Below are 57,671 nucleotides of genomic sequence, written 5' to 3'. Positions count from 1 at the left end.
ATCTTTAATAAACAATATATTGAATACGTAAGAAAAAACGGCACGAACCATGCTTAATAAATCTATGTATCCGATAATTATTGTCACTTCTATTAATAGGCTCAATGTAATAGCAATGGCATTACTTATTTCAACATTGAAAAATACGACGACAAAGTTAAATAAACACTATTCAAAAAATTATTATTAATTAAACTATTATAAGATGAAAAATTATTATGCTTAAAAATTTATCCCTTAAAAATAAGCTCGCGATTTCCGCTGGTGCCGCCATTATACTCGGGGGAGTATTAGTTGAAGCTCTATCATTTAACGCCTCATTAGAGCGATTAGATAATGAAGTAGAGCAACGATTAGAAAGCACAACGGCTTCATACAACCAATATGTAACTGATTGGATCCTATCAAAAGAACGCGCGCTGACCTCTTTGCCTAAAGAAGCCAACAAAGACGCCATTGTTGTTCACTTAAAACAAGTTCGTGATTCAGCGAAATTTGATAACGTATTCCTCGCTTACCCTGATGGCTCCCAAGCGAATGCCAACGGTGTGATCCTGCCTCCAGGTAATGATGATCCTAGACAATGGGGTTGGTACACAAATGCCGTTGCTGCACCATCAAAGGTATTCATGGACAACCCAACGGTTGCCGCAGCAACAGGAGCAAATGTCGTCTCTTTAGGGAAAGCATTAAACCTACATGGCCAGCAAGTGGTGGTTGGTGCTGATGTTGAAATCACCGATATATTAAATAGCATGGAAAAAGTAATCATTCCAGGCGAAGGATTTATGTTTATTGCTAATAATAAAGGCAATGTTTTCACCCACCCCAATACCGCGTTATTGAATAAGCCCGTGTCTGCATTGGGTCTCGATTTCTCAACGATTCAGCAAGCAACAAATAGTAATTCTGATATCACAATCGAACTCGATGGTGAAAAATACATTATGTATGCACAAAAAATAGAGGGAACCAGTCTAATTACAGTTAATGTAATTAATTACGATTCGTTAGTTGCACCTCTATTTGATGCGGTTTCAGGACAAATTATAGTTACTGCCATCGTTGTTATTATCTGTACTTTATTATTTAATTTATTATGTGGCATTCTGTTCCGTCCACTTAACAATGTTTCTCAAGCACTTGCTCAGATTGCCAATGGCAGCGGTGATTTAACCCAACGAATTCATGTAGAGAACAGAGATGAAGTGGGAGAACTGGCGAATAATTTCAATACCTTTGTTGAAAGTTTACAGTTGTTAATTCAACATATCCGCCAACAATCACAACAGTTAACCGATGGTTCAGAGCAAAGTACAACTCGTGCTAATAACTCAGTAAAAGAACTCAACCTTCAACAACAAGAAATCACCATGGTAGCCACTGCCGTAACCGAAATGGCATCTGCGACTCGCGAAATCGCCTCTCATGCAGAGCAAACAGCTCAAGCCGCACAAAACTCATCAAGCAGCACTCAAAAAGGACATTCTTTAGTGGTTGATACTAAAGCATCCATCAACAGTCTTGCGAATGAAGTAAGTGAAGCAAGCAATGTGATCAGTGAACTACAACAACATTCACAAGAAATAAATACGGTACTTGCGACGATTCAAGGTATTGCTGAACAAACGAACTTACTTGCATTAAATGCCGCAATTGAAGCAGCACGAGCAGGAGAGCAAGGCCGCGGTTTTGCTGTAGTAGCTGACGAAGTTCGAGTGTTATCACAACGTACACACACATCAACAGAAGAAATAAAATCGACTATCGACATTTTACAACAAACCACAGCTCGTGCCGTTAATCTAATGAAAAGCAGCTCTGAACTTGCGAATAACTCAGTTGAAGATGCCGATCGTGCCGCACTGGCATTAGAAGATATTAGCGCATCAGTCACGCTAATTAGTGATATGGCGACTCAAATCGCTACCGCTGCGGAAGAACAAACTCATGTAACAGGGGAAATAACACAAAACATCACGTCGATTAAAGACGTCACGGATCAACTGGTTATTGATTCAGAAGACAGTTTAACTCAATCCCATGACCTTAAAGAACAAGCCGTTGATTTAAGCAAGAAAGTGGCAACCTTTAAGCTTTCATAAATACGAGTACTAAAAATAGAAGTGGTGGGTTAACTCACCACTTCTATTGTTTTATGCTGGGGACCTAAATACGTTCCTTCATCAATAAAGTAACGTAATGGTGCTTCGCACTCAGGACACTCAAAGATTTCATTTGGTTCAATCTCCTCATCGTCTACCCACTCCCAGCCAATATGCTCTTCGCAATTTGGGCATTCCATTTTTATACTCCAACAAAATTTTTCAGAGTGTAAGCAGGATAAGTCTAAAAGTCATTACCTAACTTTCTTTGAGCAGAAAACAAAAAAGGACCTCAATAATGACGTCCTTTAAATTACGATATACATAACTGTAATTAGTTATTTACATGATGTCACTAATTACGATGCCCTAAAACCAAAAAACTCCTGACAATCAGGAGTTTTGTTTTTTACCATTTTTTAGCCGTATCTTTTGCAGTGTCTTTCCAGTATTGAATTCGCGCACGTTGCAATTGGGCTCTTCTTGTTTTTTTCATAGATACTTCCTTTATCTCTCGCTCGTCTTTGAGCTGCTGTCATAATTCTTAATGACCTACCCAATCTATAGTAGAGCTGATCTGTTTGCGAGGATCAAGATCACGAATATTTAAAAGTACTCCGTGTTTTTACTTCTATTTTATGATCTAGGTAACAGTTTAGAGCCCCTACTCACTAAACTGCCACTTAGGGTTTTATGACAAAGGAAAGAAACAACTATTTGAAATTACTCTACTAAATGACGAAATTAAGGCATGAAATCCATATTCTCTCTCACGGCCTCTTCTAATGCTTTGTCTAAAATAGCCCATAGATTGAAGATCAGCATGGGTTTAAAACAACGTCAAACCAAATGCTTTTTTCACATTATGTAAGACTTGGTTTGATTCTTCTTGAGATTTTTGGCTGCCTTGCTTCAGAATATCAATAAGCTGCGATTTATCTGAAATGTACATTTCTCTGCGCTCTCGAATTGGTCTTACTATCTCTTGTAGGCACTCTTCTAAAATTTTCTTTGTTGTACCATCCCCCAAACCACCTTGTTGATATTGGCTTTTTAGCTCGTTGATATAAGCCACATCAGAATGAAAAGCATCTAAATAGGTAAACACCACATTGCCTTCTACTTGACCTGAGTCTTCAACTCTCAAATGAGTAGGATCGGTATACATCGCTTTAACCGCTTTAGAGATATCTTTTACGCTTGAGCTTAATAGTATGCAGTTTCCCATCGATTTCGACATTTTACTTTTGCCATCAACGCTAGGTAAACGCGGCATTTTACTTAACAATGGACGGCACTCAACAAGCACTTCTTCTTGAGCGATATGATTTAACTTCCTTACTATTTCGTTTGTCTGCTCTATCATCGGTAATTGGTCGTCCCCCACCGGAATTAAGGTTGCTTTAAACGCCGTAATGTCCGCGGCTTGACTAATTGGGTAGGTCAAAAACCCAGTAGGAATCGAAGAACCAAAGGATTTATTCGCAATTTCATTTTTTACGGTTGGATTTCTTTGTAGACGGGCAACCGACACAAGATTTGAATAATACATAGTAAGTTCTGATAACGCAGGAATAGCTGATTGTAAGCAGATGGTTGTTTTTAAAGGATCAATTCCGACAGCAAGGTAGTCAGCCACCACATTTAAAATATTAGAAGACACTTTATGAGGGTTATGTCCGTTGTCCGTCAGCCCTTGTAAATCAGCAACTAAAATGGTTTGCTCATACTGATGTTGCAGCTCAACTCGCTGTTGCAAAGAACCAATAAAATGCCCTAAATGCAATTGTCCCGTAGCTCTGTCGCCAGTTAATACTTTTTCTTTTTTAACGGATTGATGTGTCGTTGTTTGAGTGTAATTTTTCATAATATTGCTCCTAATAGACCATCGGAAACACATATTATGGGTATTCATAAGCAGTCTTCCGACGGCTTTGAATAGATGTGATTCAGCGCCGCTCTATAAAATAGAACGCCACCAACAAATTGAGAGGTATGTAGCTTGAGTATTCATAATCATGCTTACAAACTATCATCATAAAAATAAGGACTCAAGCACTATTTGTTAATCCTTTATTGGATGAAAGAAATAACGTTATGCCCTCTTTTTTCACCTCACACTGAAACATTAATGACATCAAAATCCACTAAAACTGTCAGGAATTCGCCTCAAAAGCGTCACAGAACCTCTCTAGGATGACAATCAAATTATTGATGTAGTCCAAAAGGATAGAGACGAATGAAAACATTACTAACCAGTGCAACATTAATTGCGACAACCCTATCTACACCGCTATTTGCTAAAGACGCAGATATTCAATCTCTTGTGAATGCGGCGAAACAAGAAGGTCACATTTACAGTGTTGGTATGCCCGGAAGCTGGGCAAACTGGAAAGATACATGGAATGACCTAGGAAAAATCTACGGATTAAAACATCAAGATACCGACATGAGCTCAGCTCAAGAAATCGCAAAATTTTCTGCAGAAAAGAAAAATGCAACGGCTGATATTGGTGACATTGGCTTTGCCTTTGCACGAGTCGCGGTTAAAAAAGGCGTCACTCAAGCGTATAAACCAACGACTTGGGATTCCATTCCTGATTGGGCAAAAGACAAAGAAGGGCATTGGGCTCTAGCTTACACGGGCACTATCTCATTCATATCAAACAACCAATTAGTAAAAAATCCACCAACATCATGGAGTGATTTATTAGAAGGTACATACAAAGTCAGCGTAGGAGATGTTGGGGTTGCAGCTCAAGCAAACAATGCCGTTTTAGCGGCGGCATTTGCTAATGGTGGCGATGAAAGTAACTTAAAACCAGCCATTAAATTCTTTGCTGAATTAGCAAAACAGGGTCGTTTGTCTTATACCGATCCTGGCTTAGCAAACTTAGAAAAAGGCGAAGTTGAAGTGGCTATCTTATGGGATTTCAACGCGTTGAATTATCGCGACAAGCTCGGTCATAATGAATCAGGGCAGGCACGTTTCAGCGTAAATATCCCTCAAGATGGATCGGTTATTTCAGGCTACACCACCATCATCAATAAATTCGCTAAAAACCCGAACTCAGCAAAACTAGCCCGTGAATATATTTTCAGTGACCAAGGGCAAATCAACTTGGCTGAAGGCTACGCTCGTCCAATTCGTAGCGACGTAGTATTACCTAAAGCCATCCAAGACAAATTAATTCCAAGCGACCAATACACTAACGTTCATCCTGTTAGTGACTTCAAAGCATGGGAAAAATCCGCGCGTAAATTGCCTCGTCAATGGCAAGAAAACGTCCTTATCAATCAACAGTAGAGGTTGCTATGAATAATAAGGTTATCCTTATTGTTCTTGATGGACTTAATTACCAAGTAGCCCGCGATTGCATGGGCTACTTAAATGGGTTAATTGAGCACCAAAGAACAACGCTATATAAAATTCAATCTGAATTGCCGTCGATGTCTCGCCCACTCTATGAGTGCCTACTCACTGGTGTGTCTCCAGTCGAAAGTGGCATTGTAAACAACAATATAGTACGTTTATCTCATCATGAATCAGTATTCAGCTTAGCCAGAAAACAAGGCCTAAAAACAGCGGCTGCCGCTTATCATTGGGTCAGCGAACTTTATAATATCGCCCCTTATCATGCAGTACGTGATCGCTTTACTGATGATGAAAATCTGAATATTCAACATGGTTGTTTTTATCATTGGGATCACTATCCAGATGAAGCATTATTTCTAGATGCAGAGCACCTTCGTCGTACTCACCAACCCAATTTCTTATTAATTCACCCAATGAACATTGATGATATTGGACATAAATTTGGCTTAGATTCTCGCCAATACAGAAACAGCGCACGCGTGGCCGATATCATTCTGTCTAATTATATTGATGATTGGGTTCGTGATGGTTATCAGATCCTCATTACCAGTGATCACGGCATGAATAACGACTTATCACACGGTGGGATCTTACCAGAAGAACGAGAGGTTCCTTTGTTTGTCATAGGTCATCGTTTTAGTCATCAAGATCCAGATCTTAAAAACATAAAGCTAAAGCAAACCGATATCTGCGGTTCTATATGTCAATTATTGGCACTTGAACACGACAAACCTTATTCTCAGGAATTATTAGCATTATGAGTAGTTCTGTAGTCACTCATTCTAAAAATAGCCCAAGTAAGCGATTACCATTGTGGTTACATAAAATAAAACCTGCGATTTGGCTCGCTCCATTGGCATTATTTTTCTATTTATTTCAATTAGCTCCGATGATTTGGGTGTTCATCAATAGTTTTATTTATGAAGATGAATACTCTTTCGAAAACTATCAAGAAATATTCGATTCAAGCTTTATGCTACAAGGGTTTAGTAACAGTTTATGGCTGGCTATTTGGTCAAGTTTTATTGGGCTCGCAATTGCTACTTTATTGGTTTCATCATTACGAAGAATTGACAGCAAAATTCGTGATGGCGTTATTGCCTTTACCAATATGAGCAGTAACTTCTCAGGCGTACCACTCTCTTTTGCCTTCATTATTATTCTAGGCGTTAATGGCGCATTCACTTTGCTACTCAAGCAATATGGTCTCATTGATGATTTTAATTTATATGGCCAATGGGGCTTACTCACGCTTTATATTTACTTCCAAATCCCTTTGGGTGTTTTATTACTTTATCCCGCGTTTGATGCATTAAGCGATGATTGGCAGGCCGCTTCAGCGCTACTTGGTGCAAAAACATGGCAATACTGGATAAAAATCGCCTTACCCGTGTTATCACCCGCGTTACTCGGCACCTTCATCATTTTAATCGCTAATGCCATTGGTGCTTACGCCAGTGTGTATGCTCTCACCAATGGTAACTACAACGTCATTACCGTTCGTATTGCGAGTCTTGTGTCTGGAGATTTATTCTTAGAGCCAAATTTAGCCGCCGCAATTTCTGTCATCTTAATGGCAATCCTGGCCTTCATTACCCTAATTAATCAGTGGCTTATTGCTAGGAGTTATCATGCAAAACGTTAACGCCACCTTTCACAAATCAGTCGTTTATTCTATTGTCGGTATCATGATGATCCCAATTATTGCGACGTTTGTGTACTCGATGTCTTCACGCTGGGGGGCGACAATCCTTCCAGATGGATTCACTTTGAACTGGTATGGACAACTATTAACAGACGAGCGTTTCATCGCTGCATTTGGGCGTTCATTATTTATTGGTCTCGCCGCATTAACGTTGAGTGTTGTACTTATTATTCCCGCTATTTTTGTCGTGTTTTATTACTTCCCAAAACTCGATAAAGTGATGAACATTCTCATTCTACTGCCCTTTGCGGTTCCACCTGTCGTGTCATCCGTTGGGTTATTGCAAATCTATGCTGACAGTAGTATCCCTTTAGTTGGAACACCCTGGATACTCATCGGAACCTATTTCACTATTGCATTGCCATTTATGTACCGCGCCGTCGCGAATAGTTTTGAAGCCATCAATTTATACGATCTAATGGATGCAGCTCATTTACTAGGAGCGAGTACAACCAAAGCCTTTCTCTTGATCATTCTTCCGAATTTAAGAAAAGGATTAATGGCATCGATCTTCTTATCTTTTTCATTTTTACTGGGTGAATTTGTGTTTGCCAACATCTTAGTCGGCACGCGTTATGAAACTCTGCAAATCTACCTCTATAACATGCGACAAACGAGCGGACACTTTACGTCTGCATTAGTAATGACCTATTTCTTATTCATCTTTTTACTGACTTGGCTAGCAAGTCGTTTTAGCCAAGGGATCAAATCATGAGCTATGTAAGCGTAAATAAATTAACGAAACGTTTTGGTGATAATACCGTATTTGAAAATGTGCATTTCAACATTGAAAAGGGGGAATTCATCACGTTACTAGGTCCAAGTGGTTGTGGTAAATCGACACTACTTCGCAGCTTAACGGGCTTAGATCCCATCAATAACGGCGAAATTTGGGTAAATGGCGAAAACATCACAAATCAAACACCACAACAACGTGGCATTGGGATGGTGTTTCAATCTTATGCCTTATTCCCCAATATGACCGTAAAAGAAAACATTGCATTTGGTTTGAAAATGAAAAAAATCGATGAAAATACGGTCGAAAAAGAGGTAAATAAAGTCATTGAATTGGTTGATTTGAATGGAAAAGAAGATCGCTACCCACATCAACTTTCTGGCGGACAACGTCAACGAGTAGCATTGGCTCGTGCGTTAGTTGTAAAACCTAGAATATTATTACTGGATGAGCCATTATCGGCATTAGATGCAAAGATCAGAAAACGCCTTCGCCAACAAATCCGTGATATTCAAAAAGAACTGAACTTAACGACGATCTTTGTCACTCACGACCAAGAAGAAGCGATGATAATGTCCGATCGCATCTTTTTAATGAACCAAGGCGAAATCGTTCAACAAGGATCACCAGAAGAAATATACACCCAACCTGCAAATGAGTTTGTGGCTGGTTTCATGGGACACTACAACTTAGTTGACGCATCAAAAGCAAAACAACTCTTTGATATTGAAACAAAGTGGAAAGTCGCCATTCGTCCAGAATCGATTTATGTAAAAGAAGAAGGTCGGCACTATGCCGAGCATATTTCAGCCCCAAAACAAGGCATTATTAAGAGCCACCAATTACTTGGTAATGTTATTCGCTACCAAGTCGATGTAAATAATTGCGATCTTACCGTCGATTTATTGAATCGTTCTTCAGAAAGGCTGTTAGCCGCAGGAAGTACATTAGACTTACTCTTTAATCTTAACGAAATTCAACCAGTGAGATCTTAATATGATGCAACCATTGTACGTATTTGATATGGATGACACGTTGATCAACGGTGATTGTGCCATGATTTGGAATGAGTTCTTAGTGGATAAAGGAATTGTCACGGATCCTAGCTTTTTAACGGAAGATAAACGTTTAATGGCACTGTATTCGCGGGGTTTGATGGATATGGAAGATTACCTTGCCTTCTCAATGCATCCATTGAAAGCCGTGGCAAAAGAAAAAATCACAGAACTTACGGAAGAATGTGTCGAAGAGCGAATTTTGCCTTTATTGTTTCCCGAAGCCAAAACACTAATTCAAGAATTAAAAAACGATAACATAGATATTGTGATCATCTCTGCATCCGTCACATTTTTAGTTAAAGCGGTCGCTAAAAAAATTGGCATTGAACATGCTATTGGTATTGATTTAAAAGAAAGAAATGGTTATTACACTCGCCATATATTAGGTACAGCAAGCTATAGAGAAGGGAAAGTAACGCGACTAACGGAATGGCTAGGTGGAGAAAAAAATACCTATTCTGATATTCACTTTTATACCGATTCTATCAACGATTTACCATTGTGCTTGTACGTGGACCATACGTACTTGGTAAATCCTTGTGAACCACTAAAAAGCTATTCAGAGAAAAAGAATTGGCCAGTGCTATTTTGGGGGAGCCAATAAAAGTTCAGTTAAATCTAAAAACGTGATTAATTAGTAAGAAATTGAAAAGTTGCCAATAGAGTGATTATCGCTATTGGTAATACTTCCTTCGCCCGTCTCTTCACAATATGAAAATTGAATATCAAACGTATTCAAATTGCCTTTGATTAAGACATTACGCAATAAAACATCACTGTTTAGTTGGTGAATTGGAGCGTCCCATGAAACATTATTTTTGAAAATAGTAAAACTTACGTTCATTTAGTACCTTTGGATTTATAAATAAGAAATATGCTTAATTTTTGACCTGCATTTTTTAAATAGAATGAGGCTAAAAAATTAATTTAAATGATGTAATAGATTGATGTTACAGAAAATGATTGGATTAAAACTAAAATAGTAGAAGTAAATAAGAGAGGTTAGGACAAGTACAAAACAGGAGCAGATGTTTGAAATGTTTATATCTTACAGAGTAGAACTAAATCGAGTGTTAATAAAGCATTTAAAAGTAGCGCAAATGGTATAAATACCATCTGCGCTACTTATTTGAAATTAAGCAGCTACAACGTTCGCAGCTTGTGGGCCTTTTTGGCCTTGCTCAACTTCAAAAGAAACTTTTTGGCCTTCAGCAAGAGTTTTGAAACCCTCTGAAGCGATAGCACGGAAATGTACGAATACGTCAGCGCCGCCGTTATCTTGAGTGATAAAACCGAAACCTTTCTCTTCGTTAAACCATTTAACGATACCAGTTGTTTTAGACATGTGATGTCCCTTATATATTTAAATTCATAAAAAATCGCATAATGCGATGCGCTTAGAGCTTGAATTATTAAATGTGACTACAAAGCTAAGGGAAACACTGAGAATAACAACATTACGAAGAAATACTAAGGCTTACTTTTACTTGATGTTCATTAACAACTCTGAGCAACAGAGCGAGATGAATAATACCCTACTGCCGAATATTGTAAAGATTTTTCTTCATCTATTTTAAAATAATTTTCATTCACCCGAAAATTAAGGCAGAAGGTTGCTAAACATAATACGTAGATCTTGCCTTTCTTTAGCGGAGACATTCAATCTTGTCGTCCCCCACAAATCACCCAGTTTTTTGAACACATCAAGGTCTGATAAAAAAGTAAACTTACATTACCAATAAAGGCGATTCAATTTGACTTACCTTTCGTTATTATTGTTAACACTACATAACGACACCCTACATTAACGGAGCATAAACGAATGAACAAAATCATCCCATTTATCATGTTGGCCTTCTTCAGTTTACGCTTATTTGCCTCTGTAGGCCCTCATGTACAACAATTAGAGCATGATGGATTCACTATCTTACGTTCAGCTCTTATTGTCGGTGTCGTGTTTTTTGTTGTCTCTCTCATCATAAAGAAATTTAAAAAGCCATCTGACATTACTATCGATTCAGATAAATAGTCGCTTAAAATAAAAACAAAAAAAAGGAGTGATTCAGAATCACTCCTTTTTTATTTATTGTATTTTATACCCAGATATTAAGCATCATGCTTATAAACATGCACATCACGTTGTGGGAACGGAATGCTCACGCCTTCAGCATCAAAGCGTTTCTTAACGGTTTCTGTCACTTCCCAATACACATCCCAATAATCGTCAGTTTTCACCCATGGGCGAACAATAAAGTCGACTGATGATTCATTAAGAGTATGCAATTTCACCATATGTTCTGGTGATTTCAATACGGCAGGATGACTCGCTAAGATATCATTAAAGATGGCTTTCGCTTTCTCAATATCATCTTGATAACCAATACCAAAAACCATGTCGACACGTCGTACAGTCTCAGCCGTTACATTCTTAATAACATCGCCCCAAATCTTATTATTCGGGAAAACAAGCTGTTGATTATCAATTGTTTTAACAGTAGTCGACACTAGGTTCATGTGACTTACTTTACCCGTAATGCCTGCAATCTCAACTAAATCATTCACATCAAATGGACGATAAATTAAGATCATCATGCCTGATGCAAAGTTAGATAATGTATCTTTAAGTGCAAAACCAATAACCACACCAGCAACACCAAAGCCTGTTAATAGTGGTCCTAAATTGATACCAACTTGCGATAGCGCAATCAGAATACCAATTAACGTTACCAGCTTCGTGCCCATTGAAACAAAGAAATCTTGCATCAAATGACTGAATTTCATTTTAGAATGAGACACGCTTTTCTTTATCGCTTTTCTAGCTAAACGAGAAATAACTCGAGTTACCCATAAAATAATAATAAATATTAGCGTTTTTAAAACCAACGATGGCGCATTCTCAATCGCCCAATCCTTAAACCCGTTAGCCCACTCTTCAGTTAATCCATAAGCAACGCTTACGTCTAATACATCGCTATTAATATCGCCCGTAATTGAGAAGATAAGCTGTTTATATTTTGTAATATCAACGTTATTTTCTTCCATCAATGCCGTCGTTGCTTCTAAGCTTGCAACCATCAACGATATTCGCTCTGCCATGTTCACAGCATTTTGCTTTAGCGTTACTTTCTGCTCAGGAGAAGCAAATTTAAGACGTTGAGCAATATCATTTCGTTGTGAATCAAGATAATGAATAACATTAAATAATAGGTCAGCTCTAGTTTCTAGATCTTTTAAAATGTTTTGTTCTTCATTTGCAAAATCAATATTTAACGACTCACCCCAAGCTAACGTTTCAAAAGCTTCAACGTAATATTGGTCCATCATACCTAAGCGCTTTTGAGCCGCAAATTCTAGGTCAGCCTTCTCGTCACCGCTTGCTTTTCTTGACGCTTTAGTAATACGAATCAACTCTTTCTGACTGTATGCCAATAGTTGATTTACTAATTTCATTTCTAAGCGCACGGTTTCAACAAGTGCAGGATCTTTCGTTTCATCTTGAATTTTTTCAGAAATATTGTTTCTAATTTCTTCATTCTTTCGACGAAGTACATCTTCAAAAAAGAGCTTATCAGCAGGATCTGCCGCAGATAATTGTACTAAGCGTTCTTGTAAGTTTTGCTGTGTTACTTTCATTTCATCAATGCTTTGTGCATACGTTGGTGCAATAAAGCTCACCATCAATAGCAACAAAGCTACATATTTCTTAATCATAAAAAACGTCCTATATAAATCATGACCATATAATAATCTAAGCCTGTCTATTCTCGTGCATAACTCTTATCAATAATAGTGATAAATGATGACATTACGTTCACTTGTTGAGAATTTGTGACTTAAAAATAAATTTACTGAGTGAAACTTTACTCCGTTATGTTTCGATGTGTGTTTGATATCGTTAATATAATTTAATTCAGCTTTTCTGTGTTCTAATGAAAAATGTTAATTAGCATCGCTACTATTCATTTTTAAAACAATAAAAAGGGCGTATCTATATAAAATAAATACGCCCTTTCACATACGAACAATCAGTTAAAATTGCTTTATCATTATTTATAGCTCAGTAATAATTGCTTTTAATTTCTCAGCCAGCGCTTCATTTTTTAACTCACCTTTTTCCATGTCAAAATTATCGTAAAAACTAGGAATAGACAGTGAACCTTTCACTTCCGCTGCAAAGTAAGGAGCAGAACCAGTTGCTGCTGCTAATACAGAACTCGCACCACCAGGACCTGGGGAAGTAGCAAGCATAATAACTGGCTTACCTTGATATACTTTCATATCAATACGAGATGTCCAATCAAACACGTTTTTAAACGCCGCTGAGTAAGAACCATTATGTTCAGCGTATGAAATAACAATCACGTCTGCGTCGCCTAATTTTTGAAAGAAGCGCTGAGCAAGTTCTGGTTGGCCTAATTCTTTTTCTTTATCTTCACTGAAAATTGGCATTTCAAAATCATTCAGATCCAGAACTTCTACTTCAGCATTTGGTACAAGCCCTGCTGCGTATACGGCTAATTGCTTATTGATTGAAGTTGAGCTATTACTTGCTGCTAGTGCTAATACTTTCATGGTTATTCCTTATCATTATTACTGAAATGCGTTGAGGCCAACATATTCTATAAACTCAATCACATTATTATCTGGGTCTCGGATAAAGCAAGATCCGCCAGTTGGGTGCTTCATTACATTCCCACTTAACGATATATCAAGCTTTTCAAGTTCGACTAACGTTTTCTCCATGTCATCGACTTCAATGGCGACATGGGTATATCCTGTGTGTTTCAATTCCACATCCATCAACACATTCTCTTTTTTATTCTGATTGGCATTAAGAATAAAATTAATATTGATACCCGACGGATGCTCTACAATCGCAACAGGCTCAGGTCCACTTGGGCCTGTAACGTATTCAAATCCTAATTTGGCATAAAAGTCACGAGAGGTTTCAAAATGGCTAACTCGAAGACCAATATGATTTATTCGTGTTATTTGCTTCATTCTTATTTCTTTTTTTGTGAACCGTTATCCTATGAACTAACTATAGTTTAATTACAGATATTGATTAATAGCCTAAATGTGCAATGATTATTTCCATATGACTTGTAATACTTGGTGGGGATAGCAGAAGTGACGTTTAATTCAGCCTTATTTGATGGCATGGTGATTTTTACAGAAGTCGTTAACAGCGGCAGTTTTACTAAGGCAGCACACATCAGTGGGCACTCAACGTCTTATATCAGCAAAGAAATAGGAAAATTAGAGGCACGCTTAGGCGTAAGGTTACTTCACCGCACAACACGCACATTGCGATTAACACCTGAAGGAGAGTTGTATTTTCAACAATGCCAACAACTGATTGAAGATGCACAATTCGCTGAAAATGCCATTTCAGGACAACAAGATAAGCCTAAAGGACGGCTAAGAGTGAGTTGCCCTGTTGGGTTTGCACTCTCTCGGTTACGTCCTATCTTAGGGCTATTTTCAGACCAATACCCAGACATCACTTTAGAATTAGACCTGAATGATAGAAAGATTGATATTGTAGCGGAAGGGTTTGATATGGCTATTCGAGCCTCTCATCAACTCGAAGATTCGAGCTTAATAAGTCGTCGATTTTTAAGCTCAGAAGGCGTTGTTATTGCTTCTCCTGATTATTTAATAAAATACGGTTACCCTCAAAATCCAAGTGAACTATCCCAACATAAAACCATTGGATATACGTATGTAAAACAGGGCAGCGTGTGGGATTTTATTGATAAAGATCATCAAGAATTACCCGTACCACTGCACTGTCAGGTAATCACTAATAATTCATTTATGGAATTGTCTTTATGCTTAGCAGGGCAAGGGATCACTCGAATCCCTCGCTTCCACTTAACGGATGAACTAGAAACAGGAAAATTAATCGAATTATTTGGGGACTATCCTAAATTAAAAATTGATGTGTATATGGTGTACCCAAGCAAAAAGAACATGTCAGGAAAGGTGCGCTGCTTTTTAGACTTTATTACAGAGCACCTTGGTGACTAATTATTTTTCTTCTTCTTCTAATAATGCTTCAAAACGCTCTAAACCTCTAAGCGGGTCAAAATCTGGTTCTTCTCCAACTAAGTCACGCATGGACGCACTCGCTCTAATAGATCGTTGTAAATCATCGATGGCTTGTACGTCCGCACCTAATTGAGAATAACCACATGCACGCTGATACAATGCATGCGCATTTTGATCATCAACTTCTAAAACTCGATTACATAAGCTTAATGCCCAATGGAATTCTCGCATCTCCATCGCCGCATCCGCTTTATAAGTCAATGCTTCTAAATCACCTGGACGTATTTTTAAAATCTCATCATATACGTCCATCTTTTGCTCTGCTGTTTGAACACTTTGGGCTCTCAACCACAGATTATGTACTTCATTAATGATTTCAATTTCACGATTATTATCTGAAATAATTCGGGTTTTCCGCTTTAAGTCCAATTCTAAAGCACCAAATTTTTTCTCATAATCTTGGGCTATTTTAGTCAATTGTTTATCGGCCATCTCTTTCGTATTCTGCTTCATTTCTTTTAATGACTGCCACCCAATAAGAGCAACCAACGACGCCATTGCGGCAATCACGTAAAAGAAATAAGTCACTGTGACATTTGAGTAATTTAATGACTTATCTGCAACCGATAATTCACGATCCGTAATTTGTATCGTCATTCTTCGTTCTAAATCTTGCTGATCCATTCTTAATGCTTTTAATTCATCAAGAATATAGCGCTCCATTAAAGGTCTATCAACATACTCTTTTTCAGAATATCGTTGCTCTTCAGCTTGTAATGAAAGGGAAGTAAAAAGGGTGATAACGAGCAGAAAGATGTTTCGATACATAGGGATGACCTTATTAATCGTGTATTTACGAGAACGTGATATATTTAAAGATAACACATCCTCGTAAATTACATTGTATTAACAAGGCGACCCCACAAATAAACTATAAAACAGAACCGTAAATGATTAAAAACCAATCACCATTGACCCAACTAATAAACCAGCCATGCTGTAATTAAAGACTTTAAGGTGGCTTGGTTTGGTTAATCGTTTCTGCAACTGTTTTCCCGCCGCAGTCCAAAAACTAACGGTTGGAACGTTAATACAAATAAACACAAATGCGATTAAAAAAACACTGAATATATCTGAGCTAGAAGCATAAATACTCATTACCGACAATGCCATTGACCACCCTTTTGGGTTTACCCATTGAAAGCTGGCCGCACTTAAAAACGACATTGGTTTGTAGTCCCCATTAATACTATTAACCGGTTCGCTTGTTGCTATTTTGTACGCGAGATAAAGTAAATAAATTGCACTAACAACCTGCAATACTTTCTCTAATTGTGGATACGTTTGAAAAAACTGAAGTAATCCCAACCCAACCAACACCAACATAAAAGCAAAACCCAAAATAACACCGAGCATATGTGGAATAGTACGAACAAAACCAACATTCGCACCAGAGGTCATTAGCATGATGTTATTCGGGCCAGGGGTGAAAGCGCCAACAAAGGCAAAAGCAATTAAAGCAAGTAGATGCGGGTATTCCATAATGACGATCTTATCAAGATTAAATTCTTCTTGTATCTTAATGCGAGACTAGGTAAATTTTCTGTCTATATTTGCTTAAAATAAAGAAATTTCACAAGGTTTGGTCGCTATGGATAGATTTGACGAAAGAATATTGCAAGAGTTGAAATTGAATGGTCGATTGAGCAATGTTGAGCTGGCTGAGCGGATTGGATTATCGCCATCAGCGACACTACGAAGAGTACAAGAATTAGAGCGTAGTAATACGATTCAAGGTTATCGAGCTGTATTAAACCCAAATAAATGTGGGATAGGATTTATTGCTTATGTAACGATTGGATTATCGAATCACAGTAAGAAATCACAAAAAGAATTTGAAGCCCAAATCATGGATTCTAAAGAAGTGGTTGAATGCCACAATATTACGGGTTCCAATGAATATTTACTTCGCGTTGAGACTGAAAGTTTACAGTCTTATAAGCACTTTCATTCAAATGTGCTTGGAGAAATCTCTCAGGTCAACGCGATTGGAACATTAGTGGTGATGGACACGCCTAAAGACGAACGAACTTAGACGTGTAAGCACTTTGCTATCGTGCAGTTTCGACTTAATTTGTGTAATTGCTTCGTTGAATTCAATATCATTTTTACTGGCACAATAATGAAATAAACGGATGCAATAACCACCATTGTTGGATCCGCTAATTTTGCGTATTCAGCGTATGACGTCAGTAATAATATTTTCGCAGCCATAAAGCCCACAAATACAGCGGCACTGATTACGGTATCCATTAACCATTGCTTTGCTTCTGCATCAACTAAAGCAGACTTAACTTCACGACCTTGTGTTTTCATTACCCAATAGCTGGTGTAACAACCCACCATACTAAAGGCACCAAACGCGAGGGCTATGCCTGTATTTACTTCTCTACCGCCTTGCATAATGGCTTGAATTGCAGCAATAAATGACAGTACACACATTAAGGTAATTGCGATCCCTTTAAGTAAAATAACTGAAGACTCAATTACCTTAACGCGCTTAATATTTTTCGATATATCTTCTTGTCTGATATAAAGTACGGCCGCTAACGAGATTAATGTTAGACCTAAACTTACTAATGAATACACCCCATCAAAAATAATCACTAACGAATGAATCAACGTACCTAATGCGATGCCTATAATGGCAAACAGTAGTGCTGAAAATGTTGAGACAAGTAACAGCTGCCTCTCTTTTCTAATTAAATATGACATATTTTACTCCATCGACTTATTTTTCGTCTTTTTTATATATGTAACTCATAATATAACCAAAATTGGTGATAGGATAATCAGTCAGCGTCAGGTTATTCGTCGCTTAATGCTTTTAATATTTATCATCACTGCCATTATTGAGTTTAGATCATGAAAACCAGTCAAATTGAAATGTTTTTATATACTGTTGAAATGGGGTCAATTGCAGAAGCAGCCCGCAAACTTCAAAAAAGCAGAACCACAGTCAGTGCCGCGTTAAATGCATTAGAAGATGAGCTTAATACCGTCTTATTAACTCGCACAGGAAACCGCATTACTCCAACAGAAATAGGCGAATCCCTTGTTCATGACTTTCAACGAATGTCACTGATCAGCAATGATATTGAAAACAAGTGCTTTCAATACAATAACGGGGTCGCCTCTACAATTCGTGTCGTTCGTGATGATGCATTACCTGAAGTGGTTTGGCGTCAAATATTAGGTAAAATGAGTCGCAAATTCCCAAGCACCAGTATTTCAATTTATGTCGCCCCTTCTCCTGAATTAGAAGAAATGGTTGAGCAAAACATTGTTGATGTTGCTTATGGTTTACTGCCTATAAATAATGAATTATTGCATGTACAGCAAAATGAATTAGGCCAGATACGAATGATGTCTGTCGCCCATAAAGATCATCCTTTAAGTCAACTCAGAAAAGTGAACTTAACCGATCTTGAAAGCAATACCGAAATCATAGTAAATTATATTGATGAAGATGGATTAATGGTCGTTGAACCAAAATCAAGTAAGTATATTGCACTTACTTTTTATGAACACTTACGAGATGCAGTATTAGATAAAACAGGTTGGTCTTCGGTTCCTTCACTCTTAATCAATGAACATTTACGAGATGGGACATTGAAAGTGCTTAAACATAACCGCGCGATGAATTGGCAATCTTTTGCTGAAATGACAAAAGCAACCATGCCTCGTGGCGTCATTATTGATTGGTTATCAGAGCAAGTAGAAGATTATTTATTGGAAGTGTCTGAATAGTCGTTATTTATAGATAATCAGGTAGGATTACAAACCATTAAAAAATTTAATAATCCTCTGCGAAGAATACCCCCTCGATACCTTCACAAAGAATCATTAGGTTAGAAATAGAAACTATCTCCAACCTTTTTTATTTATCGATTTAAACGTTGGTCAACTTCAACCGCAAGCGCAACTGATGCACCAACCATTGGGTTGTTCCCCATACCAATAAAGCCCATCATTGCAACGTGTGCAGGAACAGATGAACTCCCTGCAAATTGTGCATCCGCATGCATTCTGCCCATCGTATCTGTCATACCATAAGAGGCAGGACCTGCGGCTACGTTATCTGGATGTAATGTACGACCCGTACCGCCACCAGATGCAACTGAAAAATACGGTTTACCTTGTGCTAAACGTTCTTGTTTGTAGATACCAGCAACAGGATGTTGAAAACGAGTAGGATTGGTTGAGTTACCCGTAATACTGACATCAACTCCTGCCGCATGCATAATTGCCGTGCCTTCTCGCACATCATCAGCCCCATAGCAAAGGATGTCACCGCGTTGTGTTTGTGAAAAACATTTTCTGCTTACTTCAACTAACTCACCAGTTTGATAATTAAATTGCGTTCTTACGTAAGTAAAACCATTGATACGAGAGATAAGGTACGCTGCATCTTTACCTAAACCATTCAACACAACCCTTAATGGTGTATTACGTGATTTGTTTGCATTAAGTGCGATTTTTATCGCGCCTTCAGCTGCAGCAAAAGATTCATGACCCGCCAAAAAAGCAAAACATTGAGTCTCATCAGATAATAAACGAGCCGCTAGAGCACCGTGACCAAGGCCAACTTGACGTTGCGCTGCCACGCTGCCTTTTTTACAAAATGCTTGTAGACCTTCACCAATAATATTCGCTGCTGCCGCTGCACTGCCGGCCTTGCGATATAACGCCAATGCCGAGCCCAACGTATAAGCATCGCATGCATTATCAAAAGCAATTGGTTGGGTATCAATGACTAATTTTTTAGGATCAATATTCATTTCAAGACAATAGTTATACGCATCATCTAATGTAGAGAAATTCATTTCTTCAAGTAGGGTTTGGATATTCGTATTCATAATGATGGCCTCAATTATTCTTGACGTGGGTCGACAGTTTTTACCGCTTCAGCGAAGCGTCCATAAGTACCTGATGCCGCTTTTAATGCATCATCTGCAGATACACCCTTGCCAATATCAGCCATCATTTTTCCAAGATTCAAATATTCATAACCAATCACTTCACTATTTTCATCAAGGCCTAAACGTGTCACATATCCTTCAGCAAGCTCCATATAACGAACGCCTTTGGCGCTAGTTGAGTAGCTTGTTCCTACTTGGCTTCGTTTGGTTTTACCTAAATCTTCTAAAGCAGCACCTATCTCTAAGCCGCCTTCTGAGAATGCAGATTGAGTACGACCGTAAGCAAATTGAAGGAAGATTTCACGCATCGCAACGTTAATTGCATCACACACTAAATCGGTATTCATTGCCTCTAAAATGGTTTTTCCGGTAAGAATTTCGGCAGCCATCGCAGCAGAATGCGTCATACCAGAACAACCGATCGTTTCAATCAATACTTCTTCGACGATGCCGTCTTTTACGTTAAGGGTAAGTTTTGCTGCACCTTGTTGAGGAGCACACGCACCAACACCATGACTTAATCCTGAAATCGCGATGACTTCTTTTGGATTTATCATTCGACCTTCAACAGGGATAGGAGCTGATGGGTGGAGATCGCCTCTTTGAATAGGGCACATGGTTTGAATTTCTGATGCGTATTGCATAATATTTTCCCAATGATTAGGAAAACAGGTGTAGGAGGGCATTGATAACCTACAGACCAAGAGCGATCAACTCGAACTTAACTACTTGCTAATCAATTACATCGGAAGACATTATGCAAGGCACAATTATCTACGCAACATGGCATTGTCTCGCCAATTATAATTGATCAGGTCATTGTTGAGTTCGGTTTATTAAGACCGTTCAAACAGATACACCTGTTCTCTTTACTGTAGGAGTCATCAGCCAAATTGGCGGTTAAGTAGGTGGCACCCCATCACCTTGTACGCCTTTATATTAGACCTACATCACACTATTGTGCAACAACGTTATTAGATTAAATTCACATAAAAATGTTGCGTTTTATATTCATATAACCATAAAGAAAAAGAGCCTACTACAAAATAACGCTTTTATCTTACTCGTCAAATTCACGCTATCAAACTGATTATTATAATGTTTTTACCATTAACTTTTGTCCTAAATAAACCACATCCACTTTCGCATAACCCAGTACGACCGCTTCAAATTGTTGACTTAATTCATGGGCATGAGCTTTATTTCTTATTTCACTGCTGAGATCAGCTATTTTTTCTTTTGGTACATCGTATCAAACTCAGGAACGTGCTTCTCCCAGCACGGAGAATCGCCAATATGCTTTTCAACAGCAGTAATAAACTCCCTCACTAACGCCGTTTGTTTTCTATGTGGATACAATGCATACAACGCTGCACCTTGATCGCAAAGTAAATAATGAGTAAGTAATGGCTTTAACTTCATTTCAGTTATTGAACGTTCAAGATTTGAAGAATATACCATCGCATAGCCTAAACCATCTTTCACCGCTGCTAACAGCGTTCGTACATCACTAACTTTATAATTTCCTTTCATTTTATAACTTTTAAACTGAGTGGAGTCTGGGCTATCACTCAGTTTCATCGCATCGACAGTCAAAGAACCATTACTGTAAATGACAGAAGGTAAGCACTCCAACTCTTCAGGTTTTTTCGGCTCTCCGTACTGCTTAATAAAGTCCTCCGAAGCAAGGATAACAGGACGAATATCAGCAAGTTTCTTCGCAATTAAATTTGAATCATCTAAACGCCCTAATCGAAAAGCTACATCAAAGTGATCAGATATAATATCCGTCCGCTTATCATCCATTAAAAGATCAATTTCAACGTCTGGATACACTTTCATAAACTGACTAATAACAGGATGGAGGTATTGTTGACCAATATGTAACGGAGCCGTTATACGGATGCGACCTTTGAGATCGGTATGATATGAATCAGCAATTGATTTCACATCCCCTAGCGTATTCAGAAGTTTATGTGCCTGATCTAAAATATCCTCTCCCGCAGGCGTTAATGAAAACGATCGCGTTGAACGATTAAGCAACTGAACGCCCAATTCGGTTTCTAGCTTTTTAATTTGCTTAGACAACGAGGAATTATCCATATCATGCAATGCTGCCGCCTTTGTAAAAGAACCTTGCTGCACGACATCAATAAATAAAGAAAGCTGGTTAACCAAAGACATTACATGTTCCAAATATTAGATGTTCGATTAAAGAGCATTAAACCTTAAATTGAATAACAGTGCTACTGACTCTTTATACGATTCATTATAAAAAGAAAAAAGCCCCCACCTTTCCTCCATCATCACATTAAAACTGGCCCAATCATCCTTAACTTTATAAATCAAACATCGAAATTTTGATAGATTAAACACTCAAAACCAAAAATAAATACTAAGAGAACTAATCTATTTAAAACAAAAAGAAACGCCATGCCTGATAAAAAATAGCCACAAAACGTGATATTACTCGCAACCTAACTCATGTAAATGCTATTTATTTGCTTTTACCCCCCAAAGAATGGGCATAATGACAACGAATTTAATTAGAGTACAAAGGATATGTATTTACATATGGCTATATTAGCACCTTGGGTATTGTGTTCAGGTATTGACACTGACCCCAGTAAAAAATGGACATTTCGAGAACCTTCGAGGACAGACGGTGACAATGTTTATTCATTGATCACCGACTGCTCACCACTTGATATTAATTCTTCATACTGCAACTTTCTTCAATCTACACATTTCAGTAATACCTGCGTTTTAGCAGAAAAAGATGACGACCTTGCTGGTTTTATTTCTGGTTATCAAAAACCGAATGAACCAAACACTTTGTTTATATGGCAAGTTGCCGTCTCTCCCCGCTATCGAGGTAAAGGTTTAGCTTACTCCATGCTAAATACACTTTTACAACGAGAAAGCCTCAAGCATATAAAAGCCTTAGAAACGACGATAACCAAAGCAAATGACGCCTCTTGGTCACTGTTTAAAAAGCTCGACGCTAATAATGGTAATCAAGGCGAAGTAAGCACTTTTCTAGACAAAAAAATACACTTCAAAGATAAACACGATACTGAATATTTGTATCGCATCCCTTTACATTCATCGTCAATAAAATAGGAATAATAAACGGAATCATCATGAATATTTTTAAAACACGAGAATCAAAAGTACGTTCATACTCAAACAACTTTCCTGTTATTTTTCAAAAAGCAAAGGGATGCTGGTTAGAAGCCGAAAACGGGGAACGTTACCTCGATTTCCTTGCCGGAGCAGGCTCTCTCAATTACGGTCACAACAACCCAGTTTTAAAGCAAGCTTTGCTTGAATACATTGAACAAGATGGAATTACACACGGCCTAGATATGCATTCAAGCGCAAAAGCAACATTCTTAAATGCGCTAAATCATTACATTCTTGAGCCAAGACATCTCGACTATAAAGTTCAATTTACAGGTCCTACGGGAACAAATGCGGTTGAGGCCGCTTTAAAACTGGCGCGAAAAGTAAAAAACCGAACTAATATTGTGGCATTTACAAATGGATTTCACGGCTGTACTGCTGGTGCGTTAGCTGCCACAGGTAATCAACATCATCGTCAAGGCGCAGGTGTTAGCTTAAACAATATCACTCGCATTCCTTTTGAAGGCTATGCAGATATTGATGGACTTAACCTATTCGAAACCATGTTATCTGATAACTCAAGTGGACTAGATAAACCTGCCGCTGTTCTTTTAGAGACAGTGCAAGGTGAAGGTGGATTAAACGTTGCTTCAAACCAATGGTTACAACGTTTAAGTAAGATTTGTAAAGCCAACGACATTCTTATGATTGTTGATGACATTCAAGCAGGTTGTGGCCGTACAGGAACCTTCTTTAGTTTCGAACCATCAGGTATCAAACCTGATATGGTTACACTGTCTAAATCAATTGGTGGCTACGGTTTACCAATGGCAGTCGTTTTACTTAAACCTGAATTAGACCAATGGAAACCAGGCGAGCACAACGGTACTTTCCGTGGTAACAATCACGCGTTCATCACTGCGGCTAAAGCCATTGAAATATATTGGTCAAACTCAAATTTTGAAGAACATATTAAACAGTGCTCTCAAAAAGTAAGTGACGTAATCGAACGCTCAATCAAGCGCCACCCTAAACTATTTGTAAAACAAAAAGGACGCGGCATGATGATTGGGGTTGAGTGTGAAAATGCACTCATCTCAACTGAAATTGCTAAGACATGCTTTAAAAATGGCATGATCATCGAAACTGCCGGACCTGCTGATGAAGTTGTAAAATTCTTTTGTCCATTAACGATAACAGAATCAGAACTTATCGAAGGATTAACTATCTTCGAAAATGCCGTTGAAGCGGTAGCTTCTACCTATTTCAAAAAAGCATCTTAAGCAAGGAAGAATCATGATAGTAAGAACATTAGATGAATGTCGTGACAGCGAGCGACGCGTAGTATCAGAAACGTGGGAAAGCGTTCGTATGTTATTGAAAAATGACAATATGGGATTTTCTTTTCACATCACAACAATTTACCAAAATACTGAAACGCATATTCATTACAAGAACCACCTAGAGTCGGTATATTGCATGAGTGGCGAAGGCGAAATAGAAGTTGTTGGCGGTGAAACGTACCCAATAAAAGCCGGTACCTTATATATTCTTGATAAGCATGATGAACACTACTTACGAGCATATAAAGATAAAGAAATGGTGATGGCTTGTGTCTTCAATCCACCGATTACCGGTACTGAAGTGCACGATAAAAACGGCGTCTACCCTATTATTGATTAATATTCCGATTGGGGCTTTGTGCCCCACCCCTAATATTCCTCCTCTTATCTTCATAATTCAAAGTCAAAAAAAGGATTTCTTAATGACTTATACCGTAGAAAAAATCGGCGGTACGTCTATGACGGCGTTTGATGCCGTTTTAGATAACATATTCCTTCGTCCAGCCAATCCATATAACCGTGTTTTTGTTGTATCAGCCTATGGCGGCATTACTGACTCATTACTTGAGTGTAAAAAAACAGGTAAGCCGGGTGTCTATAAACTGATCGCTAAACGTGATGACAGTTGGGATGAAGCATTAGAATATGTAAAAAATCGTATGTTACTCACTAATGAACACCTTTTTATCGATCCATTAAATCGTTTAAGAGCGGATAAATTTATTTGCTCACGAATTGATGAAGCCAAAAATTGTATCTCAAACATTCTTCAAACCTGCCAATACGGTCAATTTTCTCTACGTCGATATTTACCGCAAGTTAGAGAATTCCTCTCTTCTATTGGTGAAGCACATAGTGCCTTTAATACAGCATTAAAACTTAAAACTATTGGAATTAACGCTAAATTCGTCGACCTCTCTGGGTGGGATAACCAAACTCCAAGAACGTTAGATGAAACCATCACTGATGTATTTAAAGATATTGATGTGACAACAGAGCTACCGATCGTTACTGGTTACGCTTACTGTAAAGAAGGCTTAATGGGCACTTATGATCGCGGTTACAGCGAAATGACCTTTAGTCGTATCGCTTCTCTTACCAACGCTGATTTAGCCATTATTCATAAAGAATATCATTTAAGTTCTGCTGACCCTCGTGTGGTGGGCACTGATAAAGTATTCCCTATTGGACGCACTAATTACGATGTTGCCGATCAGCTAGCAAGCTTAGGTATGGAAGCCATTCACCCTAATGCAGCAGCAGGACTGCGAGAAAGTGATATTGAAATCCAAATTAAAAACACTTTTGAACCAGAGCACAAAGGCACATTAATTTCGTCAGATTATCAACCAGAAACCAACAAAGTAGAGATCATCGCAGGCAAAGAAAAAGTGTTTGCTTTGCATTTGTTTGATCAAGCAATGGTCGGTCAAGTGGATAACGTTGGCTATGAGTTAATGGAAATAATCTCAGATGCCCAAGTGAATTTAATTGGTAAAGAAATGAATGCTAACTCAATTACTTACTATCTTGGTGGAAGTACTGAAAGCGTCAATAAAGTGCTATATAAAGCAGAAAAACGTTACCCAAAAGCCTCAATAAAAGGGCGAATGGTTGCGCTAATATCAGTCATTGGTTCTCAAATTGACACCAACAAAGCATTAGCAAAAGGCGTCTTATCATTAATGAACAATGATGTTACCCCAGTTGCTTTGCACTCTTCTATGCGTAATGTAAACGTACAATTCGTTGTGAGTGACAAAGATTATCAACCAGCCATACGTGCGCTTCATCATGAGTTCTGTGAGAATATAGCCACCACACAACTAAAGACAAGTCAGGTGGCTTAGACCCATTTTTACAGTGTAAATAACCTTAGTTCTGGATAAATATAAATCCGCTAATTCACAATCGATGAATTAGCGTTTTTTTTGACTGAGTTGTTGTAATGACGACAATAAATCTTCCAGTACAGGACCAAAGCCATGGCTACGAGAGACCAAGCAACCCATTGGTGTTAACCATCCATCAAACTCATGAGCAATTGGCAAAGCAACTAATTTATTCTGAGCCAATAAGTCTGTCACAGTGTGCTCAGGCACCATTGTCCACCCAATACCTCGACAAGCCAGATCCAGTAACGTTTGGTGAGTATTCGCATACCACAACTTAGAGCTGATGCCATAACTAAACCACAACTCTTTACGCTCTGAGCTTCGATGCACTAATTGTCGATGCCCTTTTAGCGCCGCATCATTCACCATCGGCAACCCTGCCAATTCGTGATCAGGAGAAACGACAGTAAGAAACCGAGTTTGGCCTAACGTAAAAAAATCCATATCCACTTTAAGCTCACCATCAGCGTAGACGATACCCACTTGTGCTTTCCCTTCTCTAACGAGCTCTTCAACATCAAAAGTGGAAGTAGTGATGATTTCTACATCAGTTATTGGGAATTTATCAGCCAACTCTGCCAAAATTTGTAGTAAATCGTCATTAATTAAGCTCTCATCTATTGCGATTATTAGCTCGTATTCATGCTCTCTTTCCAATGATTCGACTTTTTGATCAAAATATTTTTGTTGATGCAAAATTGATTGAGCAATAGGTAATAGTGCCTTACCTCTCTCAGTGAGTATTGGTGTGTTTTTGTCACGATTAAACAACTCTTGGTTAATCGTAATTTCTAAATTTGCAATAGCTTGACTCACGCCTGATTGAGCACGCTTTAGCTTACGAGCTGCCGCAGAGAAAGATCCGCTTTCGCACACAGTGACAAAAATTCTTAATTGCTCAAAACTGTACATGGCATTAACTCAATAAATAGTTCAAGAACCCAAGCTATCACGGTTTGTGATGGTTGTTAACTTTATCTGCTTTGTTCACTCTCTATAATCGCTGATTCATTATTTTTAAATGTATCAATAATTATTAAGAGTCACGATATGAAAACAACTGAACGTATTTTTCACGCTGTATTATTTGAAGTATTGGCAGTATCACTGTCTATTCTTGGATTGGCTATTTTTACAAGCCACGACATTACCGCATTATCAGGGACCATGATAGTTATTGCCACTATCGCCATGATTTGGAATTTTATTTTCAATTGGATATTTGACAAATTCTTCACTGGCGAGAAAAAAGAACGCACACTTTCATTTCGTATATTCCATGTGGTTTTATTTGAAATAGGACTACTAGTTGTGACAATTCCAGTCATGGCTTACTTATTAAATGTCGGACTATTGGAAGCATTTATGATGGACATCGGTGTAACTATCTTTATTACCATTTACGCGTTCACCTTCAACTTGGTGTACGACAATGTAAGATCAACATTTGTTAGAAGAGCTCTCAAACCTCAACCATCATTAACATAAATATTAATTAAGATAGAAAAAGTTCTAATCACCATTAATTACACCACGATCTATACAGTGAGTTGGATATCATCTAACTCACTGTATTCTTCTCTACATTCCCTATATCGCACGCTATGAATTCCACAAAAAACATTAAAAATCAACCTGATGAAATCAAATAAAAACACCATGAATCCTAAATAAATCTCAATTAATCAAATAACTTGGAGGCATATCACAATATCTTTGTAATAAAAATGAGACTTTATAAGATTAGACTTTAGCTTCACCATTGGTGTTGAGGTTATTTTTATTACTGAAATACAAACCACTTTCCTACACAGGAAGTGGCTAAATATTCGTCAATAATGGTGTTTATATGGATATTAGCACTCTTTCTATTGTTAGTGTTTTCTTATCAGCAATGCTTAGTTTCAGCTTGTTTTTTTGTTATCGATACATGTTTGACGGGATGATTAAAGGTGTGAATCACATCTCTTTCGCATTATTTTTACTTGCTCTGAGTATTTTACCTATCAGTTTAGGCTACACTCAAACGTCTTGTGCCGTCGTTTTTGTTTCAAATAGCCTTTATGTCATCGCAGTATCTCTATTGTTTATCGGCATCGCTTACATTAGAGCACCAAAGAAAAACATTATTTTAATTTGTTCTATTATTTCAATAATAACGATACTGACCTTTGCCTACTTCACTCTAGTCACACCATCAGTGAGTGCTAGAATCAAAATTCGAAGTTTCTTTATTATTATAATGAGTATTATTGGTATTTATATTAATAGAACAGGTCAAGTTCAAGACAACAAAGCCCCTTTACTTCTACTTAATGCCATATTAATGATAAACGCTATCGCGATGAGTCTGCGTTTAATATGGGCTTATACAGAGATCCCAGTAATACACTATCTCAGCATTTCAGAAGTACATAAAATGGCCTACATTCTGATGATAGTCACAAGTATCACGATCAGTTTTACTGTCTTCTGGATATTAACTGAACGTCTAATATCAAAAATTCATAGCGCCTCTGTCACTGACGAACTAACAAAACTCTACAACAGAAAAGGATTAGAAGAGTTTCTAGCAACACGCCTTCCAATCAAAAGAGATTCATGTGTATCTATCATATTGGCAGACATCGATAAATTTAAACGAATTAATGATACGTATGGGCATCATTATGGCGATTTAGTCATAAAAAACTTTTCAACCATTCTGCGAGAACAATGTCGAAGCGATGAAGTATGTGTACGTTATGGTGGAGATGAATTTCTAATCATCTTACTGAATTCTCCCAAAGACACATCGATGAAAATCGCTCACAGAATACAAAAGGTGGTCGCAGCTCAATCTATAGACTCCATCACCTATAGTGTTAGTTTTGGCCTAACAGAAATGACGGCTAATGATAATTGGGATCGTCTTATAAGGCGTGTTGATAGTGCCTTATATACAGCGAAAGCGAATGGGAGAGATTGTCTGGTACAGACCTAAACAACAATATCAATCTTAAATATTATATGATTAAGAGCAAATAAAAATCCTACTCGGTGAGGCTTTAAAAGCCACCATAACTCATCCATTAATTCAGATAAACGTATCCAACTCTGCAACCCCTTAAAGCGTGTATATTTATAATAAATTATTGATATAAACGTTTGCTTTACGTTATATGGTACAACGCTTTCATTGAGTCATTGATTACTTAAAATCTTATTTATATTTAGAACTAGACATTTCACAAAATGAGGAACATTCTAATCAAATAATTCGGAACATCACCTAGAAACATAGATAGAATGATCATGAAAAATAAGAATAACAAGACCTACTCCCCACTTATTAACATAAGAACGATCTCTCAGGTACTCACCTAGAATTCGCTAAAGCCAGATACCATATAAGCCTGTTCAGAACTTATTAAGTCAAAGAACACGACTATAACTGGTTGTTCCTACAAAAATAACCCACAGTTTCTGTAATTTATCACTTCCATCTAAGAATGGTGATAATTCATATATGGACTACAGTTAGTTATAGCTAAATCTCTCTATTTCCTTATTTTTTAATAGATAGAGATGATGAAAACTACACATAATTTAATAATCATCAATTAAAGCTAACAATAAAAAATATAATCGATCCTATATAGCTTTTATTATTCACTTTAATTTAACACTCTTTTTATTCTTATATTTTATTTATTTTTAAAAAGACAGTGATTTTATTCCTTAAATAAAAAGACAATACATTAGGACAGAACATGACAGACAAGAATACTCACTTCACACGGAATCTACTTGCTACAGGATGTATTGCCGTTGGACTTATTACAGCTGGCTACTTTTATGTAAAGCATCAAGAGCAATTCCCAAGTACTGATGATGCTTATGTTCATGCCAATATTGTGTATATTGCCCCACAAATCAGCGGTAAAGTCATTGCCACAGACGCGACAGATTATGCATCGGTAAGCAAAGGCGATTTATTAGTACAAATTGACCCTGCCCCATATCAAGCAAAACTTGATGAAGCAAAAGCCGCTTATGAAATCGCAACCTCCAATAATGCCGCCACCGACGATGCCATCCTAGCTGCCAGTGCTGATGTAAAAAGTGCGATGGCAACACTGAGTGATGCTCAGATTTCCTATAAAAGAATCAAAGAATTAGCGTCAAAAAATTTATTACCAGAACAGAGTTTAGATGATTCACGCCAAAAGCTATCATCCGCTGAAAACAATGTCACCGCCACTAGAGCACGCATGTCTCAACTGATTAAATCACAAGGCGCAAAAGGTGACGCCTCTCCTGAAGTTAAAAAAGCCGCCGCCGCATTAAGCCAAGCCAGTTTATCGCTGTCGTACACCAATATTTTTGCTGACCATGATGGAACGCTAGGTAAAGTTCAGGTTCATCCTGGTAGTGTCGTTGTACCCGGACAAGCATTAACGCCTCTTGTAGAAGCGAACTCCTATTGGGTACAAGCTAACTTTAAAGAGACTCATGTCGGCCGTGTAACAAAAGGCATGAAAGCAACCATTACGTTAGATCTTTACCCTAATATTAAATACATCGGTATTATCGAGGCAATTTCTCCTGCTAGTGGCGCTTCGTTTTCATTACTTCCTCCTGAAAACGCAACAGGAAACTGGGTAAAAGTACCGCAACGTTTTCCAATTCGCATCAAGCTTGATAACAACCAAAATAAACTTAAATTTCCTTTACGTGTAGGTGCGAGTGCATCGGTAACGGTTGATACATTAGCTCCTCTAGCGGAATAACCGGCAAAAAGGAAAACAATCATGACGAATGTCATTATACCGGCAGAAGAAAGCTTGAAGGATAAAGGCGATACCAAACGAACTTTAGTCACCCTCGCTGTAATGCTTTCTGCCATCATGGTATTGCTTGATATGACTATCGCAAATGTTGCCCTCCCACACATGATGGGTGCATTAGGCGTGACCTCAGAGCAAGTAACATGGGTGTTAACGTCCTACTCAATGGCTGAGGCTATCTTTATTCCTTTAGCCAGCTTTTTAGCACTTAAAGTCGGGGTTAGAAAGCTACTATTAATCTCTGTGGCTGGGTTTATTATCACCTCTGCGCTATGTGGTCAGGCTGACTCATTGGCTGAAATGGTGACTTTCCGGATCATGCAAGGTGCTTTTGGGGCATCTGTTATTCCATTATCACAGTCGATTATGATTCAAATCTATCCTCAAGAACAACGCGGTAAAGCCATGGCTTTGTTTAGTGTTGGGATATTACTTGGTCCAATCCTAGGTCCAACTCTGGGTGGTATCATTACTCAGAATATGGATTGGCGATGGATATTTTACGTCAATCTTCCTGTTGGGCTTATCTGTTTATCTCTGATTTACTTTAATGTAAAAATTGAAAACAAAGGACCGACTAAAATCGATTGGCCAATTGTGATTGGAATGGCGTTAGGGATTGGTTTGCTGCAAATGGTGCTTGATCAGGGGAATGAAAAAGGCTGGTTTAGTTCAAATCTGATTCTGTTTTCATCCATCATTAGTGCTATCGCTATTGCGTATTTTGTTCGACGTTCGTTCAAGATAAAAGGAGATATCGCACCAATATGGTTACTCAAAGATCGTAATTTAGCGGTGTCTTGTTTAGTCATGGGTGGGTTTGCGATGGGGATGTTTGGTATTACCCAATTACAACCGATGATGTTAGAGCAATTATTAAATTATCCTGTTGATACCACGGGTATTGCGATGGCTCCCAGAGGGTTAACCTCAGCCATTGTATTAATCATGCTCGCGGGTTACATGGATAAGCTAAATGCAAAAGTGCTGATTGTTATTGGCTTGCTACTCAACGCATATGGCACCTATTTAATGATAAAATATTCGTTAAATATCGATATGTTTTGGATTTTGTTCCCTAGTATTATTCAAGGGGCTGGCATGGGTTTAGTTTTCTCGCCATTAAGCCAATTAGCTTACTCTACGTTATCAAAACAAAATGCAGTAAATGGGGCGGTAATGTTTAACCTTTTCCGTACTATTGGCGGATCGTTTGGTATTTCGATTGTTAATACCTACTTCAGCCGTATGGAACAAAAAGAATGGAACTCTTTAGGTGGGGATCTCACATTAAGTAATCCAATACTACAGCAAGCCGCTCATTCCCAAGGGTATCAAATCACAGACCCTTCGTTCTTAGCGCAGATCCAAGCGTTACTACACCAACAATCGACAATGATGGCGTTTGTGTCTACGTTTGGATTTATAATGGTCTCTTATTTATTGCTGATTCCTTTCATTGCATTATTTAAGAAGAAAATTGCAAATCAAGATCAAGCGATAAAAGAAGCCTAATAATTCAATGACAAATGCCATAAGTCAGTGTTTAACTTATGGCATTTTATTCAAATTTTACTGTATTTTATAGCACCATCTCTTTAATCACGGTATACACACCCGCCTCTTTGTTACTTGGTGCCATAAAGCGTGCTGTCTCTTTTACTTTTTGATGTGCGTTTTCCATTGCGTAGGAATAGTAGCTTTCTTGCAGCATTTCTAAATCATTCAGGTAATCACCAAAGCTCATTGTCTCTTCAAAACTAAAACCCAATGTATGTTGTAGATGTTTAATAGCCGCACCTTTTGAAGCCACTTTATTCATCACATCTAGCCAAATTTTAGCGCTTACCACCACTTGATGATTGTGCCCAAATTTTGCATTAATCGTCGGATACACATTTTCTTCCGAACCATCAAAATGACAAATGGCGACTTTAATGAATTCATCATCAACAGCAAGTACATCTTCTACATATTGGCAACGATGATAATACTTTGAAAACTCAGCCACCGCCTTTGGATCTTGAGTTTCTATATACGCCGATTTTTTACCACACAACACCAAATGTGTACCTTCAACCGAACGCGCTTGATTTACGATATTATCAATAGAATCTTTAGGGATAGTACAACTGTAAAGCTCTTGGCCTTTGTGCATAACAAGCGTGCCATTTTCCGCAATGAACATCATACGATCACTGACTGGAGCAAATGTTTCAGCTAGGCTGTAATACTGGCGACCAGACGCCGCAGCAAACATTATGTTGTTGTTTTCTAATTGCTGATAAAGATCGAAGAAGCTTGGGTCTAGCTTGCCATTTTCATTAAGTAATGTGCCATCCATATCGGCAGCGATAAATTTTACGTTATATTTTGGCATGGGTAAGTACTCGAAGAAAAATTGAATGCGTGAAGCAATAAGAATTGAGTATATACCTTAGCTTTCCTCGCTCCGAATGACTCTAGTCCAAAATGAGATCTTAATTTCAAGAAGCTCAAAAAGAAAAAAGGAGCCACGAAGGCTCCTGTAATTCTATTAACTAAAGATTGATCATATTAACGTTTCACCAATTCAACAATCTCTCTCGTTAATCGTGCAATCGTGTCCCAATCTTTATTTTTAATTAGCTTTTTGTCTACCATCCATGTTCCACCACAAGCCAACACTTGGGGTACAGCTAAATAATCTTTAATGTTTGATGCAGTAATACCACCTGTTGGCATTAATCTAATATCACCATAAGGGCCCACTAAAGATTTAACCATGTTCAGACCACCAGAGGCTTCTGCAGGGAAAAACTTGAGTGTTGTTAACCCCATCTCTAATGCGGCTTCTACCGTACTCGGGTTATTTACACCCGGAATAATATTAATTCCAATCTCTTGGCACGCTTTTACGGTATTAGGATTAAAGCCAGGAGAGACAACAAAACTTGCTCCCGCTTCTTTTGCTTCAAGTGCTTGCTGACCATTTAAGACAGTTCCTGCACCAATAAGCATATGCGGTTGTGATTGCTTTAATAATCGAATGGCTTCTATCGCAGCGGCTGAACGAAACGTTATTTCAGCCGCAGGAAGTCCATTATCTGATAACACTTTACCTAATGGAATGATATCTTCTGCATTATCTAAAGCAATAACAGGAATGACTTTAAGCGCTTGTAGTTGTTCATTAATTGTCGACATTTTTTTATTCCTACGTGGGTATTGAAAGAGTATCAGTGATGGCTTTAGGGATAATGGCTCCGTGATGCTGAATAATCAGTCCAGCCAGTGCATTACCTTGACGGCAAGCTTCTATCATTGAGCCTCCAGTAAGGTAACAAGATAAAAAACCACCATTAAAAGAGTCTCCTGCTGAGGTAGTATCTACAACTATCTCAACACGTTCTGTCGCAATTAATGTAGGCTCTTGCTCTGCTGCTTCACTAACAAGACAGCCTTCAGAACCAAGTTTTACCACTACGGTTTTAACACCCAATGCATGAAGCCTAGTGACGGTTTGTTTAGGGTTTTTATCTCCCCATAACAGCTGCTCATCATCATAAGTAACTAAAGCAATATCCGTTGTTTGATAAGATCGTTGATACGCTTCTTTTGTAACTAATTCTGAATCCCATAATTTAGAACGATAGTTGCTATCAAAAACAATCGTAATCCCTTGTTGGCGCCATTCATTTAATAACAATAATAAAGCGTATCTGTCTTCATCAGGCAAAATCGCTAAGCTAATCCCACTAACGAAAATGACATCAACCTTATTAAGCTCCTTACTGAGTTTTTCAAAATCAGGGTGTTGAACCAAATAGCGTGCAGCTGAATCATTACGCCAATACAAAAATGTCCTCTCTCCCTTATCATCAAGTTGAATCAAATAAAGACCTGGGGAGCGCTTGTCATCTCTAAGAACTAAATCAGTACAGATCCCCTCATCTTCCCAACGCTTGATCATTTCTTGGCTGATAGCATCCGTCCCTACGGAGGTAATATAACTGATACGTACCGAATAAGGTTCTTTCAAACACGATGGTAAGCTTCGATTTAGGTATATCGCGGCATTTAATGTATCTCCACCATAACTTTGATGCATGTCTCCAAATGGCGAGCCATTCAACTCGATCATACACTCACCAATAATAGCGATGTGACTCATATCTAACCCTTACCTTAAAATACGAAAGTGAGCTATTACTTACTAACTTGCAGCAATAAGCGGCTCACTTCACGGCTCTATTAAAAGAGATTACTTATCATCAAGTTTAACGAACAAGAACGTTAAAATATAAGAGAGAATAAACACACCACATACCCCTAAAATCGCTTGAATAAAGTTCTGAGTACCTCCAGATAAATACGCAGGCATACTAAATACAGACGATAAAATATAGCTGTTTAAGTGAGTATCTATGGTTACTGATATTGCACCAAACACACCCGCCGCTAAACTTGCTGTCATCAAGGCTTTTGTATATTTAGTAAGAACACCAAATAACGCAGGTTCTGTAATACCTAAAATTGCAGTCACACCAGAGCCTAACGTAATTGATGACTCTTCTTTAGATACATATTTACGTTGTTTATGCCAAACTGCCATGGTTGCACCCGCTATGGCCAAATTACCTAAACACATGATTGGCATTAATAAATCTTTTCCATATAACGCAAAGTTGTTCAAGCTGATTGGCGTCATGCTGTGGTGAATACCAAACACAATCGTAATTGGACGAGTTAACCCAAAGACAAAACCTGTGAGTGTTGGAGAGATCTCAAGTAATGAACCAACGACCCAACCCGCACCATTACTCAACCAAATACCCGCTGGGCCAACGAATGACAGCGTAATTGTTGAAGTCACAGTAAAGGCTAAAAGTGGCGTAAATACAGGTTTTGCTGATGAAGGAACTAACTTATCAACTAAAGGCGTTACTTTAGACAATAACCAGATCGCTAATATCGCAGGGACAATCGCACCGCCATAATTAAGCAAATCAATAGGGACAACACCAAGCACGGTTAGCTCTGGAACAGCACCAACATCTTTTAGCTGTGCTGCTTTCTCTACCAATTTAGGTGCAAGCATTGCCGATGAAACGGCTAACGCAATATATTCGTTAACTTTAAATACCTTCGCTGCAGAGAATGACACCAACATAGGTAAGAAGAAAAATACAGCAACAGAGATAGAACGGAAGAAAAAAACCGTATCTGAAGATTCAGAAATAACATTGGTCGCAATAAGTCCAGAAAGCAGACCCATCAACATTCCAGCCCCTGCAATAGCAGGTACTACAGGTCCAAAAATGCCCGCAACTATTCTCATAATACCTTGAAACAGTTTACCTTTTTCAAGATGATCTACAGGAGTAGAAGTCTCTGTATTACTTGAGGTATTTGACATGGCGTTGAACCATTTTTCAACCTCAACCCCGATAATCACCTGCGTTTGACCTTGCTGTAATACAACGCCTTTCACACCCACTATCTTTTTGATCTCTTCCTCGTTAACAAGAGATTCATCCACTAGCTTAAATCGTAATCTTGTCATGCAATGGGTAATACTGCTTATATTCTTTTCATCACCAAGAGCACTAATTAATAACTGTATATTTTCACTCAGGTTTTTCTTTTTAGATGAAGAGTCTAAATTAGCATTAACCTCGTCATTCGTTTCAATATTTTGCATAACATACCTGTTAGTTGAAGTGGCTTAACTGGAGATATCATATCTATAACCAATATTAATCCAACCATGAAAAAAGAGAGCTAACTCACATTTAAACTTGGAAAAAATCTTTTTTCACGCTTTTTTAATGATTGGTCTGTTTTATATATGAAATAAAAAACCTTTCCAGACCAATTATTTTAACCCCAAAATTAGCACTTGAAATGTCGCTTTTAACACGGTTATATAATAGGAGTTAACATTAATTTAGGTTATTTTATTGTGAAAGAAACTATCATCTCAAATGTTCATTGTATAATTACAAAACCAGACAGACATAACTTAATTACGGTTATTGTTGAAACTAATCAAGGAGTCACTGGTTTTGGTTGTGCAACCTTTCAACAACGTCCACTCGCAGTCAAAACAATGGTGGATGAATATTTAAAACCACTTCTTATTGGTAAAAATGCGAACAATATTGAAGATATTTGGCAAATGATGATGGTTAACGCTTATTGGCGTAATGGTCCTGTCATTAATAATGCAGTTTCTGGTGTTGATATGGCATTGTGGGATATAAAAGCCAAATTAGCAGGCATGCCTTTGCATCAATTATTTGGTGGTAAATCAAGAGATGCGATCCCTGTCTATACCCATGCTACTAGTGACACCATGGAGGGTATCTATGATTTGGTTGATTCGTTTTTAAATAAAGGCTATAAGCATATACGCTGTCAGTTGGGCTTTTACGGTGGCGTTCCAAGTCATTTAAATACCGCACAAAATCCAACTGAAGGTTCATACTACGATCAAGATCAGTACATGGATAACACCTTAACCATGTTCCGACTTCTTAGAGAAAAATACGGCAATAAATTCCATATTTTACATGATGTTCATGAACGTCTTTTTCCAAATCAAGCCGTTCAATTTGCAAAAGAAGTGGAACAATTTAAACCTTACTTCATTGAAGATATTTTACCGCCAAACCAAACAGAATGGCTAGATAACCTCAGAAGCCAAACCTCCGTTTCATTAGGATTAGGGGAGTTATTTAATAACCCCGAAGAGTGGAAAGCGTTAATCATTAACCGTCGTATTGATTTTATCCGCTGCCACGTATCTCAAATTGGTGGCATAACACCGGCACTAAAACTTGGGCATTTATGCCAAACGTTCGGAGTGCGCCTTGCTTGGCACTGTCCACCAGACATGACACCTATCGGTGCAGCAGTAAATACGCACTTAAATGTTCATTTACATAATGCAGCAATTCAAGAGCATGTTGAGTATAACGAAAATACAAAGCGTGTGTTCCCTAATGCTGCTGAACCAATCAATGGTTATCTTTATGCATCAGAAATTGCGGGAATTGGTGTAGAAATAAATCAAGAAGCCGCGGAGGAGTTCCCAATAATGTATCGCCCTCACGAATGGACGCAAAGCCGACTTCCTGATGGCTCAATTCATACCCCTTAAAAACGATAGCCGCTTAATGAGCGGCTATTTTTTATCTCGATAATCAATGCTTTCACTGTTAAATGGGGTGTGATAAGTACATTGATAATTAATGTCGATAATATTACTGACAATAAACAACTCTCCATTGTCTAGAAAACCTCGATTCGTAATATTCATCGCTGCCGTATTCTTTTTACAACCTAGAATATCCGCATCCTCTTTTGATACACTAATGGCTTGATAAGTAGTTAAATAACTATCAATGCTTAACCCAATAGATAATGCATGTTTTTGAAGTGAGCTTTCAATAATGTGTTCATTCATTTCTGAAAATAATCTAACGGGGATTTTTGCATCTTCTATTTGAATCACTTTATTATGAATCAATCTTAGTCTACGTATATTCCATATATAATCATCATCACTAATTGAAAATATTTGTTTGTCTTGTTGGTCTGGCAATTTCTTATTCAGCTTTATTTTCTTATAGGAAATTTCATCAAAACTATTTTCAGTAATTGAGTTATATATTAAAGGTGCGCCCATCACGGAAGAATTAACAAAATAACCAGAGCCTAACTTAGCTTTTACTATACCTATAGACTCTAACTTTGCTAATGCCTTTCTAATCGTAAATCGTGATAACCCGTATATTTCAGATAGATCTCTTTCTGATGGTAATTTATGACTGATACTATTCTGGCAAATCTTACTAATAATATCTTGAACGACTAATTCATATTTTTTCATATCATTCCATCATATAAGGGCTGACAACTTATTTAATAAGTATAACATCAATAATACAGGGTCTTATGATTAATACTCACCTTCTTTAAGACAAAAAAGGAGCCACGAAGGCTCCTTTATTAAATTATGAATAATCAGGCAATGATTTACTCATCATCAATTGGAACCAGTTTGGTACTGCCACCATGCAGCTTCTCACGACGGCGCTGTACCATGGCGTAGAAACCAGGAACAAGTAACGTACCGACCAATAGCACACATAACAAGCCGCCAATGAGCGATACACCCAAAGAGTTTTGGCTGATGTAACCCGCCCCCGATGCAAACACCAATGGCAAAATACCTAAGATGAATGACCACGATGTCATGTTTACTGCTCTGAATCGTAAACGACCACCGTTAACCGACGCGTTATTTAAATCAATCTCTTTTTCTTCACGCTCATTCTTAGCAAATTCCACAATCAAAATAGCATTTTTAGCTGCCAAGGCGATTAAGAGAACTAAGCCAATTTGAGCATAAAGGTTCAAGGGCATTCCAGCTAAATTCAAGGCTAAGAAAGAACCAAAGGTAGCAACAGGCACAACAAGAATAATTGCGAGAGGAATACTCCAACTCTCGTATTGCGCCACCATAAACAGGTAGATAAAGATCAGTGCTAAAGCAAAGGCATAAATCGCTTGGTTACCCGCTTTTACTTCTTGGTAAGCCATGCCCGTCCATTCATATTGGTAACCATGAGGAAGCACCTCTGCTGCCACACGTTCCATCGCTGCAATCGCATCACCACTGGAATAACCTTCCGCCGGTTGACCTTGAATGACTGCTGAGCGATACATGTTGTAACGCCACGCTACATCTGGTTCAAATACCGTGTCATAAGTAACCAGAGTGCTTAATGGCACCATTTGACCTGAACTTGCACGTACATGGAATTTATCCAAATCGTCCATGCTGCTGCGATATTCACTGTCTGCTTGCATGGTTACTCGGAAGTTTTTACCAAACATGGTGAAATCATTTACGTACATCGATCCCAAATTGCCTTGCAGCGTTTGGAAGATAGATCCTAATGATACGCCCAGTTGCTTCGCTTTTTCACGATCAAAATCTACATAGTAGTGCGGAACATTGGCACGGAACGTACTGAAGGTATATTGAATTTCAGGCTGCTGATTGGCCGTCTGAATCACTTCATTCATCACGTTCGCCAAATCAGTACGATTACGCCCTAATGTGTCTTCCAAGACAAATTCAAAACCAGAGGCTGCGCCCATGCCCGGAACCGCTGGCGCTCCCATCGCAAAAATAACCGCTCCTGGCAATTCCATCGCTGAACGTGCATTAATACGATTAGTGATAGCGAATGAAGAGTTATCTCCCTCCATATCGTTACGATCATTCCACGGTTTTAGCTTCACAAACAGTGAGGCACCGTTTGATGCCGAAGCTCCCGTTAAGAATGCGTAACCATTAGCCACGGTAACCCCATCTACGCCTTGTTCGCTTTCTACAATCTCTAGCAGTTTTGCTGAAACTTCTTCAGTACGAGAAAGTGACGCTGAATCCGGTAACTGTACGTTGACCAATAAGATCCCTTTATCTTCTTGAGGAACAAATGCCGTTGAGGTATTTTTTGCAAGGTAAGTTACCGAGCCAAGAGCCACAGCAAAGAACATCATCAGGATCAGTGTCTTTCTAACAAAGAAACCTGCTATTTCACCGTATTTATTAGTGACTTTATCTAAACCACGGTTAAACGCTTTAAACCAACGAGCCGTATTATCGCCCCCCTGTTTTAGTACTAAAGAACACAATGCAGGAGAAAGTGTTAACGCATTAATTGATGAAATAACAACAGCAATACAAATGGTTAATGCGAACTGACGATACATAATGCCAGTAATTCCCGGCAACATCGCCACAGGAATAAACACCGCTAATAGCACGAGAGTTGAAGTAACGATTGGACCAGTCACTTCTTTCATAGCCATTAATGTGGCTTTTCTTGGGCTCAATGAGGGGTCACGCTTCATGATGGTATCGACGTTTTCGATAACCAAAATTGCATCATCCACCACGATACCAATCGCTAGGATCAAACCAAATAACGTCACGGTATTAATCGTAAACCCTGTCATTAGCATGACTGCAAACGTACCAATTAACGAAACAGGAATTGCAACGACAGGAATTAACGTTGCACGCGCACTGCCCAAGAACAGATACGTTACCGCAATCACCAATAAAATGGCTTCAATCAGGGTTTTAATTACCCCTTTAATAGACTCAGCTACGAATAATGTCGTGTCATAACTGGTTTCATACGACATGCCTTCTGGGAAGGTTACGCTGAGTTTATCTAGCATGTCCATCACCGCTTGGCCGCTTTCTAATGCGTTTGCATCCGATTGCAGAGACAGCGTTACGATAGATGCAGGTTGACCTCTAAATTGACCATTACCATCATAAGATTTCTTCCCTAATTCTACACGTGCAATGTCTTTTAGATAAACTGATGAACCGTCATTATTTGCACGAAGCACCACGCTTTCAAACTCTTCTACCGATTCTAAACGTCCTTTTGTCACTAGGTTAAATTGCACATCTTGAGCACTCGCATAAGGTGCAGCACCAATTTTACCCGCAGCAACTTGTACGTTTTGCTCAGCTAAAGCAGCTTGAACATCAGATGTTGTTAGGCCTAAGTTAGTCATTTTGTCAGGGTCTAGCCAAACACGCATTGCGTATTCACCACCACCAATAACCCCAACTTCACTTATCCCCGTAACCCGCGCTAACTGATCTTTGATGTTCAAGTTTACGTAGTTAACCAAAAACTGATCATCGTATTTTCCATTAGGAGAATAGAAGTTCAGCACCATTAACAAGTCCGGCGAACGCTTCTTAACTGTTACGCCAACCATTCGAACTTCTTGTGGTAGTTTAGATTCGATTTGCGCCACACGGTTCTGAACGTTGACCTGAGCCATATCTGGATCAGTGCCCACATCAAAAGTGACATTCAGGGAGTACGATCCATCATTGGCACTTTTAGAAGACATATAAATCATATTCTCAACACCGTTGACCGAGGTTTCTATTGGATCGGCAATGGCTTGTTCTACTACCTCTGCGCTTGCTCCTGTGTAATACGCATTCACGCTTACTGAAGGCGGGCTGATTTTAGGGTATTCCGCCACAGGAAGAATGGCGAGTGCGATGGCTCCGGCAAGAGTGAGTATGATAGAAATAACCAGAGCGAACTTAGGACGCTGTATAAAAAATCGACTTAACATATTAAGACTCCACGTTCTCTAGACGAACCTGAACTCCGTTTCTTACACGCTGTAATCCTTTTACAAGCACTTGCTCATTAGCTTCTAAGCCAGAACTGATAATCACGCCTTCTGGTAATTGTTTACCCAAAGTAACGTTGCGTCTTTCTGCCACATTACCTTCAGTTAATACCATGACAAAACTGCCTTCTAAATCACTTTGCACTGCACGTCTTGGTGTCACCACAACGTCAGTCGGTGTTTTTTCACGTAGGTTTACATTGATATGCTGGCCAGGTAAAAGAGTGTAATCCGGGTTATCAACCAATGCTCTAAGTGTTAATGTGCCCGTAGTTTGATCAATTCGGTTACTAATGTAATCAATCTTACCTAGGTGTTTATACTCTTCACCATTTTCAAGATTAAGCACAACTTCAACTTGGTTAGACGCACCAGAACCATCGCCTTTTACTTGATCAACACCCATCAATAAACGCTCACGTTCACTGATAGTAAATCGAGTTTGAATGGGGTCTAAGCTAACCAGAGTAGTCAGTTCACCCGACGCAGAAGACACCAAATCACCAATACTTACCTTGCTGTCACTAATACGGCCAGAGAAAGGGGCGAGGATTGTCGTATAAGAAAGATTCACTTCTGCAAGTTTCAATTGCGCTTGAGCCGATTCAACCTGAGCTTCACCACTCAATAATTGAGCCGTTAAACCATCAAATTCAGCTTGGCTAATATTGCCTTTAGGGAGAAGATTTTTACCACGTTGGAAATCAAGCTGTGCTTTTTTCAATTCAGCATTAGCTTGAGTAATACCGGCTTTTGCATTGGCGACTTGGGCTTCAAAAGAAGAAGGATCAATTTGGAAAAGTACATCGCCTTTAGTGACCATTTGGCCTTCTTTAAATGAGCGAGACTGAATATAGCCAGAAACATGAGCTACAATAGAGGCATCTTCCATTGCTTCAATACGACCAATATAGGTTTTTCCTTGTTGATATTGAATAGACTCAACGGTATGAGCAACAACAAGAGGGGCTTGGGGAGAGGTATTTTTCACCGTGTCATCACTGCAACCAACGAGTAAAGCTGCACTCACCAAAGACGCAAGAAGTGTTTTAGATTTCATAAAATAACCATTTAACTGTCGAATTATGCTTATTCTGACAGTTAAATGATTGAAATTATTAGCTTTAAATTACCGACTTTGTTACTGAATATGTCAGTAATGTATTTTTAGTTACTTTTAGAATGCAATAAAATGTAACCACATGATATTAAACAACTATAGTAACAATATAAAAGCTTATAAATTTACATTTGCTTGAAAAGTCCAAGCAACAAAACGACTGATTTTATGACCTTGTGCCATATCAATCGTCTTAATTGTTTTTACACCAAGTCGTGTTAATTCTTGATAAAGCGTATCAACGTTTTCTTTCTTAGAAATTAACGTAGTAAACCATTGAACTTGCAATGCAAACTCACAACTTTCTTGTGCCATTTTAGTGATAAATGCGATCTCGCCGCCTTCATACCAAAGCTCAGCATTTTGGCCACCGAAATTTAATTTTTTCACGCCTTTTAATTCATTATACGCGTGACCTTTCTTCGATTTGCTCGTCGCTAAGTTCTGCTGTTTACGCTCTGATCCTGCCGTTGCTTCTTCTTCTGATGCATGGAATGGAGGGTTACACATTGTAAATGCAAATTCATCTTGTGGCTTGATAATACCTTTAAAGATATGTTCATCATTCGCCTGTAAACGACACTCAATGCTTTTCTTCAAGCTTGGGTTATTGTTCGCAATAAATGACGCCATTTTAAGCGCTTGTGGATCAGTATCAGAACCAACAAAGTTCCATTTGTATTCACTGTGCCCAAGAATTGGGTATACACAGTTGGCGCCAACGCCAATGTCTAAGCCTTTAACGCTCTTACCTGTTGGGATTTCGCCATCGTTCGTGATAGCAAGTAAATCGGCAATATTATGGATGTAATCAGCACGACCCGGGATCGGTGGGCATAAGTATCCTTCAGGGATATCCCAAAAAGGCACATCGTAGAAATGAGCTAATAATGCTTTGTTCAATGCTTTAACAGCAAGAGGATCTGAAAAGTTGATTGATTCATTACCATATTGATTCGTTTCAACAAATGCTTTCAGTTCAGGGGACGTCGCAATCAACGCAGGAAAATCATAACTTGCATTATGTTTATTGCGAGGATGCATAGACTTTTTAATCGGCGCTTCGTTATTACTCTTAGATGCCGATTTATTTTTTGAAAAATGAGAATGAGACATGGGAACTCAATGGTAATAAATAATGGCGGCTATAATAGCTTATCTTAACTCTGATTACTTTAAATAACGTCGATAAGAATAAAGGAAAGCCCTCAAATTACGCGCATAAAAAAAGCACCCAATGTATTTCTACACCTGATGCTTTTTTATAAAGAATAAACTTATTAATTAGAATGCTTCAGGAGCAAAACCAGTCATTTCTTTAAGACCAAGTTCTCTGCCCAAAGCCGTCATTGGATGCACAACAACTAGACCGCGAACTGCTTTTTTCAGTTTGCCCATATCCGCTTGCTCTGCTTTAGTAATCGCTCGTTTGAAATCAAGGTTACGAACTTCAGTTCCTTTATTCCCTGTTTCAAATTGCTTTTTACCGTTTAATTTTGCAACTTTTTTTTCTAGCGTTTGGATTTCATGCAAAAACTGTTTAACAATAGGCTGATCGTCGCGCTTTTGTGCAGCCTCTAAACGGTGCTTACAACGATCTAGTCGATGATGAATTTTTTGCAGTTCTTCTTTTACACTCATGAAATTACCTTTGTATTGAAAATGGTGCGTATTGACGCTACCTGATAGTATACCCTCTAATAGAAGATCGATCATAGGTTTATTACATGCTAACCATTTCAAATTATGTTCAGTTAGCCAGCTGGGAAATAGAACTCACCGCAATTAGAGCGCAAGGTGCGGGTGGTCAAAATGTTAATAAAGTCTCTAGTGCAATCCATTTACGCTTTGATATTAATAGTTCAACACTTCCTCCTTTCTATAAAGAGCGATTGCTCAAGATGAAAGACAGTCGCATCACGAAGGAAGGTGTCATTGTTATTAAGGCTCAACAATTTAGAACACAAGAGAAAAACAGAGAAGACGCACTTGAGCGTTTAAAAGTATTGATTCAATCCGCGGCTGAAACTCAAAAAGCACGCAGAGAAACAAAACCAACACGTAACTCTCAACGTAGACGTGTAGACAATAAGACCCAACACGGTCAAACAAAGAACATGAGAAAGAAGGTAGATTACTAATGACATATCAGCAGACGTTAAAAGATGTATTTGGTTTTGATTCTTTAAGAGGTGGTCAACAACAAGTTATTGAAAAAGTACTTAATGGTCATTCGTCTGCTGCCATCTTCCCGACAGGATCAGGGAAATCCTTATGCTACCAATTGCCTGCGCTTTTATTACCAAACCTGACTTTGGTTATTTCTCCTTTACTTGCTTTGATGAAAGATCAAATTACTTTTTTAAAAAGCAAAGGCATTGCGGCAGCATCCATAGATTCAACCCAAACTCGTGAAGAGACTCAAGCCATATTACAAGGGGTAAGAAACGGCGACATCAAAATTTTGATGATTTCCGTTGAGCGCTTGAAGAATGAGCGTTTCCGTCAATTTATTGCACAGATCAACATTTCATTATTGGTCGTCGATGAAGCGCACTGTATCTCTGAATGGGGGCATAATTTTAGACCCGATTACCTCAAGCTCCCTCAAGACAGAGAAGCCTTAAACATCCCAAATGTCTTACTATTAACGGCTACGGCAACACCTGCGGTTATTGAAGACATGAGTAAAAAATTCAAAATAGAAAAAGACGATATTGTTATCACGGGCTTCTACCGTTCTAATTTGGACATTTCAATTATTCCTGTCGAAGAAGAACAAAAACGTTCGACTTTATTTGCGACACTACAGCAGAAACCAAACCAACCAAGTATTGTTTATGTCACGCTACAACAAACGGCTGAGAACGTAGCTCAATGGTTACAAAGCAATGGCATTCAAGCCAAAGCCTATCATGCCGGTTTGAAACACGATATTAGAGAAGACATTCAACATAAATTCATGAATGGTGAGCTTAATTGTATTGTGGCTACCATAGCATTCGGTATGGGTGTCGATAAATCAGATATTCGTCAAGTTATTCATTTTGATTTACCAAAATCCATTGAAAATTATTCACAAGAAATTGGCCGCGCAGGTCGTGATGGTGCCCCTTCTTTTTGTACGGTTCTTGCTAATACCTCAGGGCTTAATGTCTTAGAAAACTTTGTTTACGGTGACACGCCTGATAGAGAAGCCATCCAATATGTATTAGACGATATCTACAAATCCTCAGATACATGGGAAATTCAACTATTACGTTTATCTAAAGACAGCAACGTACGTCAACTCCCATTAAAAACATTGTTAGTGTATTTGGAACTAAAACAAATCATTCAAGCAAAATACAGCTATTACGCCGATTACCGATTCAAAACCTTAATTCCAGTTAGTGAGATCGTTGGTAAGTTCCAAACAGAAAGACAACACTTTGTGTCTATTATTTTTCAATGCTCACCAAAAGCAAAAACATGGCACACCGTCGATTTTGATGCGCTTTGGATGGGTTACCAAGGTGAGCGTAAACGTGTTATTTCAGCCCTGGATTATTTTCATGAGCAAGGTTGGATAGAGCTTGAAAGCAAGTTAATGACTGAGGTTTATCAAGTATTAAACAAAGTAGAAAGCACTCATGTCCTTTCTCAGGAGCAGCATCAATTATTTAAGAATAAAGAAGAAAGCGAGATTAAACGAATTCATACCATGCTTGATTTCTTTGAAACTAAAACTTGTTTAAGTCACTCATTAGCGCATTATTTTGCAGATTATAACGCGCCAGAACAGTGTGGTCATTGCTCGGCGTGTCGCTCTGAAGGTGCACACCTTCCAAGGAATAGTGTGTCATTTTTAACGGACGACGAACAAGTAAGAAGCTGGTGCCAAGAATTACAAAACAACAGCAAGACCCCTCTCGCCAATGCGGTTTTTGCACGATTTTTATGTGGTATTCCAACGCCATTAACAACCAAAATTAAAGCCAATAAAATGCAAGGGTACGCAAAATTCGAATCCCAACCCTTTTTTGAAGTGCTTGAATTAATCGGAAAACTAAACGGCTGATTTATAAACTGTGAGCGTGTTGGCACTTATTTACACATTATGTGAACCCCATACGTTATAAATGATAATATTCTCTCTTATGCTGCGGAAACAGCACGTCTTGGGAGAGAATATGATTGAGCACTTTTTAGCATTTTCAGAAAATGAATCTGTTGTACATTTTACTATTCCTGAAAACACCACGTTAACTCAACCGATTGAAGCGGCAGATATTCATCATGGTTTGCATACGATGGGGGCTAATGAATATTATTTGTTTGAAAATAAATTAGAAGACATTCTATCTGCATTCAATAAAGGCGATTTCACCGCCATAACAAACACATTAATAGCTCAACGTTTAGATGCTCAACTCTCTATCCACCTTCAAGAAGATGAAATGCTCGCTTCTATGACCGTCACTGGTGCATATGGAGGTCACTCTGTACGTGGTCCCGCTATTGTCGCAGCCCTAACAGAAAATTATATTTTAAAAGGCATCAAAAAAGAAAATCTTAAAACCTTACTATTAAAAAGCAAAGAGCTCACTCCTGGAGAAACGTATTCAGACATCATTGCTGTAGGTCGAGAAGCCATACAGGGTGAAGACACTGTCTTTATCGCCTCAGTTCCTAATATTCTCGAACGTATTTTACAACCACAAAAAACGACTGATGGTCATGTGGATATGCGTAATTTAGGCGAAGTCATTAGTGTAAAGAAAAATACGCCCTTAATGACACGAATCCCCGCGACTCAAGGGGTCGATGGGAAAACAGTGACCGGAAAACGGATCGCCGCAGTCCCTGGTAATGAACACTTCTTTCATCTTTATCCTGGCTCATCAATTTCTCTCGTTGATCCTAATTTACTTATTTCTGATATTGATGGCACCCCATTAATTCATGGTTCTGGTGTTGCTATCGATAATTTACTGACACTAAAAACAGTCAATGCGACCACTGGACATGTGTCATTTGAAGGCAGTATTTTTATTCAGGAAGACATTGAATCAGGAATGAAAGTCACTGCAACAGGAGGGATTACTGTTGGTGGCTTTATAGAAAATGCTGAAGTCATTGCAAAACACGACATCACAGTAATGAATGGCATCATTGGCCGTCCAATGCCAGAAGGTGAAGCTCTAACTTGCTTGGTAAATACAGAAGGGTCAATAACAACTAAGTTAGCTCAAAATGCGCATTTAATCGCACACGATGATATTCACATTACATTGCATGCAAATCATTGCTTAGTCGAGTCTTTAGGCTCTATTTTTGTTATTGATAAAGAAGAAAGAAATGGCACAATCAGTGGCGGAAGTGCGACGGCAAATGGCTCAATCAAAACCGCAAATTTAGGGATTGAAGGCGGGGCTTACACTAAGGTTAATGCTTTTCATAACTTCATGGATCAAAAAGAAACGCTTCATTCATTGCAAAAACGTTTTGATGATGTGAGTGCTCAAATCATCAAAATTTCACAAATAAACATTGCCCGTCAATCTCCTGAGCTCGCAGAAAAAATTCTGAGATCCAAAGAACAATCCAATCAAGATCTCCTTATTTTAAAATCTGAATTAGAAAAAGAGCAAATTACCTTTAATAAAGGGTTGAAAGAAAATCATGTCTTTGTAACGAATAAAATTTTTCCTCGTGTAGACGTTCAATTCAATACTGAACATTTAGTCACGAAGAGAGAATACAGTCCAAGCAAGATATCTTACTCTGGCTACGACATCGATATTGAGCCAGTAATGATCAAGAAAAAATATTAACCCAAACCTGATATTCTCGAGTAGAAATAATCAGACAAAAAAAATAGCATTGACGATTACGCTCAATGCTATTTTTTATCCTGCTCACTTATTCAAAATAATTCTCATCTAAAATAAGTATTACTGTTTTGCTAATACCATCTCTTCTTCTTTATTCGATTTGAATACAAAGACAGCACCAATAAATAAGAACACCAACTGCAGTAACATAACGCTACCCATTGAGATTGGTCCTAAGTAACTAATGCTTGATACCATCGCACTTGCCGCTACACAAAACAACATTTGTAAGAAGTTCAATAGACCAGAAGCAACTGCGCTGCCTTCTTTAAAGTCCATTAATGCATTATTCACCACAATCGGATACACCGCACCATTCGCTGCTGCTAAGAAACAGAAAGGAATTAGCATTGGAATGATTGAGGTAGGTTCCATGCGCCATGCAATTAAGAACACAACACTCACACTCGCGATTGATAATTTTAAAATCCAAGGAAGTACTTTTTGGCTTTCAAAACGCTCTAATGCCCAACGACAACCGTAACCACCAACAATAAACGCAATGGTCTGTGGAATGTAACTTAAGCCAATATCTGCACCTGAATAGCCCATTTGTGTCATTACAAAAGGTGATCCAGTTAACCATGCAAAGAAAATCGCAGAGCTTGCTGCGTAAATCAGCATATTACCTGTGAATTTTTTTGACTTAATAACATCACGGAAAGTAATGGTTTTTGCATTAGAGTTTACCGCTTGTACTGGTTCTTTATCCGCAAATGTTCTTACCGCAAGACCAACACCAATAATCGTTAATGTCACAAAAATCATTGACCAGCCATAGAACTTTTCAATTGCTGCGCCCAATAGCGGAGCTAGTGCAGGAGAAAGAGCAACTAGAGGCATAATTGTCGCAAAAATACGTTGAGATGTTTTTGCATCATAACGTTGAATAACCATTGCTTGCCAAATAACGTTTGCACTACAAGCACCTAACGCTTGGAAGAAACGAGCAACTAATAGCATTTCGACACTGGTTGAAAACGAAGCAACTAAACTGCTTATTGCGAAAATAGTTAAACCAATGATAAGTGATTTTTTAGTCCCTAATTTTTGAGTCAAACGCCCATAAAAAAGTTGACCAATAGCCATACCAAACAAGAAAATACTTAACGTTAGACCTATCATGCTTTCTGTTGTTACCAGATCACCACGAATGATATCGAATGCAGGTAAATACATGTCTGTTGCTAAAAAGCCCAACATACTTAGGCCAGCAAGCCAGATATAAGGAATCGATTGTTTTTGCTTATCCATGTTCTTTCTCCAAAGATGAACATATTTCTAGAATTATTTGCATTCTATTTGCTAGTTGCTACTCTTGTGAAACGATAATATTTGCACTTTGCATCAATATTTTTGATGTGAACAATTCACCATCAGGTTTTTTATGTTTTCTTATCACGAATTAATCACGATTGAGTCTGTAGCACGCCTTGGTAGCTTTAGTCATGCCGCTGAAGAGCTGCACAAAGTACCGAGTGCGATTAGCTATACCATTAAGTCTGTCGAAGACCGATTAACTGTGTCTCTTTTTACTCGATTACATAGAAAAGTAGAATTAACCGCTGCCGGTGAATATTTTGTTGAACAAGCAAGAAAACTGCTTAAAGAGATGGAAGACATACGTTTAAATACACAACGCGTCGCCAATGGCTGGCAGCAAAGTGTCTCTGTTGCCTTAGATAACGTGGTACGAGAAAACAGTGTGAATCAACTCGTTCGTGATTTTTATGCAACCTTCCCAGATATAGAACTTCAATTAACAATGGAAGTATTTAATGGCGTATGGGACGCCCTAATGACAGGAAGAGCAGATATAGGCATTGGAGCAACGGCAACTATACCTATCGGTGGTAATTTCTCTTATCGTCCAATGGGAGAGCTTTCATGGGACTTTGTCATGAGTACGACTCACCCTCTTGCTAATTATAATGGTGCCATCCCTGATTCTGAACTGATGAAATACCCAGTGATCTGTCTAGAAGATACTTCTCGTATATTACCAAAGCGAACAACCTGGCAACTGGATAATCAACGCCGATTAATCGTTCCTAATTGGCACAGTGCCGAGCAGTGTTTTATTGATGGTCTTGGCGTTGGTGTTATTCCAAGCCATAAAGCAAAACGATTACTTTCTTCTGGAGAAATCATTAATAAACAAATTGAGAACAATATCCCTCCCAGTCCATGTTGTCTTGCATGGAATAAAAATAATGAGTCAGTTGCGATTCAATGGTTATTGGACTATCTCGGTGATACTGAAAAATTAAATACAGAATGGTTAAAATAAATACCCACTCGCTTTATTCTAATGTCTACCGACACAAAAATGCAGAGGATCGTATGATCCTCTGCATTTTTTGTTAATTACGTAAATCTATATCACATTGAGTCAAGATCATGGCGCTAATCGATCGATCGCCCACTTATCTTGATCTTTGCTGTATAGAAAGCGGTCATGCAAACGGCTATCACCGCCTTGCCAAAATTCAATAGAATCAATCTTGACTCTAAACCCGCCCCAGAATTTAGGTACAGGGATCTCACCTTTCGAAAATTGTTGCTTCAGTTCTAGATATTTCCCTTCTAGCGCCGCTCTCGCGGTCAAGCGACTGCTTTGCTTACTTGCCCACGCCGCAATCTGACTTTCTTTCGGTCTTGACGTGAAATACTTCATGTTTTCTAGCGCCGTCAGTTTTTCAGTCGTACCTGTAATATGCACTTGGCGCTCAAGAGGATGCCAAGGAAAATGCAATGAAATTTTACTGTTATCTTCGAGGTGTTGTGCTTTTCGAGAAGCAAGATTGGTATAAAAAACGAATCCAGTGCCATCAAAATGCTTTAGCAATACAATACGTTGAAATGGCTGTCCATTTTTATCAACTGTAGCCACTGTCATTGCCGTTGGATCTGTCAGTTTTGCTTCTACTGCTTGTTTTAGCCATAACTCAAACAGATCTATAGGCTCCAATGGTAAATCTGCTCTACGTAGACCACCAAGGCTATAATCACGACGGATATCTTCTAATTCCATTATTATATCTCCAACTGATTTTTCTAAATTGTGCTCTTTTGACATCATTTAATCAAGAGTTAGACCTTGAGGTTCTGTAACAAGTAAAAAGGGCCACAAATAGGCCCTTTATCTAGATCCACTTTATATAACTAGTTATTATCATCTAACTTAAACAGTTGGTTATCTAATAGTTGAGTTAAGATCTCTGATTGATTTGAGAAATTGGCATCTTCTAGTCCAAATGAACCAACGCCGCCTTCAACAATGATGGTGTGATTATTATCAGAATCATCGGTAATCGCTAACGTTAAGTCATCACCACTTTCAGATACGGTTACATGAGACAGTAAATCTTCCATATCAACCGCGCTATCACTGCCACTAATGATATCTGTTAGATCAATCAAGTCCTCACCGACAGTAAAATCTTTAATCGTATCGCTACCAGTACTAACTCCTTGGTCAACCCATTTAAAGATATCTTCACCAGTACCCCCGACTAAAATATCATCTCCTAACCCGCCAATTAGAATATCATTACCTTCATGGCCTAAAATAATATCTGCATTATCCGATCCGATAACAACATCATCGCCAGTTGAGCCATTAAGACTAGAAGTTATTGCCGCGTTAACTTCGCCATTAGGACTCACATTTAAGGTCACCAATTGTTCACTTTCCGCTCCGGCATCATCTTCTACTGTATAGAGAATCTCAAAACCAATCGATTTCCCTGTTTCTATTTCAGGAGCCGATGCTGATGGTTGAAAGTAATAAGAGCCATCTTGTGCAATACGTAAGTCACCATACTCGGTATCAATAACTAATTGATTGTTATTTTCACTCGCAATCAAGTGGCTGTTAGACACGTTTCCATTTTGATCAATCTGCTGCAAGATGTCTATTTTATCTACATCAATAACGACGGCGGCGGCATCTAATCCAATAATTGCCGTTAGAAGAGTGCCTACCTGACCAATTGTAGGGCGCAGTCTTGGCAGCTCTGTAATTAACTGCCCATCCGTAAGGTAAATCACTTTACTTGAGATATTGCTCAACCCATTTAAGGTGGTATTTGAATCTCTCACAATACCAATAGCAGTAACGTCTTTCCCTATAATGAACTCTTCCCACTCATCTTTAGGTCCACTATTACCTCCGTGCCAACCACCGTTATTATCTCCATCACTAAGGAAGTAAACGACATCGTTCGTTTCTCCGGTAATAGAGGTTATTTGTATGTCTTGATACCCAGACATTGCCGCGTAAATTCCCTCTTCATAATCAGTGCCTCCGGTTGGATAAAAATCTTCATCACTGTCTTCGTTGGCAATATCACTTAGCGCGGTATTTAGTGCCTCAATTGCGGAATCAACGGTAAACCACCCAAGAGATTCAACGTCACTGTCGTCATTTGTCTTATTATCAAAATCAACAAGCTGAACCTTAACGTCTTCCCAACCTTCTTGAGATTTTACATTATTTAACATAGCGACAGAGGCTTCTAGTACAAGCTCCATTCGGCTCTTATCCTGATCTGGATTAGAGTTTTCACCTTTGAATGGTTCGACATCCATACTTCCTGATGAATCAATGATCAAAGATATTAGGGTTGTTGGGGTGCTACCACCTTGATCTGCATAGATATCTTGGCTAGGTGATGCATTGACCGTTACTGTCGCTTCCGAATCATTTGAAGATTCTTTTGCTACGGCAGTAACATCAATATCCAGTGTCTTTTCTGATGGATGACGAACGACTAAGTTATCATAATTAATAGATTGGGTATCTTGCCCGACAATATCGATCACCCAAACCTGTTCACCATTAATTGTTTTAAATTCACCCAAAGGTTCATTTGAGTTCTTATCAATAATTTGAGCACCATCAGGTAGCCCTGAAATCTTAATTTCATCTAAATATTCACTGCCATCTATGTCGGTAACCGAAGCCGATAAATCAAGTGACGTTTCAGTTTCTTGAATTATGGTATAGCTACCATCAGGATTTAACTCAACAATCGCATCAGCGAAAACTAAACGTTCAATTTGATACAGTTGGTCTCCATTATCTTCTGGCGCGGTATGATCGTATCCCGTGTCTCTACCTAATGTATCAGTGACAACCCAATGATCAACGCCTCCACCATGGGCCCCTCCTTGATTTGTAATTAGATACTCATCAATGTTTCCACTGTATATAACGGCATCAATGCCAGAATCAAGAGGTCCTGTTCCACCATATATTGAGTCATTATAAGCTCCCCCGACAAAAACATCATTTCCGATCCCCTGAACAGAATCACCAACTAAATTATTAACACCACCAGATCCAATAATTAGATTATTACCATCATCACCAACCACAATTTGACCGTTATAAATTACATTTCCGATATCAGGAAGTGTCCCACCATTGGCAAAGAAGTCTTTAATAGACTCGATATTACTCGTATCAAAACCAGGGCCACTTATTGTTGATTCACCGAACACGACAGATAACATTGGCTCGCCAGCAACCGCATTAACAATTAATTTGGCTGTTCCTGTCGATTCTTCGTATCCATCAGTTACCGTAACTTGAAATTCAACAGGGGCATTGCTATCAAAGTGCTTATTCTCAGCAGGCGTAAATGTAGCGCCGACGACTTCGTCACCATCAAAGAGTAGTTCTAATGACCCAGAAGCGGGATCCACCGTAATATTGAGTAAAGTAACATCGTCACCGTCACTGTCTGATATCAATAAATCATTCAAATTTAGTTGTATCACGGTATCTTCCGTTCCTTCACTTCTAAAGAAGATATCATCGACAACTGGCGCGTTATTCATTGCACGATCTGTACTCTCTGTCGATACGGTAATAACTCCAGAATCGATGCCTTTGTCACTGTCTGTCACTTCATAATGAATATCTTCATTAACGATCGCATCAACAACTTCAACACCTTGTAGTGTCATATTAGAATTTGATTTGCTTGAACCTTCACCATGAACGGTATAAATACGAATTTGGTCAAAACCACTATCAAGTTGAACATTAGCGGTAAACTCACCACTTCCGTTATAGACATCATTATTTTCATCATCAAAAACGTAAGGACTTTGCCCTACTAAAACACCGTCTTTAAATAGCAACACATGAATCTCTGCATTCGCACTGCTATTACTTGAGTAGTTACCCCAAACGCTTCCCAAATCAATATTAACTTCCGTAATATCAACGTCAGTTGATCCTGAATTACCTACCTCAGTAAAATCAACTTCAATATAATCTTTTGCACTAACATCTAGCTCTTTATTACCAACACCTAATCCTGTTTCATTAGTTGCTCCATCGTAATAAAGCTCATCCGCTGTTAAGGTACTTGATGTGTCTGGACGCTCTCCTGTAAAAGTTCCACCAGAAATAATAACACCACTAGCAAGAGTGAATGACGTAACCGTACCGTTATTATAATTAGGTGCAAAATCATCCGTTGCATTAAAACTCAAATCATCATTAATCGTACTATTCAAAACATATTCAATTTGGGAATCTTCAGTTAACACCGTAGATTCTGTAATTTCAGTTCGAGTATTTCCATCAACAAGGTAAAGCGAGCCTAATTCCGGAAGATCCGTGATCTCAATCGTTGTCGCTTTCCCATCATTTTGATTAACGTCATCTTCAATGTCACTGACATGCGGTTCAAAACTAAATTGAATACTTGAATCATCGATTAGATTGAGTTCAAAATCTGTCGCGATAGGATCAATATTTATATCAAGTACGTCAGTATCTTTGAACTCACTGCCTTGTGGTTGATTTGGATATACAATTTCAGCCGAAACATCCAGTGAACCATCCGTAACATCAACAATATTGAGATCTCGATTTATAACACCAGAATCAAGATGTGATTGATCTAACGTTATCGTCTCAATTAAATTACCTTCGACAATAATAGATAATATTGCGCCAACGACAGCACCTGCGGGTAGTTTGATTTCATAGGTAATTTGTTCACGATCACTATTAATAATGTCATCTTCATCTCGAGCAATGGCCACTTCAGGAGAGAACAATTCATCAGCCGATTTATTACCATCTGTGAATTCAAACTCTTCGAATTCAATGAATGTATTTACGTCCCCATTCATTTCCGTAATCGTGATTGAGCCATCATCATTTAACACAACATTGGCGGTAGCAAGAGCGAAATTAAGTATCGCGGTATCTGTTCCCACCCCACCATCAGAAACCAAGTAATCATTATTGTCATCACTACCAACGGTAAGATAATCATCACCAGAACCTAGCAATACATAATCATCTGAACTTTCAGTAATAGGAGTAACTAAATCGCCATGATAATAATGTACCACCTCTGACGGGTCACTTATGTTGCCAGCTGCGTCCGTTTGTTTCACTGTGAATATTTCATTTTCGTTATGATCGATACCCGAAACATTCGATATATCAAAACTCCAACTGCCATCATTAGATACCAATATTTGAGTCGTATTTAATTGGACCCCATTGTCATCAAATAACATAATACTCGCACCGGGTTCTCCTGTGCCATGCATCGTTACTTTAGAATAATCGCTAGCGATGGAATCATCCGTTATGTTCGTGATAATTGGTGCATCAGGGGCAATTTCATCAAAATCAGACACATTAATGGTAAAAGTTTCAGTGCTCATGGAGCCATCAGTTGATGTGGCAATTATCTCGATTTGATGTTGTTCTGCGGTTTCGAAATCCAGATTACCAATCACCGTCACCACACCCGTGGTCGCATCAATCGCAAATAAACCCGCATCAATATCATCTTGAGATAAGGTGTAAGTCACCGTATCTCCATCCGGATCCGTTGCCAAACCGGTGAGGTTAACCACATCCCCTATTGCCGCATTCTCTGAAATTGTATTATCTGATGCATTTGAATCGGTAACCGGACCCACCGGATTATCCGTATCGCCGCCACCCGGCAACGTACCATCTGCATCCGTCACGTTTATCGTAAATGAACCCGTACTGGTTGAGCCATCGGTAGAGGTCGCAATAATATCAATCGAGTGAGTATCATTAAGCTCATGATCCAGATTGCCAATCACCGTCACCACACCCGTGGTGGCATCAATCGCAAATAAACCCGCATCAATATCATCTTGAGATAAGGTGTAAGTCACCGTATCTCCATCCGGATCCGTTGCCAAACCGGTGAGGT

At 38.5% G+C, this 57,671-nt stretch carries 50 protein-coding genes and 1 riboswitch; of the genes, 24 read left to right on the top strand and 26 right to left on the bottom strand.

The window, feature by feature from the left end:
• Window positions 1-218 precede the first annotated feature (218 nt).
• Window positions 219-2,105, top strand: coding sequence for a methyl-accepting chemotaxis protein (locus tag AACV33_RS07300; RefSeq protein WP_182700046.1), 1,887 nt, complete (start codon window positions 219-221; stop codon window positions 2,103-2,105).
• A gap of 29 nt (window positions 2,106-2,134) precedes the next feature.
• Here the strand turns inward: AACV33_RS07300 and AACV33_RS07295 are convergent, their stop codons facing one another.
• Both AACV33_RS07295 and trpS read right to left on the bottom strand, forming a co-directional pair.
• On the bottom strand, window positions 2,135-2,305 hold the full coding sequence (locus AACV33_RS07295; protein WP_012552251.1) for a hypothetical protein: 171 nt from the start codon (window positions 2,303-2,305) through the stop codon (window positions 2,135-2,137).
• 629 nt (window positions 2,306-2,934) lie between these two features.
• On the bottom strand, window positions 2,935-3,972 hold the full coding sequence (trpS, locus tag AACV33_RS07290; protein WP_182700045.1) for a tryptophan--tRNA ligase: 1,038 nt from the start codon (window positions 3,970-3,972) through the stop codon (window positions 2,935-2,937).
• 372 nt (window positions 3,973-4,344) lie between these two features.
• Between trpS and AACV33_RS07285 the strand changes: the two genes are divergently transcribed.
• The 6 genes from AACV33_RS07285 to AACV33_RS07260 are packed head-to-tail and all read left to right on the top strand — an operon-like array spanning window position 4,345 to window position 9,584.
• On the top strand, window positions 4,345-5,412 hold the full coding sequence (locus AACV33_RS07285) for an ABC transporter substrate-binding protein (protein ID WP_017021576.1): 1,068 nt from the start codon (window positions 4,345-4,347) through the stop codon (window positions 5,410-5,412).
• A gap of 8 nt (window positions 5,413-5,420) precedes the next feature.
• Window positions 5,421-6,242, top strand: coding sequence for an alkaline phosphatase family protein (locus AACV33_RS07280; RefSeq protein WP_026025421.1), 822 nt, complete (start codon window positions 5,421-5,423; stop codon window positions 6,240-6,242).
• Entirely contained in the window at window positions 6,239-7,126 is an 888-nt protein-coding gene (locus AACV33_RS07275; RefSeq protein ID WP_012552257.1) for an ABC transporter permease, read from the top strand. Before AACV33_RS07280 ends, AACV33_RS07275 begins: the two co-directional genes overlap by 4 nt.
• Window positions 7,113-7,901 carry an ABC transporter permease gene (locus AACV33_RS07270; protein ID WP_182700044.1) on the top strand — a complete coding sequence of 263 codons (789 nt, stop codon included), beginning with the start codon at window positions 7,113-7,115 and terminating at the stop codon, window positions 7,899-7,901. The genes AACV33_RS07275 and AACV33_RS07270 overlap by 14 nt, the downstream gene beginning before the upstream one ends.
• On the top strand, window positions 7,898-8,917 hold the full coding sequence (locus AACV33_RS07265) for an ABC transporter ATP-binding protein (RefSeq protein WP_182700043.1): 1,020 nt from the start codon (window positions 7,898-7,900) through the stop codon (window positions 8,915-8,917). Before AACV33_RS07270 ends, AACV33_RS07265 begins: the two co-directional genes overlap by 4 nt.
• Before the next feature lies 1 nt (window position 8,918).
• A complete protein-coding gene (locus AACV33_RS07260; protein WP_017021571.1) occupies window positions 8,919-9,584 on the top strand; it encodes an HAD family hydrolase in 666 nt (221 codons plus the stop codon).
• A gap of 30 nt (window positions 9,585-9,614) precedes the next feature.
• On the opposite strand, the gene AACV33_RS07255 is transcribed toward AACV33_RS07260, so the two are convergent.
• Together AACV33_RS07255 and cspE are read right to left on the bottom strand one after the other, a co-directional pair.
• On the bottom strand, window positions 9,615-9,824 hold the full coding sequence (locus tag AACV33_RS07255) for a hypothetical protein (protein ID WP_012552261.1): 210 nt from the start codon (window positions 9,822-9,824) through the stop codon (window positions 9,615-9,617).
• 291 nt (window positions 9,825-10,115) lie between these two features.
• The gene (gene cspE / locus AACV33_RS07250; RefSeq protein WP_012552262.1) at window positions 10,116-10,325 is read right to left on the bottom strand and encodes a transcription antiterminator/RNA stability regulator CspE; all 210 of its coding nucleotides are present in this window, start codon (window positions 10,323-10,325) and stop codon (window positions 10,116-10,118) included.
• A 477-nt stretch (window positions 10,326-10,802) separates the two neighbouring features.
• Between cspE and AACV33_RS07245 the strand changes: the two genes are divergently transcribed.
• Window positions 10,803-11,009: a hypothetical protein gene (locus AACV33_RS07245; RefSeq protein ID WP_017021570.1), complete on the top strand. Its 207-nt coding sequence runs from the start codon at window positions 10,803-10,805 to the stop codon at window positions 11,007-11,009.
• Between the two features lie 77 nt (window positions 11,010-11,086).
• Here AACV33_RS07245 and AACV33_RS07240 read toward each other — a convergent pair whose 3' ends face one another.
• The 3 genes from AACV33_RS07240 to AACV33_RS07230 all read right to left on the bottom strand — a co-directional run bounded on the left by AACV33_RS07240 (window position 11,087) and on the right by AACV33_RS07230 (window position 13,981).
• Complete coding sequence (locus AACV33_RS07240; RefSeq protein ID WP_023602795.1) at window positions 11,087-12,691, bottom strand: mechanosensitive ion channel family protein; 1,605 nt, start codon at window positions 12,689-12,691, stop codon at window positions 11,087-11,089.
• Window positions 12,692-13,030: 339 nt separating this feature from the next.
• The gene (locus AACV33_RS07235; RefSeq protein ID WP_017021568.1) at window positions 13,031-13,552 is read right to left on the bottom strand and encodes an NADPH-dependent FMN reductase; all 522 of its coding nucleotides are present in this window, start codon (window positions 13,550-13,552) and stop codon (window positions 13,031-13,033) included.
• Window positions 13,553-13,570: 18 nt separating this feature from the next.
• Window positions 13,571-13,981 carry a VOC family protein gene (locus tag AACV33_RS07230; protein WP_065609906.1) on the bottom strand — a complete coding sequence of 137 codons (411 nt, stop codon included), beginning with the start codon at window positions 13,979-13,981 and terminating at the stop codon, window positions 13,571-13,573.
• Window positions 13,982-14,110: 129 nt separating this feature from the next.
• Here AACV33_RS07230 and AACV33_RS07225 point away from each other — a divergent pair, with 129 nt between their 5' ends.
• Window positions 14,111-15,013, top strand: a complete 903-nt coding sequence (locus AACV33_RS07225) for a LysR substrate-binding domain-containing protein (RefSeq protein WP_182700042.1) — start codon at window positions 14,111-14,113, stop codon at window positions 15,011-15,013.
• Here the strand turns inward: AACV33_RS07225 and AACV33_RS07220 are convergent, their stop codons facing one another.
• Both AACV33_RS07220 and AACV33_RS07215 read right to left on the bottom strand, forming a co-directional pair.
• The gene (locus AACV33_RS07220) at window positions 15,014-15,862 is read right to left on the bottom strand and encodes a TPR end-of-group domain-containing protein (RefSeq protein ID WP_017021565.1); all 849 of its coding nucleotides are present in this window, start codon (window positions 15,860-15,862) and stop codon (window positions 15,014-15,016) included.
• Window positions 15,863-15,988: 126 nt separating this feature from the next.
• Window positions 15,989-16,576 carry a LysE family translocator gene (locus AACV33_RS07215; RefSeq protein WP_023602791.1) on the bottom strand — a complete coding sequence of 196 codons (588 nt, stop codon included), beginning with the start codon at window positions 16,574-16,576 and terminating at the stop codon, window positions 15,989-15,991.
• Window positions 16,577-16,685: 109 nt separating this feature from the next.
• On the opposite strand from AACV33_RS07215, the gene AACV33_RS07210 reads away from it, so the two are divergent.
• Entirely contained in the window at window positions 16,686-17,129 is a 444-nt protein-coding gene (locus AACV33_RS07210; RefSeq protein WP_017021562.1) for an Lrp/AsnC family transcriptional regulator, read from the top strand.
• Here AACV33_RS07210 and AACV33_RS07205 read toward each other — a convergent pair.
• Window positions 17,126-17,809: a cation transporter gene (locus AACV33_RS07205; RefSeq protein WP_012552270.1), complete on the bottom strand. Its 684-nt coding sequence runs from the start codon at window positions 17,807-17,809 to the stop codon at window positions 17,126-17,128. The genes AACV33_RS07210 and AACV33_RS07205 overlap by 4 nt on opposite strands.
• Before the next feature lie 150 nt (window positions 17,810-17,959).
• Between AACV33_RS07205 and AACV33_RS07200 the strand changes: the two genes are divergently transcribed.
• Window positions 17,960-18,844 carry a LysR family transcriptional regulator gene (locus AACV33_RS07200; protein ID WP_012552271.1) on the top strand — a complete coding sequence of 295 codons (885 nt, stop codon included), beginning with the start codon at window positions 17,960-17,962 and terminating at the stop codon, window positions 18,842-18,844.
• 134 nt (window positions 18,845-18,978) lie between these two features.
• On the opposite strand, the gene AACV33_RS07195 is transcribed toward AACV33_RS07200, so the two are convergent.
• The 3 genes from AACV33_RS07195 to AACV33_RS07185 form a co-directional block, all read right to left on the bottom strand.
• A complete protein-coding gene (locus tag AACV33_RS07195) occupies window positions 18,979-19,953 on the bottom strand; it encodes a GGGtGRT protein (RefSeq protein ID WP_182700041.1) in 975 nt (324 codons plus the stop codon).
• A 14-nt stretch (window positions 19,954-19,967) separates the two neighbouring features.
• The gene (locus tag AACV33_RS07190) at window positions 19,968-20,660 is read right to left on the bottom strand and encodes an iron-sulfur cluster assembly scaffold protein (RefSeq protein WP_017021560.1); all 693 of its coding nucleotides are present in this window, start codon (window positions 20,658-20,660) and stop codon (window positions 19,968-19,970) included.
• 224 nt (window positions 20,661-20,884) lie between these two features.
• Window positions 20,885-20,949, bottom strand: a riboswitch (Fluoride riboswitch).
• 294 nt (window positions 20,950-21,243) lie between these two features.
• A complete protein-coding gene (locus AACV33_RS07185) occupies window positions 21,244-22,200 on the bottom strand; it encodes a LysR family transcriptional regulator (protein WP_182700040.1) in 957 nt (318 codons plus the stop codon).
• A gap of 390 nt (window positions 22,201-22,590) precedes the next feature.
• Between AACV33_RS07185 and ectA the strand changes: the two genes are divergently transcribed.
• The 4 genes from ectA (at window position 22,591) to AACV33_RS07165 (ending at window position 26,335) form a co-directional block, all read left to right on the top strand.
• On the top strand, window positions 22,591-23,139 hold the full coding sequence (gene ectA / locus AACV33_RS07180) for a diaminobutyrate acetyltransferase (RefSeq protein ID WP_017021558.1): 549 nt from the start codon (window positions 22,591-22,593) through the stop codon (window positions 23,137-23,139).
• 20 nt (window positions 23,140-23,159) lie between these two features.
• Window positions 23,160-24,425, top strand: a complete 1,266-nt coding sequence (gene ectB, locus AACV33_RS07175) for a diaminobutyrate--2-oxoglutarate transaminase (protein WP_023602789.1) — start codon at window positions 23,160-23,162, stop codon at window positions 24,423-24,425.
• Between the two features lie 13 nt (window positions 24,426-24,438).
• Window positions 24,439-24,825 carry an ectoine synthase gene (locus AACV33_RS07170; protein WP_017021556.1) on the top strand — a complete coding sequence of 129 codons (387 nt, stop codon included), beginning with the start codon at window positions 24,439-24,441 and terminating at the stop codon, window positions 24,823-24,825.
• An 82-nt stretch (window positions 24,826-24,907) separates the two neighbouring features.
• Window positions 24,908-26,335, top strand: coding sequence for an aspartate kinase (locus AACV33_RS07165; protein WP_017021555.1), 1,428 nt, complete (start codon window positions 24,908-24,910; stop codon window positions 26,333-26,335).
• A 69-nt stretch (window positions 26,336-26,404) separates the two neighbouring features.
• Here AACV33_RS07165 and AACV33_RS07160 read toward each other — a convergent pair whose 3' ends face one another.
• On the bottom strand, window positions 26,405-27,292 hold the full coding sequence (locus AACV33_RS07160) for a LysR family transcriptional regulator (protein ID WP_182700039.1): 888 nt from the start codon (window positions 27,290-27,292) through the stop codon (window positions 26,405-26,407).
• 138 nt (window positions 27,293-27,430) lie between these two features.
• Here AACV33_RS07160 and AACV33_RS07155 point away from each other — a divergent pair, with 138 nt between their 5' ends.
• From AACV33_RS07155 to AACV33_RS07140, 4 genes are all read left to right on the top strand, one after another.
• Window positions 27,431-27,868, top strand: a complete 438-nt coding sequence (locus AACV33_RS07155) for a PACE efflux transporter (RefSeq protein WP_065609918.1) — start codon at window positions 27,431-27,433, stop codon at window positions 27,866-27,868.
• 361 nt (window positions 27,869-28,229) lie between these two features.
• Complete coding sequence (locus AACV33_RS07150) at window positions 28,230-29,363, top strand: GGDEF domain-containing protein (RefSeq protein ID WP_182700038.1); 1,134 nt, start codon at window positions 28,230-28,232, stop codon at window positions 29,361-29,363.
• A gap of 769 nt (window positions 29,364-30,132) precedes the next feature.
• Window positions 30,133-31,152 carry an HlyD family secretion protein gene (locus tag AACV33_RS07145; protein ID WP_182700037.1) on the top strand — a complete coding sequence of 340 codons (1,020 nt, stop codon included), beginning with the start codon at window positions 30,133-30,135 and terminating at the stop codon, window positions 31,150-31,152.
• Window positions 31,153-31,173: 21 nt separating this feature from the next.
• On the top strand, window positions 31,174-32,724 hold the full coding sequence (locus tag AACV33_RS07140; RefSeq protein ID WP_017021550.1) for a DHA2 family efflux MFS transporter permease subunit: 1,551 nt from the start codon (window positions 31,174-31,176) through the stop codon (window positions 32,722-32,724).
• A gap of 67 nt (window positions 32,725-32,791) precedes the next feature.
• Here AACV33_RS07140 and AACV33_RS07135 read toward each other — a convergent pair whose 3' ends face one another.
• From AACV33_RS07135 to AACV33_RS07120, 4 genes are all read right to left on the bottom strand, one after another.
• The gene (locus AACV33_RS07135) at window positions 32,792-33,589 is read right to left on the bottom strand and encodes a Cof-type HAD-IIB family hydrolase (RefSeq protein ID WP_017021549.1); all 798 of its coding nucleotides are present in this window, start codon (window positions 33,587-33,589) and stop codon (window positions 32,792-32,794) included.
• Between the two features lie 176 nt (window positions 33,590-33,765).
• A complete protein-coding gene (locus AACV33_RS07130) occupies window positions 33,766-34,395 on the bottom strand; it encodes a bifunctional 4-hydroxy-2-oxoglutarate aldolase/2-dehydro-3-deoxy-phosphogluconate aldolase (protein ID WP_182700036.1) in 630 nt (209 codons plus the stop codon).
• A 10-nt stretch (window positions 34,396-34,405) separates the two neighbouring features.
• Entirely contained in the window at window positions 34,406-35,362 is a 957-nt protein-coding gene (locus tag AACV33_RS07125) for a sugar kinase (protein ID WP_182700035.1), read from the bottom strand.
• Between the two features lie 90 nt (window positions 35,363-35,452).
• On the bottom strand, window positions 35,453-36,892 hold the full coding sequence (locus AACV33_RS07120; protein ID WP_182700034.1) for a PTS transporter subunit EIIC: 1,440 nt from the start codon (window positions 36,890-36,892) through the stop codon (window positions 35,453-35,455).
• A 261-nt stretch (window positions 36,893-37,153) separates the two neighbouring features.
• On the opposite strand from AACV33_RS07120, the gene AACV33_RS07115 reads away from it, so the two are divergent.
• Window positions 37,154-38,353 carry an enolase C-terminal domain-like protein gene (locus tag AACV33_RS07115; RefSeq protein ID WP_182700033.1) on the top strand — a complete coding sequence of 400 codons (1,200 nt, stop codon included), beginning with the start codon at window positions 37,154-37,156 and terminating at the stop codon, window positions 38,351-38,353.
• Window positions 38,354-38,377: 24 nt separating this feature from the next.
• Here the strand turns inward: AACV33_RS07115 and AACV33_RS07110 are convergent, their stop codons facing one another.
• From AACV33_RS07110 to AACV33_RS07090, 5 genes are all read right to left on the bottom strand, one after another.
• Window positions 38,378-39,085, bottom strand: coding sequence for a GntR family transcriptional regulator (locus AACV33_RS07110; protein ID WP_182700032.1), 708 nt, complete (start codon window positions 39,083-39,085; stop codon window positions 38,378-38,380).
• A gap of 146 nt (window positions 39,086-39,231) precedes the next feature.
• Window positions 39,232-42,384 (bottom strand): efflux RND transporter permease subunit, encoded by a 3,153-nt coding sequence (locus AACV33_RS07105; RefSeq protein WP_182700031.1) that lies wholly within the window; start codon window positions 42,382-42,384, stop codon window positions 39,232-39,234.
• Window position 42,385: 1 nt separating this feature from the next.
• Window positions 42,386-43,504, bottom strand: a complete 1,119-nt coding sequence (locus AACV33_RS07100; RefSeq protein WP_065609926.1) for an efflux RND transporter periplasmic adaptor subunit — start codon at window positions 43,502-43,504, stop codon at window positions 42,386-42,388.
• 177 nt (window positions 43,505-43,681) lie between these two features.
• Window positions 43,682-44,608 (bottom strand): 23S rRNA (adenine(1618)-N(6))-methyltransferase RlmF, encoded by a 927-nt coding sequence (rlmF, locus tag AACV33_RS07095; protein ID WP_182700052.1) that lies wholly within the window; start codon window positions 44,606-44,608, stop codon window positions 43,682-43,684.
• A 240-nt stretch (window positions 44,609-44,848) separates the two neighbouring features.
• A complete protein-coding gene (locus AACV33_RS07090; protein WP_012551459.1) occupies window positions 44,849-45,205 on the bottom strand; it encodes a YibL family ribosome-associated protein in 357 nt (118 codons plus the stop codon).
• Between the two features lie 86 nt (window positions 45,206-45,291).
• Between AACV33_RS07090 and arfB the strand changes: the two genes are divergently transcribed.
• The 3 genes from arfB to AACV33_RS07075 all read left to right on the top strand — a co-directional run bounded on the left by arfB (window position 45,292) and on the right by AACV33_RS07075 (window position 49,380).
• A complete protein-coding gene (gene arfB / locus AACV33_RS07085; protein WP_012551458.1) occupies window positions 45,292-45,705 on the top strand; it encodes an alternative ribosome rescue aminoacyl-tRNA hydrolase ArfB in 414 nt (137 codons plus the stop codon).
• Window positions 45,705-47,624 (top strand): RecQ family ATP-dependent DNA helicase, encoded by a 1,920-nt coding sequence (locus tag AACV33_RS07080; protein ID WP_182700030.1) that lies wholly within the window; start codon window positions 45,705-45,707, stop codon window positions 47,622-47,624. The genes arfB and AACV33_RS07080 overlap by 1 nt, the downstream gene beginning before the upstream one ends.
• 112 nt (window positions 47,625-47,736) lie before the next feature.
• On the top strand, window positions 47,737-49,380 hold the full coding sequence (locus AACV33_RS07075; protein ID WP_182700029.1) for a DUF342 domain-containing protein: 1,644 nt from the start codon (window positions 47,737-47,739) through the stop codon (window positions 49,378-49,380).
• 120 nt (window positions 49,381-49,500) lie between these two features.
• Here the strand turns inward: AACV33_RS07075 and punC are convergent, their stop codons facing one another.
• The gene (gene punC, locus AACV33_RS07070; protein ID WP_182700028.1) at window positions 49,501-50,694 is read right to left on the bottom strand and encodes a purine nucleoside transporter PunC; all 1,194 of its coding nucleotides are present in this window, start codon (window positions 50,692-50,694) and stop codon (window positions 49,501-49,503) included.
• A 133-nt stretch (window positions 50,695-50,827) separates the two neighbouring features.
• Here punC and punR point away from each other — a divergent pair, with 133 nt between their 5' ends.
• Window positions 50,828-51,730, top strand: coding sequence for a DNA-binding transcriptional activator PunR (punR, locus tag AACV33_RS07065; protein WP_182700027.1), 903 nt, complete (start codon window positions 50,828-50,830; stop codon window positions 51,728-51,730).
• Between the two features lie 108 nt (window positions 51,731-51,838).
• On the opposite strand, the gene pdxH is transcribed toward punR, so the two are convergent.
• Together pdxH and AACV33_RS07055 are read right to left on the bottom strand one after the other, a co-directional pair.
• A complete protein-coding gene (gene pdxH, locus AACV33_RS07060; RefSeq protein ID WP_182700026.1) occupies window positions 51,839-52,474 on the bottom strand; it encodes a pyridoxamine 5'-phosphate oxidase in 636 nt (211 codons plus the stop codon).
• 131 nt (window positions 52,475-52,605) lie between these two features.
• Window positions 52,606-57,633, bottom strand: a complete 5,028-nt coding sequence (locus AACV33_RS07055; protein ID WP_220488628.1) for a cadherin domain-containing protein — start codon at window positions 57,631-57,633, stop codon at window positions 52,606-52,608.
• Between the last annotated feature and the right edge of the window lie 38 nt (window positions 57,634-57,671).

It is taken from the genome of Aliivibrio sp. SR45-2 (assembly GCF_963890165.1).
Taxonomy (GTDB): Bacteria; Pseudomonadota; Gammaproteobacteria; order Enterobacterales; family Vibrionaceae; genus Aliivibrio; species Aliivibrio salmonicida.
This window is presented reverse-complemented; position numbering and strand designations above follow the sequence as displayed.

Coding starts and splice junctions, on each gene's coding strand:
- AACV33_RS07300 (WP_182700046.1), top strand. CDS start 219: ATGCTTAAAAATTTATCCCTTAAAAATAAGCTCGCGATTTCCGCTGGT.
- AACV33_RS07295 (WP_012552251.1), bottom strand. CDS start 2,305: ATGGAATGCCCAAATTGCGAAGAGCATATTGGCTGGGAGTGGGTAGAC.
- trpS (WP_182700045.1), bottom strand. CDS start 3,972: ATGAAAAATTACACTCAAACAACGACACATCAATCCGTTAAAAAAGAA.
- AACV33_RS07285 (WP_017021576.1), top strand. CDS start 4,345: ATGAAAACATTACTAACCAGTGCAACATTAATTGCGACAACCCTATCT.
- AACV33_RS07280 (WP_026025421.1), top strand. CDS start 5,421: ATGAATAATAAGGTTATCCTTATTGTTCTTGATGGACTTAATTACCAA.
- AACV33_RS07275 (WP_012552257.1), top strand. CDS start 6,239: ATGAGTAGTTCTGTAGTCACTCATTCTAAAAATAGCCCAAGTAAGCGA.
- AACV33_RS07270 (WP_182700044.1), top strand. CDS start 7,113: ATGCAAAACGTTAACGCCACCTTTCACAAATCAGTCGTTTATTCTATT.
- AACV33_RS07265 (WP_182700043.1), top strand. CDS start 7,898: ATGAGCTATGTAAGCGTAAATAAATTAACGAAACGTTTTGGTGATAAT.
- AACV33_RS07260 (WP_017021571.1), top strand. CDS start 8,919: ATGATGCAACCATTGTACGTATTTGATATGGATGACACGTTGATCAAC.
- AACV33_RS07255 (WP_012552261.1), bottom strand. CDS start 9,824: ATGAACGTAAGTTTTACTATTTTCAAAAATAATGTTTCATGGGACGCT.
- cspE (WP_012552262.1), bottom strand. CDS start 10,325: ATGTCTAAAACAACTGGTATCGTTAAATGGTTTAACGAAGAGAAAGGT.
- AACV33_RS07245 (WP_017021570.1), top strand. CDS start 10,803: ATGAACAAAATCATCCCATTTATCATGTTGGCCTTCTTCAGTTTACGC.
- AACV33_RS07240 (WP_023602795.1), bottom strand. CDS start 12,691: ATGATTAAGAAATATGTAGCTTTGTTGCTATTGATGGTGAGCTTTATT.
- AACV33_RS07235 (WP_017021568.1), bottom strand. CDS start 13,552: ATGAAAGTATTAGCACTAGCAGCAAGTAATAGCTCAACTTCAATCAAT.
- AACV33_RS07230 (WP_065609906.1), bottom strand. CDS start 13,981: ATGAAGCAAATAACACGAATAAATCATATTGGTCTTCGAGTTAGCCAT.
- AACV33_RS07220 (WP_017021565.1), bottom strand. CDS start 15,862: ATGTATCGAAACATCTTTCTGCTCGTTATCACCCTTTTTACTTCCCTT.
- AACV33_RS07215 (WP_023602791.1), bottom strand. CDS start 16,576: ATGGAATACCCGCATCTACTTGCTTTAATTGCTTTTGCCTTTGTTGGC.
- AACV33_RS07210 (WP_017021562.1), top strand. CDS start 16,686: ATGGATAGATTTGACGAAAGAATATTGCAAGAGTTGAAATTGAATGGT.
- AACV33_RS07205 (WP_012552270.1), bottom strand. CDS start 17,809: ATGTCATATTTAATTAGAAAAGAGAGGCAGCTGTTACTTGTCTCAACA.
- AACV33_RS07200 (WP_012552271.1), top strand. CDS start 17,960: ATGAAAACCAGTCAAATTGAAATGTTTTTATATACTGTTGAAATGGGG.
- AACV33_RS07195 (WP_182700041.1), bottom strand. CDS start 19,953: ATGAATACGAATATCCAAACCCTACTTGAAGAAATGAATTTCTCTACA.
- AACV33_RS07190 (WP_017021560.1), bottom strand. CDS start 20,660: ATGCAATACGCATCAGAAATTCAAACCATGTGCCCTATTCAAAGAGGC.
- AACV33_RS07185 (WP_182700040.1), bottom strand. CDS start 22,200: ATGTCTTTGGTTAACCAGCTTTCTTTATTTATTGATGTCGTGCAGCAA.
- ectA (WP_017021558.1), top strand. CDS start 22,591: ATGGCTATATTAGCACCTTGGGTATTGTGTTCAGGTATTGACACTGAC.
- ectB (WP_023602789.1), top strand. CDS start 23,160: ATGAATATTTTTAAAACACGAGAATCAAAAGTACGTTCATACTCAAAC.
- AACV33_RS07170 (WP_017021556.1), top strand. CDS start 24,439: ATGATAGTAAGAACATTAGATGAATGTCGTGACAGCGAGCGACGCGTA.
- AACV33_RS07165 (WP_017021555.1), top strand. CDS start 24,908: ATGACTTATACCGTAGAAAAAATCGGCGGTACGTCTATGACGGCGTTT.
- AACV33_RS07160 (WP_182700039.1), bottom strand. CDS start 27,292: ATGTACAGTTTTGAGCAATTAAGAATTTTTGTCACTGTGTGCGAAAGC.
- AACV33_RS07155 (WP_065609918.1), top strand. CDS start 27,431: ATGAAAACAACTGAACGTATTTTTCACGCTGTATTATTTGAAGTATTG.
- AACV33_RS07150 (WP_182700038.1), top strand. CDS start 28,230: ATGGATATTAGCACTCTTTCTATTGTTAGTGTTTTCTTATCAGCAATG.
- AACV33_RS07145 (WP_182700037.1), top strand. CDS start 30,133: ATGACAGACAAGAATACTCACTTCACACGGAATCTACTTGCTACAGGA.
- AACV33_RS07140 (WP_017021550.1), top strand. CDS start 31,174: ATGACGAATGTCATTATACCGGCAGAAGAAAGCTTGAAGGATAAAGGC.
- AACV33_RS07135 (WP_017021549.1), bottom strand. CDS start 33,589: ATGCCAAAATATAACGTAAAATTTATCGCTGCCGATATGGATGGCACA.
- AACV33_RS07130 (WP_182700036.1), bottom strand. CDS start 34,395: ATGTCGACAATTAATGAACAACTACAAGCGCTTAAAGTCATTCCTGTT.
- AACV33_RS07125 (WP_182700035.1), bottom strand. CDS start 35,362: ATGAGTCACATCGCTATTATTGGTGAGTGTATGATCGAGTTGAATGGC.
- AACV33_RS07120 (WP_182700034.1), bottom strand. CDS start 36,892: ATGCAAAATATTGAAACGAATGACGAGGTTAATGCTAATTTAGACTCT.
- AACV33_RS07110 (WP_182700032.1), bottom strand. CDS start 39,085: ATGAAAAAATATGAATTAGTCGTTCAAGATATTATTAGTAAGATTTGC.
- AACV33_RS07105 (WP_182700031.1), bottom strand. CDS start 42,384: ATGTTAAGTCGATTTTTTATACAGCGTCCTAAGTTCGCTCTGGTTATT.
- AACV33_RS07100 (WP_065609926.1), bottom strand. CDS start 43,504: ATGAAATCTAAAACACTTCTTGCGTCTTTGGTGAGTGCAGCTTTACTC.
- rlmF (WP_182700052.1), bottom strand. CDS start 44,608: ATGCATCCTCGCAATAAACATAATGCAAGTTATGATTTTCCTGCGTTG.
- AACV33_RS07090 (WP_012551459.1), bottom strand. CDS start 45,205: ATGAGTGTAAAAGAAGAACTGCAAAAAATTCATCATCGACTAGATCGT.
- arfB (WP_012551458.1), top strand. CDS start 45,292: ATGCTAACCATTTCAAATTATGTTCAGTTAGCCAGCTGGGAAATAGAA.
- AACV33_RS07080 (WP_182700030.1), top strand. CDS start 45,705: ATGACATATCAGCAGACGTTAAAAGATGTATTTGGTTTTGATTCTTTA.
- AACV33_RS07075 (WP_182700029.1), top strand. CDS start 47,737: ATGATTGAGCACTTTTTAGCATTTTCAGAAAATGAATCTGTTGTACAT.
- punC (WP_182700028.1), bottom strand. CDS start 50,694: ATGGATAAGCAAAAACAATCGATTCCTTATATCTGGCTTGCTGGCCTA.
- punR (WP_182700027.1), top strand. CDS start 50,828: ATGTTTTCTTATCACGAATTAATCACGATTGAGTCTGTAGCACGCCTT.
- pdxH (WP_182700026.1), bottom strand. CDS start 52,474: ATGGAATTAGAAGATATCCGTCGTGATTATAGCCTTGGTGGTCTACGT.